This window comes from Clostridium transplantifaecale (assembly GCF_900626075.1).
GTDB classification, from domain to species: Bacteria; Bacillota; Clostridia; order Lachnospirales; family Lachnospiraceae; genus Otoolea; species Otoolea transplantifaecalis.
Window position 1 is genome coordinate 1,268,775 of the sequence record NZ_UYZY01000002.1, and the last position, 57,671, is coordinate 1,326,445.

51 protein-coding genes (1 of these 51 only partly in view) are annotated in these 57,671 nt (G+C 47.9%); 44 read left to right on the forward strand and 7 right to left on the reverse strand.

Translation table 11 applies throughout. The features are described from left to right. The 15 genes from EJL91_RS11325 to leuA all read left to right on the forward strand — a co-directional run. Window positions 1-1,119 carry the 3' portion of a sensor histidine kinase gene (locus tag EJL91_RS11325; protein WP_125142029.1) on the forward strand. 228 nt of this gene lie to the left of the window's left edge, so only the last 1,119 of its 1,347 coding nucleotides appear in the window; the start codon falls outside the window, past its left edge; its stop codon occupies window positions 1,117-1,119. Then, window positions 1,094-2,449, forward strand: a complete 1,356-nt coding sequence (locus tag EJL91_RS11330; protein ID WP_125142030.1) for a sigma-54-dependent transcriptional regulator — start codon at window positions 1,094-1,096, stop codon at window positions 2,447-2,449. The genes EJL91_RS11325 and EJL91_RS11330 overlap by 26 nt, the downstream gene beginning before the upstream one ends. A 215-nt stretch (window positions 2,450-2,664) precedes the next feature. After that, on the forward strand, window positions 2,665-3,423 hold the full coding sequence (locus EJL91_RS11335; RefSeq protein WP_125142031.1) for a LamB/YcsF family protein: 759 nt from the start codon (window positions 2,665-2,667) through the stop codon (window positions 3,421-3,423). A 68-nt stretch (window positions 3,424-3,491) separates the two neighbouring features. Further along, window positions 3,492-4,709, forward strand: coding sequence for an NRAMP family divalent metal transporter (locus EJL91_RS11340; RefSeq protein ID WP_125142032.1), 1,218 nt, complete (start codon window positions 3,492-3,494; stop codon window positions 4,707-4,709). 67 nt (window positions 4,710-4,776) lie between these two features. Beyond that, on the forward strand, window positions 4,777-5,505 hold the full coding sequence (pxpB, locus tag EJL91_RS11345) for a 5-oxoprolinase subunit PxpB (protein WP_125142033.1): 729 nt from the start codon (window positions 4,777-4,779) through the stop codon (window positions 5,503-5,505). A gap of 2 nt (window positions 5,506-5,507) precedes the next feature. Beyond that, window positions 5,508-6,605, forward strand: a complete 1,098-nt coding sequence (locus tag EJL91_RS11350) for a 5-oxoprolinase subunit C family protein (protein WP_125142034.1) — start codon at window positions 5,508-5,510, stop codon at window positions 6,603-6,605. A 37-nt stretch (window positions 6,606-6,642) separates the two neighbouring features. After that, window positions 6,643-7,479, forward strand: a complete 837-nt coding sequence (locus EJL91_RS11355) for a putative hydro-lyase (protein WP_125142035.1) — start codon at window positions 6,643-6,645, stop codon at window positions 7,477-7,479. Window positions 7,480-8,750: 1,271 nt separating this feature from the next. Then, entirely contained in the window at window positions 8,751-9,185 is a 435-nt protein-coding gene (gene rplM, locus EJL91_RS11360) for a 50S ribosomal protein L13 (RefSeq protein ID WP_125142036.1), read from the forward strand. 28 nt (window positions 9,186-9,213) lie between these two features. Beyond that, window positions 9,214-9,606, forward strand: a complete 393-nt coding sequence (gene rpsI / locus EJL91_RS11365) for a 30S ribosomal protein S9 (RefSeq protein ID WP_125142037.1) — start codon at window positions 9,214-9,216, stop codon at window positions 9,604-9,606. A gap of 25 nt (window positions 9,607-9,631) precedes the next feature. Then, window positions 9,632-9,883, forward strand: coding sequence for a hypothetical protein (locus EJL91_RS11370; RefSeq protein WP_125142038.1), 252 nt, complete (start codon window positions 9,632-9,634; stop codon window positions 9,881-9,883). A 13-nt stretch (window positions 9,884-9,896) separates the two neighbouring features. Beyond that, complete coding sequence (locus EJL91_RS24575) at window positions 9,897-10,037, forward strand: hypothetical protein (protein WP_164516817.1); 141 nt, start codon at window positions 9,897-9,899, stop codon at window positions 10,035-10,037. Window positions 10,038-10,395: 358 nt separating this feature from the next. Next, on the forward strand, window positions 10,396-11,853 hold the full coding sequence (locus EJL91_RS11375) for a PhoH family protein (protein WP_125142039.1): 1,458 nt from the start codon (window positions 10,396-10,398) through the stop codon (window positions 11,851-11,853). Window positions 11,854-12,873: 1,020 nt separating this feature from the next. Next, a complete protein-coding gene (locus EJL91_RS11380) occupies window positions 12,874-14,214 on the forward strand; it encodes an MATE family efflux transporter (RefSeq protein WP_125142040.1) in 1,341 nt (446 codons plus the stop codon). Window positions 14,215-14,327: 113 nt separating this feature from the next. Further along, window positions 14,328-15,233: an LD-carboxypeptidase gene (locus EJL91_RS11385; RefSeq protein ID WP_125142041.1), complete on the forward strand. Its 906-nt coding sequence runs from the start codon at window positions 14,328-14,330 to the stop codon at window positions 15,231-15,233. A 214-nt stretch (window positions 15,234-15,447) separates the two neighbouring features. Next, entirely contained in the window at window positions 15,448-17,115 is a 1,668-nt protein-coding gene (gene leuA / locus EJL91_RS11390) for a 2-isopropylmalate synthase (RefSeq protein WP_125142042.1), read from the forward strand. Between the two features lie 77 nt (window positions 17,116-17,192). Here leuA and EJL91_RS11395 read toward each other — a convergent pair whose 3' ends face one another. Then, a complete protein-coding gene (locus EJL91_RS11395) occupies window positions 17,193-18,530 on the reverse strand; it encodes a hypothetical protein (RefSeq protein WP_243125312.1) in 1,338 nt (445 codons plus the stop codon). 289 nt (window positions 18,531-18,819) lie between these two features. Here EJL91_RS11395 and EJL91_RS11400 point away from each other — a divergent pair, with 289 nt between their 5' ends. The 9 genes from EJL91_RS11400 (at window position 18,820) to EJL91_RS11440 (ending at window position 31,539) form a co-directional block, all read left to right on the forward strand. Beyond that, window positions 18,820-19,800 carry a serine hydrolase domain-containing protein gene (locus EJL91_RS11400; protein ID WP_125142043.1) on the forward strand — a complete coding sequence of 327 codons (981 nt, stop codon included), beginning with the start codon at window positions 18,820-18,822 and terminating at the stop codon, window positions 19,798-19,800. 328 nt (window positions 19,801-20,128) lie between these two features. Continuing rightward, window positions 20,129-20,716 carry a class I SAM-dependent methyltransferase gene (locus EJL91_RS11405; RefSeq protein WP_125142044.1) on the forward strand — a complete coding sequence of 196 codons (588 nt, stop codon included), beginning with the start codon at window positions 20,129-20,131 and terminating at the stop codon, window positions 20,714-20,716. After that, the gene (locus EJL91_RS11410; RefSeq protein ID WP_125142045.1) at window positions 20,686-23,184 is read left to right on the forward strand and encodes a DEAD/DEAH box helicase family protein; all 2,499 of its coding nucleotides are present in this window, start codon (window positions 20,686-20,688) and stop codon (window positions 23,182-23,184) included. The genes EJL91_RS11405 and EJL91_RS11410 overlap by 31 nt, the downstream gene beginning before the upstream one ends. A gap of 222 nt (window positions 23,185-23,406) precedes the next feature. Next, a complete protein-coding gene (locus EJL91_RS11415; RefSeq protein WP_164516818.1) occupies window positions 23,407-25,698 on the forward strand; it encodes a helix-turn-helix transcriptional regulator in 2,292 nt (763 codons plus the stop codon). A 93-nt stretch (window positions 25,699-25,791) separates the two neighbouring features. Continuing rightward, complete coding sequence (locus tag EJL91_RS11420; protein ID WP_125142047.1) at window positions 25,792-26,922, forward strand: TRAP transporter substrate-binding protein; 1,131 nt, start codon at window positions 25,792-25,794, stop codon at window positions 26,920-26,922. Window positions 26,923-27,385: 463 nt separating this feature from the next. Further along, window positions 27,386-28,411 (forward strand): tripartite tricarboxylate transporter substrate binding protein, encoded by a 1,026-nt coding sequence (locus tag EJL91_RS11425; RefSeq protein ID WP_125142048.1) that lies wholly within the window; start codon window positions 27,386-27,388, stop codon window positions 28,409-28,411. A 93-nt stretch (window positions 28,412-28,504) separates the two neighbouring features. Beyond that, window positions 28,505-29,011 carry a TRAP transporter small permease gene (locus EJL91_RS11430; RefSeq protein WP_125142049.1) on the forward strand — a complete coding sequence of 169 codons (507 nt, stop codon included), beginning with the start codon at window positions 28,505-28,507 and terminating at the stop codon, window positions 29,009-29,011. A gap of 15 nt (window positions 29,012-29,026) precedes the next feature. Then, window positions 29,027-30,313: a TRAP transporter large permease gene (locus EJL91_RS11435; protein WP_341466987.1), complete on the forward strand. Its 1,287-nt coding sequence runs from the start codon at window positions 29,027-29,029 to the stop codon at window positions 30,311-30,313. A gap of 122 nt (window positions 30,314-30,435) precedes the next feature. Then, window positions 30,436-31,539 (forward strand): TRAP transporter substrate-binding protein, encoded by a 1,104-nt coding sequence (locus EJL91_RS11440; protein WP_125142051.1) that lies wholly within the window; start codon window positions 30,436-30,438, stop codon window positions 31,537-31,539. An 80-nt stretch (window positions 31,540-31,619) separates the two neighbouring features. Here EJL91_RS11440 and EJL91_RS11445 read toward each other — a convergent pair whose 3' ends face one another. Further along, on the reverse strand, window positions 31,620-32,108 hold the full coding sequence (locus tag EJL91_RS11445) for an HD domain-containing protein (RefSeq protein WP_125142052.1): 489 nt from the start codon (window positions 32,106-32,108) through the stop codon (window positions 31,620-31,622). 341 nt (window positions 32,109-32,449) lie between these two features. Here EJL91_RS11445 and EJL91_RS11450 point away from each other — a divergent pair, with 341 nt between their 5' ends. The 12 genes from EJL91_RS11450 to EJL91_RS11505 all read left to right on the forward strand — a co-directional run bounded on the left by EJL91_RS11450 (window position 32,450) and on the right by EJL91_RS11505 (window position 45,099). Next, window positions 32,450-34,129 (forward strand): SWIM zinc finger family protein, encoded by a 1,680-nt coding sequence (locus EJL91_RS11450; RefSeq protein ID WP_125142053.1) that lies wholly within the window; start codon window positions 32,450-32,452, stop codon window positions 34,127-34,129. A 68-nt stretch (window positions 34,130-34,197) separates the two neighbouring features. Continuing rightward, window positions 34,198-34,524, forward strand: coding sequence for a hypothetical protein (locus EJL91_RS11455; protein ID WP_125142054.1), 327 nt, complete (start codon window positions 34,198-34,200; stop codon window positions 34,522-34,524). Window positions 34,525-34,654: 130 nt separating this feature from the next. Further along, window positions 34,655-35,767, forward strand: coding sequence for a UDP-galactopyranose mutase (gene glf, locus EJL91_RS11460; RefSeq protein ID WP_125142055.1), 1,113 nt, complete (start codon window positions 34,655-34,657; stop codon window positions 35,765-35,767). Then, complete coding sequence (locus EJL91_RS11465; protein WP_125142056.1) at window positions 35,754-36,689, forward strand: LicD family protein; 936 nt, start codon at window positions 35,754-35,756, stop codon at window positions 36,687-36,689. The genes glf and EJL91_RS11465 overlap by 14 nt, the downstream gene beginning before the upstream one ends. Window positions 36,690-36,715: 26 nt before the next feature. Further along, the gene (locus EJL91_RS11470) at window positions 36,716-37,999 is read left to right on the forward strand and encodes a lipopolysaccharide biosynthesis protein (RefSeq protein ID WP_125142057.1); all 1,284 of its coding nucleotides are present in this window, start codon (window positions 36,716-36,718) and stop codon (window positions 37,997-37,999) included. Further along, complete coding sequence (locus tag EJL91_RS11475; RefSeq protein WP_125142058.1) at window positions 37,996-39,177, forward strand: pyridoxal-phosphate-dependent aminotransferase family protein; 1,182 nt, start codon at window positions 37,996-37,998, stop codon at window positions 39,175-39,177. Before EJL91_RS11470 ends, EJL91_RS11475 begins: the two co-directional genes overlap by 4 nt. Then, window positions 39,174-39,893, forward strand: coding sequence for a phosphocholine cytidylyltransferase family protein (locus EJL91_RS11480; protein WP_125142059.1), 720 nt, complete (start codon window positions 39,174-39,176; stop codon window positions 39,891-39,893). Before EJL91_RS11475 ends, EJL91_RS11480 begins: the two co-directional genes overlap by 4 nt. Before the next feature lie 14 nt (window positions 39,894-39,907). Further along, entirely contained in the window at window positions 39,908-41,929 is a 2,022-nt protein-coding gene (locus tag EJL91_RS11485; protein ID WP_243125313.1) for a DUF2142 domain-containing protein, read from the forward strand. Between the two features lie 36 nt (window positions 41,930-41,965). Beyond that, the gene (locus tag EJL91_RS11490; RefSeq protein WP_125142060.1) at window positions 41,966-42,805 is read left to right on the forward strand and encodes a glycosyltransferase; all 840 of its coding nucleotides are present in this window, start codon (window positions 41,966-41,968) and stop codon (window positions 42,803-42,805) included. Window positions 42,806-42,901: 96 nt separating this feature from the next. Further along, entirely contained in the window at window positions 42,902-43,933 is a 1,032-nt protein-coding gene (locus tag EJL91_RS11495; protein ID WP_423243436.1) for a glycosyltransferase family 2 protein, read from the forward strand. Window positions 43,934-43,989: 56 nt separating this feature from the next. Then, on the forward strand, window positions 43,990-44,679 hold the full coding sequence (locus tag EJL91_RS11500) for a glycosyltransferase family 2 protein (protein WP_125142061.1): 690 nt from the start codon (window positions 43,990-43,992) through the stop codon (window positions 44,677-44,679). A gap of 6 nt (window positions 44,680-44,685) precedes the next feature. After that, window positions 44,686-45,099 carry a DUF2304 domain-containing protein gene (locus tag EJL91_RS11505; RefSeq protein ID WP_243125314.1) on the forward strand — a complete coding sequence of 138 codons (414 nt, stop codon included), beginning with the start codon at window positions 44,686-44,688 and terminating at the stop codon, window positions 45,097-45,099. On the opposite strand, the gene EJL91_RS11510 is transcribed toward EJL91_RS11505, so the two are convergent. Beyond that, entirely contained in the window at window positions 45,049-45,237 is a 189-nt protein-coding gene (locus tag EJL91_RS11510; protein WP_125142062.1) for a hypothetical protein, read from the reverse strand. The two genes, EJL91_RS11505 and EJL91_RS11510, sit on opposite strands and share 51 nt — an antisense overlap. Before the next feature lie 848 nt (window positions 45,238-46,085). Between EJL91_RS11510 and rfbC the strand changes: the two genes are divergently transcribed. Both rfbC and EJL91_RS11520 read left to right on the forward strand, forming a co-directional pair. Next, entirely contained in the window at window positions 46,086-46,646 is a 561-nt protein-coding gene (gene rfbC / locus EJL91_RS11515) for a dTDP-4-dehydrorhamnose 3,5-epimerase (protein ID WP_125142063.1), read from the forward strand. Between the two features lie 189 nt (window positions 46,647-46,835). After that, window positions 46,836-47,651 carry an ABC transporter permease gene (locus tag EJL91_RS11520; RefSeq protein ID WP_125142064.1) on the forward strand — a complete coding sequence of 272 codons (816 nt, stop codon included), beginning with the start codon at window positions 46,836-46,838 and terminating at the stop codon, window positions 47,649-47,651. A 138-nt stretch (window positions 47,652-47,789) separates the two neighbouring features. Here the strand turns inward: EJL91_RS11520 and sdaAA are convergent, their stop codons facing one another. Genes sdaAA through EJL91_RS11535 form a run of 3 tightly spaced genes read right to left on the reverse strand, consistent with a single transcriptional unit; the run spans window position 47,790 to window position 50,611 of the window. Further along, on the reverse strand, window positions 47,790-48,662 hold the full coding sequence (gene sdaAA / locus EJL91_RS11525; protein WP_125142065.1) for an L-serine ammonia-lyase, iron-sulfur-dependent, subunit alpha: 873 nt from the start codon (window positions 48,660-48,662) through the stop codon (window positions 47,790-47,792). A 56-nt stretch (window positions 48,663-48,718) separates the two neighbouring features. Further along, complete coding sequence (gene sdaAB / locus EJL91_RS11530) at window positions 48,719-49,387, reverse strand: L-serine ammonia-lyase, iron-sulfur-dependent subunit beta (protein WP_125142066.1); 669 nt, start codon at window positions 49,385-49,387, stop codon at window positions 48,719-48,721. A 12-nt stretch (window positions 49,388-49,399) separates the two neighbouring features. Beyond that, a complete protein-coding gene (locus EJL91_RS11535; RefSeq protein ID WP_125142067.1) occupies window positions 49,400-50,611 on the reverse strand; it encodes a dicarboxylate/amino acid:cation symporter in 1,212 nt (403 codons plus the stop codon). Window positions 50,612-50,830: 219 nt separating this feature from the next. Here EJL91_RS11535 and EJL91_RS11540 point away from each other — a divergent pair, with 219 nt between their 5' ends. From EJL91_RS11540 to EJL91_RS11555, 5 genes are all read left to right on the forward strand, one after another. Further along, complete coding sequence (locus tag EJL91_RS11540) at window positions 50,831-51,715, forward strand: LysR family transcriptional regulator (RefSeq protein WP_125142068.1); 885 nt, start codon at window positions 50,831-50,833, stop codon at window positions 51,713-51,715. 686 nt (window positions 51,716-52,401) lie between these two features. After that, window positions 52,402-52,554: a hypothetical protein gene (locus EJL91_RS24580; RefSeq protein WP_164516819.1), complete on the forward strand. Its 153-nt coding sequence runs from the start codon at window positions 52,402-52,404 to the stop codon at window positions 52,552-52,554. A gap of 103 nt (window positions 52,555-52,657) precedes the next feature. Next, on the forward strand, window positions 52,658-52,891 hold the full coding sequence (locus EJL91_RS11545; RefSeq protein WP_125142069.1) for a permease of phosphate ABC transporter: 234 nt from the start codon (window positions 52,658-52,660) through the stop codon (window positions 52,889-52,891). Between the two features lie 381 nt (window positions 52,892-53,272). Next, on the forward strand, window positions 53,273-53,734 hold the full coding sequence (locus EJL91_RS11550) for a MaoC/PaaZ C-terminal domain-containing protein (RefSeq protein ID WP_125142070.1): 462 nt from the start codon (window positions 53,273-53,275) through the stop codon (window positions 53,732-53,734). Further along, window positions 53,731-55,008, forward strand: coding sequence for a CaiB/BaiF CoA transferase family protein (locus EJL91_RS11555; RefSeq protein WP_125142071.1), 1,278 nt, complete (start codon window positions 53,731-53,733; stop codon window positions 55,006-55,008). Before EJL91_RS11550 ends, EJL91_RS11555 begins: the two co-directional genes overlap by 4 nt. On the opposite strand, the gene EJL91_RS11560 is transcribed toward EJL91_RS11555, so the two are convergent. Next, window positions 55,003-55,908, reverse strand: coding sequence for a LysR family transcriptional regulator (locus EJL91_RS11560; protein ID WP_125142072.1), 906 nt, complete (start codon window positions 55,906-55,908; stop codon window positions 55,003-55,005). The two genes, EJL91_RS11555 and EJL91_RS11560, sit on opposite strands and share 6 nt — an antisense overlap. 176 nt (window positions 55,909-56,084) lie before the next feature. Here EJL91_RS11560 and EJL91_RS11565 point away from each other — a divergent pair, with 176 nt between their 5' ends. Then, window positions 56,085-57,389 (forward strand): CitMHS family transporter, encoded by a 1,305-nt coding sequence (locus EJL91_RS11565; RefSeq protein ID WP_125142073.1) that lies wholly within the window; start codon window positions 56,085-56,087, stop codon window positions 57,387-57,389. Window positions 57,390-57,671 lie beyond the last annotated feature (282 nt).

Consider the following 57,671-nt stretch of genomic DNA (forward strand, 5'->3'; position numbering starts at 1 on the left):
TTGAGGGAGAAATACAGATATTACGGACGCGGATATATCAGAATTACCGATAAAAACGGAACAGTTCTGACCTATGAAAGCAGCGCTGCGTCCGACCGGGAGGTGTTCCTCACCAATGAGGCGGGTAATAAGCTGGGATGGAAGCTGGAGTTTCTGATAGACGGAAAGACATTCGGGGAGGAGATCCTGGAAAAACAGAATTATGTGGTGGTTGGGGCGATTGCGTCTCTTCTCATCATCATCCAGGCCAGTATCTTTATTTCCCATAACATCACAAGACCTATCAGGAGCATGAGCAGCACCTGCCGGGAGATCAATAAGAATAAGGGAAATTACAGAAACTACCGGTTTGAATCGGTCAAGAGAAAGGATGAGATTGGCCAGCTTGCCGTCACATTTGAAAGTCTGCTCCGCAACATGGACAACTACACCAAGATGGAGTATACCAGCAAGATGTCGGCCACTCTTGCCCACGAGATAAAAAACCCTATTGCCGGGATACGCTCAGGCATCCAGCTGCTAAAAGACAGGGCAGCCAAAGAAGGGGACAAGATGCTCTGCGAGAGCATGATCAAGGAGATAGACCGGGTGACGGCCCTCATTATGAACCTGTTTACCCTCTCTGTTAAGAAGGAGTCCCCAAAGGAACAGATTTCCTTTAAAAAGGTGGTTGGGGAAATTGCGATGATTTATTCCAAAGGACCGGAAGGACAGAAGGTTACGATGGAAACAGAAGTTGAGGAGGATTTGACCGGATATCTGAATGAAAACGAATTCCGCCAGATTGCCCATAACCTGATCAGCAACAGTATTAAATCCATCCCGTTCGGAACGGAGGGAAGACTTAAGATTACCGGAAAGAGCAGTGACAACCGGGCGCTGATCGAATTCCAGGACAACGGAAAAGGAATGAGCAGGGAAGAGCTGTCCCAGGCTATGGAACCGTTTTACACAAAGAGCATCAATGGAATCGGAATCGGTCTCGCTATTGTCAAGAAACTGGTGGAGCAGAACGGAGGCACTCTGGAGATGGCCAGCGCCTGCGGGGAAGGAACCTGTGTGAGACTCACATTTTACAGGAGGGAGGAAGACTATGAAGAAAATATTAGTCGTGGATGACGAATTTCTGATCCGCTATACACTGGAAGAGGGGTTGAAGGACAGGGGATATGATGCAAAATCCGCCGGCACCATCGAGGAGGCCGTGGAGTATGTGAAAAGTTTTCATCCCAATGTGGTGATTCTCGACAACCTCCTGGAACACAGTGTGGGAATCGATGAGATTGCGACCTTTAAGGGAATGGATGACGACATCCAGGTCATTCTCATGACGGCTTACGGTTCCGTATCCCAGGCAGTGGAGGCCACAAAGAGGGGAGCCTATGACTACGTTCTGAAGCCGTTCGATGTGGATGAGATTGATTTTATCATTAAGAGATGCCTGGAGCAGATGAAACGGAAGGATTCCCTGGAGTTTTTAAAGGGGAAATCCCAGGATTTCACCGGAGTCAGTGAGGCGGTCTGTCAGATACGCTCCCAGATTAAGGTGCTGGGGCAGAACTCCTCCGTCAATGTGCTGATCAGGGGAGAGACGGGAACCGGCAAAGAGGTGGTGGCCAGGCTGATCCACGACTGCAGTGACAGGAGAGAAAATCTGATGGTCAGAATCAACTGCGGCGCTATTCCGGAGAACCTGCTTGAGAGTGAGCTGTTCGGCTATGAGAGAGGGGCATTTGCAGGAGCGTTAAAGACGAAAAAAGGACTGATTGAGCTGGCGAACGGAGGGACCGTTTTTCTGGACGAGATTGGAGAGCTGCCCCTGGCTATGCAGACGAAACTTCTGGCATTTTTAGATGACAGGAAATATAAACGAATCGGCGGGCTGGAAGATATCGAACTGGATGTCAGAGTGATTGCGGCCACGAACCGTAATCTGGAAAAGGCTATCGAGAGCAAGCAGTTTAGGGAAGATTTATTTTACCGGCTCAATGTCATGCAGATTGTGATCCCTCCGCTTCGGGAAAGGCGGGAGGATATACCGGCCCTCTGTGACTACTACCTCGACTATTACAATAAATCGTTTGCCAGAAATATTGAAAAAGTGGAACCTGACTTTATGAGGGAGCTGATTCTCTATGACTGGAAAGGTAATGTCAGGGAGCTTAAGAATATTTTCGAACGCTGCTTCTTATTCAGCCAGGGAAATGTGCTGGAGAAACATGTGGAACTGACGCCGGTCGAAAAAACAGAGGTCAGAGGCAGCGGAAACTGTTATTACCTTAAGAATCTGGCTGAAGGGCCAATCAGCCTGGAACAAGAGGTTTCCGTGCTCGAAAAACTCTACATGGAGCAGGCGCTTAAGCTCTGTAACAACAATCTGACAAAGGCGGCGGCCCTCCTTGGGACGACCCGTTTTTCGATGAAAAGAAGGATGGACCGGGAGGATTAGGGACCGGGCGGATGTGAACAGTGCAAAAAGTCACATCGTGCAAAAACGCACGCAAAATTCGTGCGTTTTTGCACGATTTTTGCGTTAATAAGAAAGAAAAATAAATATAATCGAAATCAATATTGAAAAAAATGGAAAAGTCAGATAAAATAATACTGTTGGGACCATAAGGTTCAAGGGGCAAAGACAATGAGAAAGGTAAGGAGGATAAGACTATGTATTATGTGGATTTGAACAGTGATTTAGGCGAGAGTTTCGGCAATTATACGATTGGTATGGACGGTGAAATTCTTAAATATGTATCGTCCGCAAACGTAGCATGCGGATGGCATGCAGGTGATCCGATCGTGATGGAGAAAACGGTTGCCACTGCGAAAGAAAATGGCGTAGCCATAGGAGCCCATCCGGGATTTCCCGACTTAATGGGGTTTGGAAGAAGAAATATGGTGGTTACTCCGGAGGAAGCGAAGGCTTATGTGAAGTATCAGCTTGGCGCTTTAAAGGCATTTACGGACAGCCACGGAGTTAAGATTCAGCATGTAAAACCGCACGGCGCGCTCTACAATATGGCGGCGGTTGATGAAAAACTGGCAAAGGCAATGTGCGAGGCAGTTTATGAAGTTGATAAGGATATCATTTTCATGGGTCTGGCCGGTTCGAAGATGATCGAGGCAGCTGAGGCGGCAGGTCTTAAGGCAGCCAGCGAAGTATTTGCGGACAGGGCATATAACGACGACGGCACTCTGGTTTCCAGAAAATTAGAGGGCGCTGTAATCAAGGATAAAGAGCTGGCAATCAAACGCGTTGTCAGAATGGTAAAAGAAGGCAAAGTAGAGAGCATCAACGGCAATGACATCGCTATCAAGGCAGATTCCATCTGTGTTCACGGCGACAATCCAAAGGCTCTTGAATTTGTAAAAAATATCCGTGAAACTCTGATCGCGGAAGGTGTGGAAATTAAAAACCTGATGTAAGGGGAATGGGAATATAACCTGTGAAAGGTAATAAAGCTTTAAAGTAATCTAAGGCGAAGGAGATATATATGGGAGAGAAGAAAAAGAATAATATGACGGTCCTTTTGGGCGCCGCGTTCCTGATGGCCACATCGGCAATCGGACCAGGCTTCCTGACACAGACAGCCACATTTACGGGCCAGTACGGATCCGTATTTGCAATGGTTATCATCTGTACGATCCTCCTGGATCTTACAACACAGTTAAACATCTGGTCGATTATCGGGGTTTCCGGTATGCGCGGCCAGGATATTGCCAATAAGGTACTTCCGGGTCTGGGATATTTTATCGCATTCCTTGTTGCCCTTGGCGGCCTTGTATTCAACATCGGTAATGTCGGCGGCGCGGCCACCGGACTGAACGTCATGTTCGGCCTTCCAATCAAGGCAGGCACAATTATCGGAGGAGCAATCGGTATTCTGATTTTCCTGTCCAAAGATGCGAAAGCGGGAATGGATAAGATGACAAAATACCTGGGAAGCATTATGATTCTCGTAGTGCTCTTTGTTGCATTCAAATCCAAACCTCCGGTAGGAGAGGCAGTGACAAGCCTGTTCCGTTTCTCTGAAGCTCCGGGACTGGTATTTCCGATGATTACACTGCTCGGCGGAAGCTGCGGCGGATATATTACATTCTCCGGCGCCCACCGTCTTCTTGACGCAGGTTTTTCCGGCACAAAAGATCTTCCGGAAGTACGCAGATCCGTTCTTATGGGAATCGGCGTATCCGGCACAATGAGAATTTTATTATTCCTGGCAGTTCTGGGCGTTGTTACGGCTATGCCTCAGGTTGTCGGAAGTGATGCATGGGTGGCCAGCCCGCCGGCAGCAGCATTCCAGGCAGGCGCAGGAGTGATTGGCTATAAGATCTTCGGCCTTGTAATTTTCTTTGCGGCATGTACATCCATTATCGGCGCGGCTTACACATCCGTATCATTCTTAAAGACGCTGCATCCGTTTATCATGGAGAATGAGAAGTGGTTCGTAATCGGATTTATCGCAATATCAACGGTTATTATGACTTTATTAGGACAGCCGGCGACACTGCTCGTACTGGCGGGTTCCGTAAACGGACTGATCCTTCCTCTGACTCTTCTGACCATCCTTCTGGCCAGCAGGAGAAAAGACATTGTAGGAGAGAACTACAAACATCCTATGATTCTGATCGTTCTGGGAATCGGCGTTGTTCTTCTGACCGGTTATTCAGGCATCAAGGCACTTCCGAAGATTCTGACTATCTTTGGCTGATAAATTATAACTGTTCCGTCGGGCGGGAGTTTCCTGCCCGGCGTCTGACGAATTCGGAGGGAAATAAATGAGCGAAGTAAGATACCTTGTATCGGGCGACTGCTCTGTATGCGTAGAGTTCGGCAACGAGATCAGCCCCGATATCAACAAGAAAATCAGGGCATTCAAAATTGCTGTGGAAAAAAGCGGTATTGAAGGGATCGTGGAGACGGTTCCCACCTACCGTTCCCTGCTTGTCTACTACAAGCCGGAAGTCATCAGTTTTAAAGAGATTTCCAAAAAGTTTGAGGAGCTGATGGGTTCTCTGGACAACATTGAGATTCCGCCGCCATCCGTAATTGAGATTCCGGTTCTTTATGGAGGGGAAATGGGCCCGGATATTGAAAATGTGGCCGAACACAACGGAAAGACAGTCGATGAAGTAATAAAGATTCACACATCGGAAGAATATCTGATCTACATGATTGGATTTATCGCCGGATTCCCGTACCTGGGCGGTATGAGCAAAGAAATTGCGACCCCAAGGCTGAAAAACCCAAGGGTGAAAATTGACGGCGGCTCTGTTGGAATCGCTGGAGAGCAGACCGGTATCTATCCGGTGGATTCTCCTGGAGGATGGCAGCTGATTGGAAGGACTCCGCTTAAGCTTTATGACGCGGAGCGTGAAAAACCGGTGCTTCTGGAGGCTGGACAGTACATAAAATTTAAGTCCATTACCCAGGATGAGTATGACAAAACACTGAAAGCTGTGGAAGACGGCAGCTACCAGTATGTTGTATACGACAAGGAGGTGTAACGATGGGCGTTAAATTTTTAAATGGAGGATTCCTCACAACAATCCAGGATATGGGACGTGTTGGTTACCAGGAGTCCGGAATGTCTGTGTCCGGCGTTATGGATCAGCGCTCTGCTGCGCTTTCTAATATCCTTGTTGGTAATGATGAGAATGAAGGCGTGCTTGAAATCACGCTGATGGGGCCGATGATGGAGTTCACGGCCGACAATATCATTGCAGTGACGGGAGCCAACCTTGGACCGAAGTTAAACGGTAAGGATCTGCCGATGTACCAGGCGGTGCCGGTGCATAAAGGCGATACCTTAAGTTTTGCCGGAATGTTCAGCGGCAGCAGGGCCTATGTGGCTTTTGCGGGAGGGCTGGATATACCGCTTATCATGGGAAGCAAGTCCACAAACCTGAAATCCAAGGTGGGAGGATTTGAGGGCAGGAAGCTGGGAACGGGCGATGAAATTGCATTTACCGATCCGAAGACTACTCTTCCCAATATGTATCTGAGAAAAGTTAAAGCCGACGATTTCACTCCGACGGAGCAGGAGCTGCGCGTAGTGATGGGACCGCAGGACGACTATTTTACAGAACAGGGAATTAATACGTTCTTAAATGAAACCTATACGTTTACCAATGAATCGGATCGTATGGGATGCCGCTGTGAGGGCGCGGTGATTGAGCATAAGAACGGCGGTGACATCATCACCGACGGTATCGCGTTCGGCGCAATCCAGGTTCCGTCCCACGGCAAGCCAATTATCATGATGGCCGACCACCAGACGACGGGAGGTTATACAAAGATTGCCAGTGTAATTTCCGTGGATCTTCCGAAGGTTGCACAATCCAGGCCGGGATACAAAGTAAAATTCAAGAAGGTTTCCATCGAGGAGGCCCAGAAGTTATATATTACCCAGGTTGAAGAATTCAAAGCGCTGAAAGAAAAGCTTTCCAAAGCGCCGGAACCGTGTGCGGAACGGGATGCGGCCATTCAGGTGGCGGTGGCCCATGAGGCGCGTAAATACTGGAGCCGGGCGGGTAAATATAAAGTGAAGATCGACGGAGAGGAATTTATCGTGGAAATCCAGGAAGAAAGAGAAGGCCTGCGGTAGCCGCATATTGGAAATTAGAACAGGGAGGTAGATACCCATGAAAGATTACAGCAAGACATCACCGGAAGAAATATGGAAACTGATCCGTTCCGGAGAGATTGATTACCCGACAGCGGGAATGTGTGCGGGATATGCTCAGGCAAACCTGGTCATTCTTCCCAAACAGTATGCTGAAGATTTTAAAGAGTTCGCAAGGAAAAATCCGAAACCATGCCCAATTCTGGAAGTGGTGGAGGGAACTCCCGATGTTCACGACATGGGAGAAGGTTCCAATATTGTGACCGATATCCCGAGATATTTTATTTACAGGGACGGCGTCAGGGCGGAGGAAGTGACCGATGCCTCCTCCTACTGGCAGGATGATTTTACCGGTTTCCTGATTGGCTGCAGTTTTTCCTTCGAGGAAGCGCTTATGAAGGCGGGAATCGAAGTGCGCCATATCGCGATGGGCTGCAATGTACCGATGTATAAGACGAATATCCAGTGCGAGAAAGCAGGCGTATTCGAAGGGCCGACGGTTGTCAGCATGCGCCCGATGACTCCGGAGAATGCAAAGATCGCCAAGGAGATCACCGACCGTTATCCGAATGTTCACGGGGGACCGATTCAGATTGGGGATCCGGAAAAAATCGGAATCAGGGATATCAACAAGCCGGATTACGGCGACAGTGTTGAGATCCGCGAGGGAGAAATCCCGGTATTCTGGGCTTGCGGCGTAACTCCCCAGGCTGCGATTGAGAATGCAAAGCTTCCGCTTGTCATCACCCATGCCCCGGGGCATATGTTCATCACCAATGTGCTGAATACGGAGCTGAATGATTTCCTGGAGGCTAAAAAGCAGAAACAGCGGAAACAGCGGAAACAGCTTGAATAACAGAAACTGCTTAAATAACAGAAGCAGATTGAATGACGGAAGCGGGAGAAATAAAACAGCGTCTGTAATAACGGACACAGCAGTAAAGTTGCCTTATCTAATTATGTATATAATATAAGGAAAAAAAGTTCATTACAAAAAAGCGGCGGGAAGAGGAGAGATGTTCCGGAAAGGGAAGCTCTCCTTTTCTCTTTGTATTGGGATTTAATTGAGATGCGAGGACGCCTCTGTAAGACGGCGGACGGGGGAGTGGGAGGGTGTATATGAGTCTTCAGTCCCGGTTTGCAGGGGATGGTGAGGGGGAATCCAGGAGAAAAAATTCCTACGGGGACTCGCTCTCGCTAGTGGAATGCGCAACGGATGCTAGATTCGGTAAAACCTCATCAAGCACCGGCGGATTCCAAGGTCCCCTTCGGAAAGTTTTCTCCTTCCTTCCCCGGGCAGGTTGTCGACGGGACTGAAGACTCAGCGAAGGGTGTTGCCCCGTCCGCCGTCTTCAGGGGCTGATGGTCTCTTTCGTCAAGTGCGGGAGAGGTATTGACGCGGCCACTATGTGGTCGTGAACCTTTTACCTTTTGAAGATGTTTCAGGCTGAATTAGGAGATAAATCCAAAACTAAATTTAATGAGTAAACAAAAATATAATGGTTATTCAAAGATAGGTCAGGTGCTAAAGCTCAGGCTCATCAATTTAATACCATACAGGAGGAGGCATTCTCCTGAAATTCGAGGAAACGTAGTGGCAGCGACAGTAGTCCCCGCACTTGAAGGAACAGAACAAATCAGCGGCCGCAGGCCGGGGAGCGGGATGGCGAAAACCTTCGCGTCTTCAGTCCCGGTCCATAACCTGCCTGTGGGGAAGAAGGGAGAAAAAGATTCCGGAGGGAACCTGGAGTTCATTGGCACTTACCGAGGTTTTTTACGAGGTTAGTACCATTATGTACTCCGAAGAGCGCAAGCGTTTCCCGCAGGAACTTTTTCTGCCCGGATTCCTCACCTGCGACAGCCTAACGCCCGGGACTGAAGACTCACAACCTTCCTCTCACCATCCCGAACCCCGACCGTCCCGGCGGCGTTCTCATTCCCCAATTAAATCATAAATTGTTGAAAAAACCTTGATTTTAAAGGAAAAAGAGGTTGACACGTCCGGCAGAGTGTAATATAATGTATAACTGTGACATCAGGAGAAAATGCCTGTACCAATGCCCCGGAACAGACATTTTATGATAAAGTTAATCTCAAATATCTGATAGTAAAACAGGAGGTCAACCAATGAAGAGTTTTATGGCTAGTCCAGCAACAATCGAGAGAAAATGGTACGTAGTTGACGCTACAGGATATACATTAGGTCGTCTGGCATCAGAAGTAGCAAAGGTTTTAAGAGGTAAGAACAAACCGATCTTTACACCACACGTAGACTGCGGTGATTACGTAATCGTGGTAAATGCAGATCAGATTAAAGTAACAGGCAAGAAGTTAGATCAGAAGATCTACTACAATCACTCTGACTATGTAGGCGGTATGAGAGAGACTACATTAAAAGAGATGATGGCTAAAAAACCTGAGAAGGTAATGGAATTAGCAGTTAAGGGAATGCTTCCAAAAGGACCTTTAGGAAAGAGTATGCTTACAAAACTTCATGTTTATGCTGGTCCAGAGCATGAGCAGACAGCTCAGAAACCAGAAGTTTTAGAAATCAAATTTTAATTAAAGGTGCTGGAAGGAGGAAACAATAATGGCTAACGCAAAATTTTACGGAACAGGCAGAAGAAAAAAATCTATCGCCAGAGTATATATTGTACCAGGTACAGGTAATATCACAATCAACAAGAGAGATATCAATGAGTATTTCGGCCTTGAAACACTTAAGGTAGTTGTACGCCAGCCACTCACAGCAACAGAGACAGTCGATAAATTCGACGTAATTGTTACTGTACGCGGAGGTGGATTCACAGGACAGGCAGGAGCTATCCGTCATGGCCTTTCCAGAGCTCTTCTTCAGGCTGACGCTGATTACAGACCAATCCTCAAGAAAGAGGGCTACTTAACACGTGACCCAAGAATGAAAGAGAGAAAGAAATACGGTCTCAAAGCAGCTCGTCGTGCTCCACAGTTCAGCAAACGATAAGAAATCATATTGTTCGGAACATCTTTTGGTGCTCAGAACACTCTACAACATCCCAGGACATTTTGTTTTGGGATGTTTTTTTATACTATTGTGGTATACTAAAAATATGAGCACAGGTGTTTTCTGGGGAAACATATCTGATAATAGGCAGAAGGATGTTGCAGCATATTATAGAAAATTAGAAAGGATTGATACGATGGACATAATAAAAGAAAGAATTGGAAAAAAACATTCTGTTAAAGTCATATCATCCGCTGACCAGAAAAAATATATCTGATAAGGATCTTTAGATGGATGCAAGGGCTACACAGGCGGTCAAAGCAGCGCTTGCAAAAGCAGAATTTTTCAAAAAACCAGTAGCAAAATACGATCTTAAAACAAAAAGGGTCTATGTAGAATATGCAGACGGAGAGAAAAAACGTGTCAAATAAGAAACCGATGATTCTGACATTGGCGGGACCAAATGATTTATGGTCGGAAGATAAGAGAATGGGTTTAATCGAATAAGCAGGATTATTAAGACTAAGAACCTTCCGGGATTCAGCGGAAGGTTTTATTGAGTGGCAATGAAAAGTTAGCGAAGCGTACTTTTTTTGTTTGATTTTGATAAGATTTTACATAACCTGCTAGCACAGCGCACACAGGCCTTACATTGGACAGTTATAATAACAGCAGGGAGAGGAGTCCCTGCTGTTATTATAACTGCCTGAAAAAACTACTTCTCAGGCATGTCTGATTATCATATGATAGAGCAGGTAAGAAAATTGCCTGAAAGAAGGAGGCCTGTGAATGATTAAAACCTATGTGGTAGATACGAATGTTCTGATTCAGGCGCCATATGCGCTGAATTGTTTTGAAGATAACCAGGTGGTACTGCCGGTCGTGGTATTGGAGGAGCTGGATAACCTGAAAAAGGCCGAGGGAGAGAGAGGAAACAATGCCAGAACCGCCATACGCCTGCTGGAGCAGTTGAGAGTTTCCGGCGATCTGCTCAAAGGGGTCGGACTGCCGGGAGGAGGCACGCTGCGGGTTGAAAAGAACTTTGTGGACGTGAAGCTTCCAAGAGATCTCCCCGAGGAGAAGGCGGATAACAGGATTTTAAAGGTCTGTAAAGGCCTGTCGGAGCAGATTTCCGGCTGGATGGAGGATGAGCGGGAAGAGTCGAAATCACCGGAAGAGGCGGGGCAGCCGGAGGGAAAAGGACAGCCGGAGGATAAGGGACAGGGGATTCTTGTTACAAAAGATATCCTTCTGCGTATCAAGGCACAGATCATCGGTATCAGAGCAGAGGACTTTACCACAGAGCAGGTTTCCGACAAAGATGGGCAGTATCAGGGAAGGACCGAGGTCTATGTCCCTGAGGAGTTGTTTCAGGAGTTCAAAAAAAACGGAATTCCCGTAGATGCGGTTTACACGGCGAATTCGGAGGGGATCCATTCCGGTGTGAAGCTGGAAGAAAACGAGTTTGTCATCCTGAAGGCAGATCAGTCTACCAAAAAAACACAGCTCGGCCGGGTGGAGAACGGAGTAATCCGGGAGCTGGAATTTAAGAAAACCCGCCCCTACGGCGTCAGTCCCAGGAATGCAGGGCAGTATTTCCTCCAGGAGGCGCTGATGCAGCCGGCCTCTAAAGCACCCCTTGTAATTATCAAGGGTATGGCAGGAACGAGCAAGACATTTTATTCCCTGGCCGTGGGACTGGAAAAGCTGGTAAATAATCCGAACGGAGAGTACCGGAGAATCCTGGTAAGCCGTCCGAACGCCCAATTTGACACGGACATCGGCTTTCTCCCCGGTACCGAACAGGAGAAAATTTCACCGCTTATGAGACCAATTATCGACAACCTGGAGCAGTTGATTGATTCCAACGAGGAACAGCGCTACTCCAATGAAAAAGAGCTGAGCGACAAGATAGAGGAACTTTTCGACCGGGGAATGATACAGGCGGAGGCGCTCAATTACATCAGGGGCCGCTCCATTGTAAAAACGTATCTGATTATCGACGAGGCACAAAATATGACGCCCAACCAGGTGAAAGGAATCATCACGCGGGCTGGGAAAGACACAAAAATCATTCTGCTGGGAGACCCCAACCAGATCGACCGCCCTTATCTGGACGAAAAGACAAACGGGCTCAGTTATGCGGCGGAATACATGAAAGGCAGCCCGCTCTGCTGGCAGCTCACCATGACTGCGGAAGAATGCGAGCGTTCCCTGCTGGCCATGGATGCGATAAAGCGGTTATAAGGGGATTTAATTGAGCTGCGAGGACGCCTCTGAAAGACGGCGGACGGGGGAGTGGGAGGGGGATATGAGTCTTCAGTCCCGGTTGGTAGGGTGTGGTGAGGGGGAATCCAGGAGAAAAAATTCCTACGGGGACTCGCTCCCGCTTGTGGAATGCGCAGCGGATGCTAGATTCGAAAAGACCTCATCAAGCACCGGCGGATTCCAAGGTCTCCCTTCGGAAAGTTTTCTCCTTCCTTCCCCGGGCAGGTTGTCGACGGGACTGAAGACTCAGCGAAGGTTATTGCCCCGTCCGCCGGCTTCAGGGGCTGATTGTCTCTTTCGTCAAGTGCGATGGTGATATTGTCGCGGCCACAATATAGTTGTTACTATTTTACATGCTGACGACATCCTGGGCTGCATAAAAAGAGTAGCAGAATAAACACTCTAAGATTATAAGATTATAAGTTTACATAGTCTCATAGTGAACAAGATGTAGTTTTCAGGCATCCTGAGAAACGTAGTGGTAGCGACAAGCGCCTCCCCCATTGAAGGAATAGGACAGAACAGCCGCCGCAGGCCGGGGGCCGGGCAGCCGTCTTGGCTGAGTCTTTCGTCCCGGCCATAACCTTCCTGCGGGGGAAGAAGGGAGAAAAAGATTCCGGAGGGAACCTGGGAGTTCATCGGCACTTACCGAGGTATTTTCGAGGTTAGTGTCCGTTATGTACTCCAACGAGCGCAAGCGATTCCCGGAGGAACTTTTTCTGCCCGGATTCCCCTCCCGCGACACCCTGACACCCGGGACGAAAGACTCATCGATCCCCCCAACCACCCCGGTCCCCGGCCTGACGGCGTCGTCCTCATTTCTCAATCAAATCCCCATTTATACCAAAGCATCAACAAACTTATCACACATTTTCCCTCATTCTATTGAGAATTCTTCCGGCCGGTGTTATAATTCTTCCAATTGCAGTAAAAAAGCTTACGGGGATATGAATAGAAAAAGCGCACAGGAAGAGGTGTGCAGGGAAACAGAGGTTTGAGATGGAAAAGAAGCACATGTTCAGCAACAGGGATCTGCGGAAATTACTGGTACCGCTGGTAGTGGAGCAGATACTGAATTCACTGATGGGAACAGTGGACAGCATTATGGTCAGCAACGTGGGATCGGCGGCCATATCGGCGGTTTCACTGGTGGACTCGATCAATATTCTGGTGATCCAGGCGTTTTATGCGCTTGCCGCAGGAGGAACGATCATCTGCTCGCAGTATATCGGCCAGGAAGATCATAAGAATGCCAACCGATCAGCGAAACAGCTAGTATTTGTCATTACGATTATCTCCGTCATGGTCACTCTTCTTTGTGTGGCTTTTCGTTTTCCTCTGCTAAAACTGATATTTGGGCAGGTGGAACCGGCCGTCATGAGTGCGGCACAGATCTATTTCTTCTTTACAACACTGTCTTTCCCGTTTATTGCCCTCTATGATGCCGGATCATCGGTATACAGGGCGCAGGGGAATACAAAGCTTCCTATGACTATCGCGATTGTCTCCAACGGGCTTAACATCTGCGGAAACGCTATCATGATTTGGGGATTTGGACTCGGAGTAGCCGGGGCGGCTATTGCAACCCTGGGTTCGCGCGTTATCTCGGCCGTTGCCGTATTCATTTTCCTGAGGAAAAAAGATCAGATGCTGGTAATTCGGGATTATTTTAAAATACGTCCCGATTTGAAAAAGATAAAAATGATTCTGGCGGTGGGGGTTCCAAACGGCATTGAAAACGCCATGTTCCAGTTTGGAAAGCTGGCGATCCAGTCCACGGTATCGACACTTGGCACCGTTGCGATTGCAGCCCAGGCCATGACAAATATCATGGAGAATTTAAATGGCATTGCGGCCATCGGCATCGGCATCGGCCTGATGACCGTGGTGGGACAATGCATGGGCGCCGGCAGGAAAGAGGAGGCCGTCTATTATATCAAAAAGCTGACCGGTCTGGCGGAGATAGTCATTATCATCAGCTGTCTTGCCGTGTTTGCACTTACAAAACCAATTACATATCTGGGCGGGATGGAAAAGGAAAGCGCAGATATGTGTTTCTATATGGTGGGCTGGATTACTCTGGTGAAGCCTTTTGTCTGGACCCTTGCGTTTATCCCGGCTTATGGATTGCGGGCGGCAGGTGATGTGAAGTTCTCTATGGCCACCTCCTGCGTCACAATGTGGGCCTTCAGGGTGAGCCTCTGCATTTTCCTGTGCAGGCAGTTTGGATTCGGACCGATGGCCGTGTGGATTGGAATGTTTACGGACTGGACAATACGCGCCATCATCTTTACATGGAGATTTTTCAGCAAAAAGTGGATGTGCCACAAAGTGGTTTAATGATGAATGAGTGGGTTCAGGAGTAACGATTCGGGAAACCGTAAAGGCGCCGGTTCGTTACCGTTTCAGATAAAACAATAAGAATGGAGAAGGAAAATCGGAGGATAACGGAAATGGAAGTGGGGGGAAATGTATATGGAGAAACAGGGCTGCTGCACCATGGAGACAGGGTGGGGCTTGCCTGCTGCTCGAACGGACTGCCGGAGGGCGACAGAACATCTTTGAAGCTGTTGAAAGAAAAATTGGCTCTCATCGGGCTGGAAGCGGTGGAAAGCCCTTTTTTATACAGAAGGGAGACCGTATTCAGCGGTACTGGACAAGAGCGGGCTCATGCCCTGATGGATTTTTACAGAGATGAGACGATTAAGGCTGTGTTCGACATATCGGGCGGTGACATGGCTAATGAGATTCTGGATGAATTGGATTTTAAAATGATCAGCGCTTCCGATAAGATTTTTTACGGATACAGTGATCTGACGACCGTCATTAACGCCATTTACACCAGGACGGGGAAAAAATCGGGTCTTTACCAGTTGAGAAACCTGGTGGGAAGCTGCGGTGAGAAACAGGTTTGCGAGTTTTGTGAAACCATGATGGAGGGAGGCAAATCCCTGAAACACTTCAGCTGCCGTTTTCTGAGAGGAAGCAGGATGGAGGGAACTGTAATCGGAGGTAATATCAGATGCTTTTTAAAGCTTGCGGGAACAGCTTTCTGGCCCGGTTTTAAAGGCAAGATCCTGTTTTTAGAGTGCAACGGCGGACAGGTTCCTCAGGTGGTGACTTATTTCAGCCAGTTGAAACAGATGGGAGTCTTTGACCAGGTGTCGGGAATCCTGCTGGGAACATTTACCGCAATGGAAAGTAAGAAGCTCACGCCGACGGCGGAAGAGCTCTTGCTGAACGTGGTCCGTCCGGAACTGCCCGTTGCCAAGACTTCTGAGATCGGCCATGGGGACGATTCAAGATGCCTTATGATAGGCGAACATATGAGAATCCAGAGGGGATGCGGCCCGACATAAATAGGCGGCGCCAATCAGCGGTTTTTACCGCTTCTTGCCGTTTATGGTCATCTTTATCTGCGGCCTGGACGAAGGCGGACTGCAACAAGAGTATGCAGGAACAGGGTTTTTGCTTGATATCCGGATGGCAAAATGGTATAATGGCGGCATTACAGTATTGGACTGAGCGAGAAAAGCTGAGAATAATCCTTTGTGAATTCGGGAGGAAGATAGCATGTTGAATTACAAAAAATATAAAAGAGTTCCGGTAATTGATTTCCCTGAGAGGGAATGGCCTGATAAAGAGATTGAGAAGGCGCCCGTTTGGTGCAGTGTGGATCTGCGCGACGGAAACCAGGCATTGATTGAACCGATGGTAGTGGAAGAGAAGATTGAACTGTTCAACCTTCTTGTCAGAATGGGATTTAAAGAGATTGAAATCGGATTTCCCGCGGCATCCCAGATAGAGTTTGATTTTTTAAGGCAGCTTGTTGAGAGACGGCTGATTCCAGACGATGTGGTGGTCCAAGTTCTGACACAGTGCCGAGAGCACCTGATCAGACGTACCTTTGAATCGATCCGTGGAATTAAAAAAGCGATTGTACATATTTACAATTCGACATCCACGCTTCAAAGAGAAGTGGTATTCCATAAGGACCGCGACGAGATCCGTGAGATTGCCATTGAAGGGACAAGACTGGTCAAGAAATATATGCAGGCATTCGACGGCGAGGTGATTCTGGAGTATTCACCGGAGAGCTTTACCGGTACGGAGCTGGATTTTGCCCTTGATATCTGCACGGCGGTGCAGGAGGAATGGGGACCGACACCGGAGCACAAGATGATTATCAATTTGCCTGCCACGGTTGAGATGACAACACCGAATGTTTACGCAGATCAGATTGAATGGATGAATAAGCATTTCAAGAACCGCGACAGTATTATTCTGAGCGTCCACCCGCACAACGACAGGGGAACCGGCATTGCGGCCGCAGAGCTGGCGCTGCTGGCCGGAGCGGAACGAATCGAGGGAACGCTTCTTGGAAATGGTGAGAGAACCGGCAATGTGGACATATTGAATATTGCATACAATATGTTCTCCCATGGAATTGATCCAAAGCTGGAGATTGAAAACATTAAAGAAATCACGGAAATCTGTGAGCGCTGCACAAAGATGCCGGTCGATCCGAGACATCCCTATGCGGGCAAGCTGGTATTTACAGCATTTTCCGGTTCCCACCAGGATGCCATCAACAAGGGAATGCAGGCGCTTGGAAGAAGAACGGACGGAATCTGGGAAGTTCCTTATCTTCCTATTGATCCGAGCGATATCGGCCGCGAATACGAGCCTGTCGTGCGTATCAACAGCCAGTCCGGCAAGGGCGGAGTTGCTTTTGTTATGGACAGCTTTTACGGTTTCCGCCTTCCAAAGGGAATGCACAAGGAATTTGCCGATATCATCCAGGGTATTGCGGAGAAACAGGGCGAGGTGGCTCCGGAGCAGATTATGGACGAGTTCAGCAGGAATTACCTGAACCGCAAAGAGCCGATGCATTTCAGAAAATGCCAGATTACGGACAAAGAGTACGAGGGCGGCGGATTTGCTACGGTTGCCCATCTCACCTATACGGATCACGGCGAAGAACGTATTATTGACGGCGTAGGTAACGGTCCTATCGATGCAATCCAGAGAGGACTTGAGGATGCCCTGGGAATCCAGATACGTGTACTGGATTACGATGAGCACGCACTCCGTTCCGGTTCCGGCGCCCAGGCTGCCTCTTATATTCATCTGATGAACGTGGAGACAGGGGAGACGACATACGGTGTCGGCATCAGCTCCAACATTACGAGAGCTTCCATCCGCGGTATCTTCAGTGCGGTGAACAGGTTGTTTTACTAAGAAAAGATATTAAAAAAGAGATGACACTAAGACAGGCGGCATACTGCGTTATGGCAGTGTTCCGCCTGTTATGATGTTTATGCGATAGGTTTTTCTTCTATCATGCTTACAATTCCATTTTCCACATCAATGAAAAAAGGCATTCCCGGTGTGGAATCTTCATATGTGCCCAAATAATGGACGAATTTTTCTTTGTCTGTAGTCTCGATTAAGAGTTCTTTCAGGTCGTCGGAAGAAACAAAGTCACGTCCCCAGTCGATGAAACGGTATAGGGTTTTATCGGTCAGGGTCAGAATAGTCTGCGACCGGCTTGGATTGTAAATATAGTATCCGTCCGGCATATCCTGTTCCGACAGCTTCAGTTCCTGTACTCTCTCCGTATCTTCCGGCGTTATCCATTCCGCTATATCCACATAAAGTCTGTCTCCGTCCAGCCGTTTTATAAAAGCACAGAAGGAACCTGAAACCCCGTCGGTCTCCTCTGCGCGGAATATGTGCCATTCTTTATCCTCTGATAAGACCATGATCATGCCGTCGCCAAAATCCCGCGTATATGGATTACCAATACAGCCAAAATTGGACTGCCCTTCGGTATCGGGTGTTTCATCCGGTTTCAGGGAGGCGGTGATATGGCCGTCCACGCTGCCTGCATCACCCATGGGACCAATCTCGGAAGTTCCGTAATAAAGCTTTCCGCCGGCCATGAGAAGATGACTGCTGAATTCGTCTTTTGGATCGGCGCTGTTTGTCCGCCCGTCTTTTATTCCGGCGGAATCTGTACCCCTGCTATCCGTATCGGAAAAAGATACGGTGATAAACAGGACGCGGTCATACCCGCGTTCCTGCAGCTGGGTCAGATTATAGTAATCCGTGACTCCGGCGCTTGCAATGAAGTCAGACTGGGTGCTTGCCACCATGACAATGGATACCGGCTCGTTATACTGAAAAGAAGAAAGAGTTCCAAGGTGGCTTGTGATACTTGATTTGTAGCCGGAGGTAGTATCTACCAGACAGGAGTACCTGCCTCCGTCCCAGGAGACGGTGATTTCATCCGGATCCAGGAGGACAGAAAATTTGCCCTCCTGCGGGGCCGGGCCGCCTGCACCGGCTATGCTGGTGAGAGTTCCGTCTTTGAATTCTTCGATATGAAAGAGTAGCTCCTTCATCTCACTGCCTGTTTTGTATTCATAGATCCAACTGTTGGAATGTGTGTCCAGCAGAGAGACGAGTTCCTGTTCTTCACTTGTAAGCGTCACTTCGCTGATCTCCATGGAGGTGGGGGCGGGATTGGAAGAAGAACCGCTGCCGCAGGCCGTCATCATGATTCCGGCAGCCAGCAGAATGGTGGCCGCAATCATGGATGGAGGCGGGAATGAGAGCGGTTTATACCGGGAAATATCACGAATGTTTATCATAATTACTCCTTTCTGAAGCCGGATGTTTGATTGATAGCAGATTTATCAGGATTGTTTTTATCGAGCCGGATTTGAAAGGAACAAATCCGTTTACATTATTTTACCATATTGGATTCTGCGGTGTTTTACTTTTTTATTGCAGAATCCTGAAGTTATCATGCTGCATTCCGAAGGAAACAGATTTTAAAATTGTATGATAATTTTTAAAATTGTGCTTGCAAATCATTTTTAATGGCATTATCCTTATTTTAAGGATATCCTTTATAACTTAAAGGAGGAAATTGATTTGATGAATCAGGAAAAAATTAAAGAGTTAGAAAATATTATTAAAAGCGATTACCATAACATCTCCGGTATTATGGTACAAAAAAATGGAGTAAATTTATATGAGAAATATTTTAACGGTTACACTGCGGACAATGCGTTCCACGTGTTTTCAGTGACAAAAAGTATATTTTCCGCTTTGGTAGGTATTGCCATTGATAAGGGCTATATCAAAAGCACGGACCAGAGGGTAATGGATTTTTTTCCGGATTACAAGGTTAATCCGGGGGAGAAAACAATATATGATGTGACAATTAAACATCTGCTTACTATGACTGCACCGTATAAAACGGCAATGGAGCCGTATGAGGAATTTTTCTCAAGTGAGAACTGGCTGGAATTCGCCCTCGGTTTATTGGGAGGTGAGAAGCCGGCGGGAGAATTCATGTATTCTCCGATTGTGGGTACACATATTCTATCCGGCATCCTGGCAAAAGCAACGGGGCAGCCGATACTGGATTTTGCATCGGAACATTTGTTTATGCCGCTGGGAATCGAGATTAAGGAAAATGTGGTGCTGGCAACCAAAGAAGAGCATATTGCATTTGGCATGAGGGATACTCATATCCGCGGGTGGGTTGTCGATCCGCAGGGCCTTAATACAGCAAGCTGGGGGCTTGCTCTGACGGTCGCGGATCTGGGGAAAATAGGCCGCTTGTACCTGGACGGCGGGGTAAAGGACGGGAAACAGATTATTCCGGCCAGTTGGATTGAGGAGAGCACCAGGGAGCAGAGCCGGTGGAATGAACTCTCATATGGATATTTGTGGTGGATTATTGATAATCAGGAACACATTTACGCCGCACTGGGAGACGGGGGAAATGCGCTTTACATCAATGAAAAGAATAAAATGGTTGTGGCGGTTGCATCTCTCTTCGGACCGGAGGTGAAGGACAGGGTAGAATTTATTACAGAGGTAATTGAGCCGATGTTTGAGGATGTATAGGAGAAGGCGGGGGGGAGGACGAAGAGGAAGGAAATAAATAATTGTTCTAAATTGCATGAATTCTTGTGCTTTAACATTTAGTATTCCTCATTTATGAATTACATAGACAGATTATCTAAATGGCAGTTTGGGAAAATAACCCGAACTGTCATTTACTATGTCGTAATGGTAAACAAGAAAAAATTTTGAAAGCTGTGAAAATATCTATATTATGGATTTATATTATAAGATTAGGGGACGACCAACTGTGGCTGCACATTATAATTGCTTAGAATTTTGAAAAATGATATGATTATTAACAGAGAAAAAAAGGAGGCACGGAGGTCTTATGCAGGATTCATTAAACTATTATAACGAGCATGCAAGGGAGTTTTCAGATAATACAAGATCGGTAGACTTTAAAAATATGCAGGATAAATTTCTTGCATATCTGGAGCCGGGGAGCCGGGTACTGGACTTTGGATGTGGATCCGGGAGGGATACGAAATATTTCTTATCCCGGGGATACGAGACGGAGGCCTCAGACGGTTCGGAGGAATTGGTTAAAATCGCTTCCGAATACACTGGAATACAGGTAAGGCGGATGCTGTTCCAGGAACTTGATGTAGCAGAAAAATATGATGGAATATGGGCATGTTCTTCTATTCTGCATTTGCCGTATACAGAGCTGGCGGATGTGCTGGTAAAGATGGGAAAAGCGCTGGTACCGCATGGAATTGCCTATACATCTTTTAAATACGGGATCGGAGAAGGCGTTCGGAACGGCCGGTTCTTTACGGATATGACAGAGGAAAAAATAGCAGGACTGCTGAATGAAACGGATGTATTTAAAATAGAAGAGCTATGGGTAACATCCGATGTACGCCCGGGAAGAGAGGTGGAAAAATGGTTAAACCTGATTTTACGGAAGAAATAAAAGTTCAGGATAATATACATTTTGATATTGAACAGAATGAAGCCATCACCGGGGGCAGGAATAAAAGTAAATTTTTGCTGTACAAGTTAAAAAACAGCATGCCTAAGGCAGAGCAGATTGATATTATTGTGTCTTTTCTCATGGAATCCGGAGTGAGAATGATTTTGGATGACTTGAAGCAGGCGCTGGATCGTGGAGTCAGAATAAGAATACTAACTGGAAACTATCTGGGTATCACTCAGCCGGGAGCTCTTTATCTGATAAAAGACCGGCTTGGCGACCAGGTGGATCTTCGGTTTTATAATGAAAGAAAGCGTTCATTTCACCCTAAGGCATATATTTTTCACCGTAAGGAATTCAGCGAAATTTATATAGGCTCTTCCAATCTCTCTAAAAGTGCACTCATGTCGGGAATTGAATGGAATTATAATTTTAATGATAAACGCGATGAGAAGAATTTTAATGAATTTTATCACACATTCGAAGACCTTTTTTACAATCATTCAAATATTATCGATGACCAGACATTAAAGGAATATTCCCTTAGCTGGAAGAAACCTGCCGTGCAAAGGGATCTTGACAGATATGACAGTGAAGCTCAGGAAGAAGACGAGGACGGTGAAGAGGAGGAGCTGTTCCAGCCGAGGGGAGCGCAGATAGAGGCACTCTATGCTCTGAAAAACACCCGAAGGGAAGGCGCGGACAAGGCATTGATTTTTGCGGCTACGGGTATAGGAAAAACGTATTTGGCAGCATTCGATTCTATGCCGTATGAAAAGGTGCTTTTTGTAGCACACAGGGACGAGATTCTGCAGCAGGCAGCTGAAAGCTTTCGGAATGTCAGACGTTCCGATGATTACGGATTTTTCACCGGAAAGGAGAAAACAATTGGAAAAGCCGTTATTTTTGCATCGGTATACAGTCTGGGAAAGCAGTCAAGTCTCAATAAACAAAATTTTTCACCGGAATACTTTGATTATATCGTGATAGATGAATTCCACCATGCGGTGACGGATCAGTACCGAAATATCATAGAGTATTTTAAACCGCGCTTTTTACTTGGACTGACGGCAACACCAGAGAGGATGGATGGGAGGAGTATTTATGAATTGTGTGACTATAACGTACCCTACCAAATTAGCCTGATGGATGCAATTAATAAGGGAATTCTGGTACCCTTCCACTATTATGGTATTTATGATGAAACAGTCGATTACTCATTGATCCGCAGAGAGCATGGCGCCTATGTGGAAAAGGCTCTTACGGCTGGTCTGCTGGCAGACGGCAGACCCGATCTGATTTTCAGGTATTATATGAAGTACCGTTCATCCAGGGCACTGGGATTTTGCTGTTCCAGAAAACATGCCGAGGAGATGGCCAGAGAGTTTAGTCTGAGGGGGATTCCGGCTGCGGCAGTATACAGTAATGCGGATGGTGAATATTCAGAGAACCGGACCGAGGCGCTCAGGAAACTGCGCAGCGGTGAAATTAAGATTATCTTCTCAGTCGATATGTTCAATGAGGGATTGGACGTACCTGATGTCGACATGGTCATGTTCCTGAGGCCTACGGAATCTCCGGTGGTATTTCTTCAGCAGCTGGGCAGAGGGCTTCGCAAGTGCAAAGGAAAGGAATACCTGAATGTACTGGATTTTATCGGCAATTATGAGAAGGCTGGAGCGGCGCCGTTTTTATTGAGCGGGAAGCCGTATTCCAGGGCGGAATCGGGAAAAATGCAGCAGCAGGACTTTGAGTTTCCGGACGATTGTATTGTGGATTTTGATATGAGGCTGATCGATTTGTTCCATGAAATGGCAAAGAAAGGGGTTAAAAAAGACGAACTTGTCCGGGAGGAGTATTTCCGCATTAAGTGGCTTCAGGAGGGCAGGATACCGACGAGAATGGATTTGTTTGCCTGCATGGAGGATGATGTTTACAGACTGTGCAGTAGTTTGAAAAACAGTCCGTTTAAGCATTATCTGAAGTACCTGGAGAGTATTGGAGAACTAGGTAAGAGGGAATCAGGTATTTATAACAGTAAAGGAAATGCTTTTCTGGAAATGATAGAAACGACACAAATGAGCAAGTCATATAAAATTCCTGTTTTGATGGCATTTTATAATGATGGGGATGTAAAAACTGAAATCAATGAAGACGATATTTACCGGAGTTATATGAAATTCTATTACACGGCAAATAACTGGAGGGATCTGGAAAAAGATAAGAGTACGAGTGACTACCGTACATGGGATGCAAAACGCTGTGCTTATGAGGCACTGAAAAATCCGGTCCGTTATCTCCTGGATTCAGGGGAGGGATTTTTTGTAAAGAAAGAAGGGGCGATTCTGGCAATGAGTCAGGATATACATGAAGCGGTTAAGATGGAGGAATTTGCAGAGCAGATGAAAGATATTATTGAGTATCGGGCTGCGGATTATTATAGGAAGAGGTATGAAAAGGAAGTGTAGCCTAAAGTTTGCAGGGAGCCGGTAAACATGAAAGCGAAAGCTCCCTAACTAAATGATAACATTTTTCGATGAGGGGTAAAGCTATTTAATAGCTAGCCCTTCTTCTCTAATTTCATTCGCAGTTAACTTGATTCATTGTACCAAACCAATAAATATGATATGATAAAACATATATCTGGTAGTATCTTCAAATACCCTGACAAAAGAGAATACGGACGAAATATGGAACAAAAGAACAAAATAAAATCTTTCCTCACCAAACGAATCATATTTTTCAAAACACTAGGCCTCTTAACAGTACTGTCATTAATCACAGTACTTATTTTTGGCGTGTTCATCAATCAACTGGTGGTTAAAAACCAAAAGAAAAACATAGATGACCTGAACCTTCACCAGCTCCAGCGGATCAGTTCCGATGTGGAACTGGTCTTTGATTTGCTTGCCCAGGGGATGACCCGCAGTATGTGGTCCGATGATTTTATTGATCTCATGATTACGCCCAACCAGCACAATGCAGATATAACATTCCGGGCGATAAAGGTTCTCCAGGATCAGGTGGAGGAGAATGAACTTGTGCGAAAGTCCTATCTGTACCTCCCGTATTCCGACGAAGTTTATGTATATAACGGAACTTATATGGATTTAAAATATCTGGGTGACCGTGAGCTGATTTACCGGTATCTTGAGACACGGGAACAAAACCGTGATCCGGAAGCGACCAGTGAATGGAGAGTCCTGCTATACAACCGGCGCATCTTTCTTGCGACGGATTTTTGTCTGCCTAATTTTGTCGGAGCTATGTTTTATGAGATTAACCGTGCGGAGCTTTACGATATTATCCAGGCGGAGAATGAGAAATTTGACACCACCATTTATGTCTATGACGGGGAGAATAACCTGCTTTTTGATTATATGGCGGCAGGTCCTCAGCCCGAGGATTTCTCCCGGCCGGAATTATTTCTGACTGCTGCAGGAAGCGGCGGAGAGGGCAGCTACTATATGTATACATCAGAATTGCTGGGATGGAAATATCTGGTGCGCGTGAATCCCAGTGAAAGTTCGGTCTCTTTCGCGGCTTTGATGAGCCTGCTGCTGCCGGGGCTGGCGTTCTATGTGCTGGTCAGCCAGCTCTTTTCACTGTATATCACGAAAAGCGTTTACAGCCCGATCAACCGCCTGATACATATCGCGACGAACCCCAAGAAGCGGGAGGAACGGACGGAGAAGGACAGGGATAAGGAACGCAGATACCCGGATGAGGTGGATTTTCTGGAGTTGGCATTCCAGGATTCCCTGGATAAAAACGAACAGCATCGGGAGCTGATGGAAAATATCTCCGACGATATTCTGGAACAGCTTCTTAGAAATATATTATCGGGAAAGAACTGGAGCCTCCAGTCGATTGCCCAGACACTTGAAGGAATCGGAAGGAAAGACTTTACCCAGGGCTATTATATTGTCCTGGCGGCGGAATTTTCTTATGAAGAGAAAAAAGAGCTGACAATGGTGGAGCAGGAGCTGTACCAGAGGAGTCTGCTGCGGCTGCTGTCACAAAAAGAATGTGCGGAATTTTCCATGGCGGTTCTTCCGATGGGGCTGAACCGGGTGGCGGCGGTGCTTTGTTTTGACAGGGAAAATTCTGTTTTCCAGATTCGTGAAGCCGTCCGCCGCCTGTCGGAAGAGATCTGCGAGGGAGTGGCGCCCCTGCCCTACCGGCTGAAAATCGGCAAAGGAAAGGTATATGGGGATCTTCCTTCGATTCAGTTCTCTTACCATGAGGCGGTGGGGGACATCCAGTACCTGCAGTACATGGCAGATGCTTCGGAGGAAGAGAAGATGCCGTCAGCAGTTTTTGAGAACCGCTACTATGAGGAACGGGCCCGTCACGGGTATTCACTGGCGGAAAGCGGCCGTCTGGCAGAGGCGGGCGATGAGTTTAATGCCATTTTGGATGAGATAATGGGAAGGGAAGAAGAGTGGCAGAGGTATCTTCAGAATTTAATCGACGATATGGTGGAAAAATTGATTTCCTGCCGGGTTACGCAGGAAGAAATGAAACAGGCCGGAATATCGGGCAGCCCTGAAGAAAACCAACATCTTTCGGAAAACGGAGAACCGTGTTCTTTCATGCAGGCATTCTACCAAAAGTCGCTTCCGTTGATTTGGGAGAGCAGCCGTAAGAGCCACAACCGGTATGTGGAGGAGGCCAAGGAATATATTGCCTCCCATTATGCGGATGGGAAACTGACTTTAAATGAAATCAGCGAGGCGGTTGGAATCTCCCCTTCCTATTTAAGCGGTGTTTTTGCCGAAGGAATGGGAATCGGCCTGAATGCGTATCTGAACGATTACCGAATCCGCCAGGCGAAACGGTTTCTCGATGAAACCAACCTGAATATCTCCGAAATAGGATATAAATGCGGTTTTAATTCCGCACAGAGTTTTACCAGGGTATTTAAAAAGAACACGGGGATGACGCCCAAGCAGTTCCGTGAATTCCCGCGCTCCGGCTGATATCATGTCTCATTCTATTATGCCTCATCCATATGCAGCGCTGATTAACCGGAAACGGATGTGGCAAGGTATTAAAATAAGGAGGAAAGGTTCATGATAAGAGAAGAGGTTTCCAGGCGGTTTTCTTATGGTTCTCTTCCGCGGAATAAAATTTTAAACACCCCTCTCCAGGTACTCATAATCCTGCTGCTGGCAATTTCAATCGTGATGTCGGGCTGTGCAGGCAAAGCGGTGAAAAGCGCAGGCCAAGAGGAAACAGACCATGAAACGGAAAGCAATGCAGAGGAGCAGACTAAGACTTACCTTTCCATGGCAACGAATGGGGACTGGAGCGTTTCCTTCAAAGGCCAGGTGATGGAGAAGGAACTGGAAAAACTGGAGCGGCGGACCGGGGAGACAATGAAAATTAAACTGTACGACAGGAGCCGCCTCGGAGATGACCTTCATCTTATTTCAGGGGTACAGACCGGCTCCATTGATATTGTGCAGTCCTCCCCTTCGATGCAGATTAATGCGGTTCCGGAGGCTGCGATGTTTGATATTCCCGGATTTTTTGGATCTCTGGACGAGTGGAATGCGCTTTTTGAAAGTGACTACCGTCATGTGATGGAAGAGTATTATGAGAAAGCGGATCTGGTGCTGCTTGATATATTTGCATATGGTTACCGCAATCTGAGCAGCCGGGAGCCGGTGGTTACAACGGCGGATTTGCAGGGAGTACGTATCAGGACGCAGGAAAATAAATATCACGAGGCCTATTGGGACAGCTTGGGAGCAACGGCCATTCCCTACCGTTTTGCGGAGTTGTATTTTTGCCTCCATGAGGGGATGGCGGATGCGCAGGAAAACCTGTTGGATGTGATGCTTACTGATCATCTGTATGAGGTACAGAACTGCATTACATTTACCCGTCACATGCCTATGGTGAGTGCGATTGCCGTTAACCAGGAGAAATATGAGAATCTGACCTCAGAGCAAAAGGAAGAACTTAAACAGTTTACCGAAGGTTTAAAAGAGGCTCTGATTCGGCAGATGCCGGAGGAGGAAATCCGACAGGCAGAAACTCTGGATAACGACTATGAAATTGCCATGCTGGAACCGTCCGGGGAATTGCAGGGGAGCATGGAGGCGGGCACGGCTGTGGTGTTGGAGCTTTTAAGGAGTGAGCTCGGAAATGAGAAAGTAGATACATTTCTGCAGGCGGCAGAAAAAATAAGAAAATAAATGAGATATCATAGATGAAGGACAGCAGAGGGTGCTGCAGAAATACAGGAAACCGCAATGAAATGCAGGGGAAAGATAAGAAAAACTGCATTCTGTTGCGCGGATCCGTATTTTTGCAGCACCCTTTTGCCATGTCAAAACATAGATCGGGATAAGTTAAAACATAAGCCGGGAGTAAGTTAAAACATAAGTCGGGGATACGTTGAAACATGGCGGGGGATACAATTTTTAAGATATATAAACAATTATTACGATTGTCCAATAATTAAGCAGAATACGTAAAAACGGTATAGTATTTTTGCTTGAAACCAGGTAGATGCGCGGATAAACTGGTGTCATCAGCAAGGCGGAAAGAGAAACACGGAAAGAAAAACAAAAATTAAGAGCTGGAAAATGAAAAAGTGCAGGGGCTATAGCTATAAAAGAATAAAAGTTCCTGTCCTGAAGAAAAGGGGGATATGAGTTGACAATAAAAAATGTATTTTTGGGATTAACGCTGGCGTTATGTACAGCGGTTCCTGTTTTATCCGGCTGCGCTGATAAGAATTCGTCAAATAAAGAAGCGCCGCAGGCTGAGACAGAAAAGCAGGGGGAGGATTTTTCCCTGATTTTCACTAAACCGATAGAGATTATCTGTCCATGGGCGGAGGGCGGCAGCGCAGATGCGAATGCCAGGACGATTGGCCAGGTCGTGGGAGAGAAAACCGGCCAGACGGTTACGGTGTTTAACCGGACCGGCAGAGGCGGAGCTGCAGGATTTGAAGAACAGATGAATGCGGAACCGGACGGATATACACTGGGGATCATTACTGCGGAATTGAATACGCTCCCTCCTCAGGGAGTGGTGGATTTTTCACAGCAAGATTTTTATCCCGTCATTAGAATGAATACACTCCCTGCCTGCGTGGCTGTGGCGGCCGATGCCCCCTATACAAGCCTGGAAGAACTTATCTCTTATGCGGCGGAGCATCCGGGCAGTTTAAGGACCGGCAACGTGGGTGAGGGAAGTATCTGGCATATCTGTGCTGCCAAACTGGAACGGCAGGCTGATATATCGCTTCAGCATTTATCCTATGACGGAGCTTCCTCTGCGGCAGAGGCGCTGGTGAATGGGGAACTGGATATGGTTACGCTTGAGACATCGGTCATGCATGCATTCGCCGAAACCGGGCAGGTGCGGATTCTGGCGGTGATGGCGGAGGAGAGGCTGAGTTCATTTCCCGCCTATCCCACCTGTAAGGAGCTGGGGTATCCGGTGGTGTCCGGATCGTTCCAGGGAATAGTCTGTCCTATGGATGTTCCGCAGAAGACAAAGGATGCCCTGGAGCGCCTGTTTACGGAGGCATACCAGTCTCAGGCATACCAGACGTTCTGCAACAGCTACGGCCTGGAAAAAAGTTTTCTGAACGCTGCGCAGTTTCGGACTTTTCTGGAGGAGGATCTGGAAAGCGTAACAAAGATATTAAAGGATTTAGAACTGACGGATTGACCATTTACAGAAACCGGCTGCAAATTACATTCGGCCGGTAAACTGGTGACAAACAGATGACTGGTAACGAATAAGTGAAGAGGAGGTACTACTGTGAAACTGATAAGAAAGCTGGATCAATCTTTGGAAGAATGGATTCTGGGCGCCCTGCTTATTGGGATGGCGGTGATTCTGCTGATACAGATTTTAATGCGTGCGGTTGTGGGAAATTCACTGACCTGGGCGGAAGAAGTGGCACGCTATTTCTATGTGTGGTCGGTATTTTTAAGCTTGGGGTGCACTATCAGGAACGGAAATATTTTGAGGGTGGATTTGCTGCTTGAGTTATTGCCGAAACGGCTGCGCCAGATTATTGAGATTCTCCTTGATTTAATTAGTGTCGTACTCTATGCCGGCCTGGGATACTTTTCTGTTTCGGTTATGCAGAAGGTGCAGAACAGCGGTCAGACATCACCGGCGCTGGAAATTCCCATGTACCTGGTATATGCCATCATCCCGATCGGCTTTGTGCTGGCGAGCCTTCGGAGCGTACAGAAAATCTATTTTGATGCAACTGGAAAAAAGAACACGGTTCCGGCAGATCCGGCCGAAGCACAATAGAGGAGGACAATCATTATGGCAGCAATGGTATTTCTTGTTTTTGCGGTATTTTTACTGCTGGGCTTACCAATTGTATCTTCTCTGGGGATATCAACCATCTTCCCCACGATGATGGGGGCAAAGGGAGCCACTTCGATCGAGGCTCTGATCCGGGCAATCTTCGGGGGAGCCGATACGATTTCGATTTTAGCGGTGCCGTTATTTATTCTGGCCGGTGTTTTGATGGCAAGAGGCGGTATTTCTAAAAAACTGTTCGATGTGTTTGCGTATTTTATAGGAAAGAAGACTGCGGGTATGCCTTGTGCAGCGATAGCAACCTGCCTTTTTTACGGGGCCATTTCCGGTTCCGGTCCCGCGACTGCGGCAGCTGTAGGGGCCATGACGATACCGGTTCTGTGCAGTCTTGGCTATGATAAGGATTTTTCGGCCTGTATGATTGCGACGGCCGGAAGCCTAGGCGTTGTCATTCCGCCGTCGATTCCTTTTGTCCTTTATGGACTGGCTACCGGCGCTTCGGTGGGAAATCTGTTTATTGCGGGTATTATTCCGGGAATTCTCGTGGGAGCCTGCCTGATGGGATACGCCTATTTTTACTGTAAAAAGAATGGGGAGGATAAGGATAAAATCCGAGCCAATTATGAAGAATTGAGAAAGAAGGGGCTGGCGGCCCTCCTAAAGGACAGCTTCTGGGCGCTTTTGTCTCCGGTAATTATTCTGGGCGGTATCTATTCGGGTATCACGACCCCCACCGAGGCGGCTTGTGTTTCGGTGTTCTATTCTCTCCTGGTCAGCCTGTTTATTTACCGGACGATTGAACTTAAGAATATCTGGGGCCTGATTATATCAGCGGTACGGGGGTATGCTCCCCTGTGTTTTATCCTGGCTATTGCCACAGCATTCAGCCGCGTTTTAACCCTGCTGCGGGCGCCTCAGGAAATCTCTGAATTCCTGACATCCAGTTTTTCATCGTCGGCTCTGCTGATGCTGGCGCTGATTGTCCTGTTTTTCCTGTTGGGAATGGTTATGGATACAGGCCCCGCAATTGTAATTATGGCGCCTATTCTGATGCCGACGCTGCTGTCTTACGGAATTAACCCAATTCACTTTGGCGTTGTTTTGGTAGTGTGCCTGGCAATCGGGCTGGTGACTCCGCCTTTTGGGCTGAATCTTTTTGTCGTATCGCCTATGGTGGATACTCCGGTAATGACACTGGGGAAAAAATCGATCCCGTTTATTGCGGTATTTTTAATAGCGATCCTGCTGATTGCCTACATACCGGCATTAAGCCTGATGTTCCTGTAACCATTTATAGGATGGGAGAAATTACTTTTAAAAAAGAAACTGTTTAAACAATTAGAATATTTTCAACACTGCTTTAAGAGATTGGGAGCAGTCGATTAAATAAAATAAAAAAGGAGATACTCATGAAAAAAAATTTAGCAATTTGCAGTTTAGTAACATTCGCCCTCTTAATGACAGCCTGCGGCGGAAGCGGAAATTCAGCGGCTCCTGCCGGGACAAAGGCACAGAGTGAGGCGGCTCAGGCAGGTGAAGGTTCGGGAAATACCGATACGGCCGAAGCCGGCGAAGCGCTGGGGGATGAGAACTTCAACTATATTTTTGGTCACGGCGCTGCAGAAAACTCCATTGGCGATTTATACTGCCTGAAGTTTAAAGAACTGGTAGAGGCCAAATCCGGCGGATCCATCACAGTGGATGTGTATTCGGGTTCTCAGCTGGGCACGTATGGTGAAATGCTGCAGAGCCTGCAGACGGGTGATATCGGAGGAATGATTTTCCAGCCTGCTCCCGCGGTTTCTTTTGTGCCGGAGCTTGCAGTTTTAGACATTCCTTATGCCTTCCTGGGGTGCACACAGGAACAGATTGATAAGGCCCTCAATAACAGTGATTTTACGGATATACTGAGACAGTCTTTTGACAGCTCGGGCTACAAATTTATGAGCTTTGCCCAGGTTGCCACATTCCGTGAAGTGACTTCCAATAAGCCGGTGAGTAAAGCCGGGGATTTTGCGGGATTGAAAATCCGTACTTTGGAAAATAACAACCATATAGCATTCTGGAAAGCGGTGGGAGCCAATCCGACTCCGGTAGCTTTCGGAGAGCTTTATCTGTCCCTGCAGCAGGGCTTGGTGGATGCTCAGGAAAACCCGTATGATACGGCTTTAAATGCAGGTTTTCCCGAGGTACAGAAATATCTGATTGAAACACACCACATTCTTTATCCGAATCTGTTCATTGTCAGCAAGGACCTTTATGAAAGTATGCCGGCAGAATACCGGACAGTATTTGACGAGGCGGCAGCAGAGGCGAAGGAATGCGCGGAACAGCTTATGGCGGAAAGCGCGGCCACGGACCGGCAGAAATTGATTGATGCGGGGATGGAAGAGATTGTTCTTCCCGATTCGGAGCTGGAGATACTGGCGGAAAAAGGAGCGGGTGTAGAAGAACTGGTAAGAGAACAAATCGGAAGCGAGACGGTTGATGCGTTCCTTAATGCCTTGAAATAACGTATCAATCAATATAGAATAGGGAACAGAATGTCTTTTTAGATTCTGTTCCCTACTATGCTATGTTTAATATGGTGTATTTAGAAAAACATCTCCTCACAAATCCTCTTACCCGTCCCGGTCCTGAAAATATTCTGATAAGCCGCATCCGCAGCTTCCGGCTGCAGCTCTTCCTCAAACAGATTAACCAGGAAATCGGCTTCTAAAAGGATCTGATAATCCATCCCGTCCACATCCGAATAGGTGTGGTGATGTCCAACCAGATAGCTGACACGGTCAATGACCGAGGCTCTGAAACCGAGGGAACGGAGCAGTTTTTCAGCCGGTTCCGGCCCTTCCTGTTCCTGGAGTTTGCCGTTGCAGTACCCGTATTTTTCTTCGGCCGGTTTGATTCCGATATCGTGGACAATCGCAGCGGCTTCCAGAGTAAGCTGGGTGTCGCCGTCCAGGTTTTCAGAAAGTCCGATGAGCCGTGCAAAGCTGTGGACTTTTAAAAAGTGCTGAATCCGCTTGGGATCACCGGAGTTGTAGTGAATCATTTTCATCATCAGTTCATCAAGTATATCCATTTGAAAATTCCCCTTTTCTTCCCGAAACAATCGATGTTCGGTTATGGTAATATTATTAAAACCACACCTAGAGTATACTCGATTTTCCCTGCAGGTACAATGGATTTGTTTACTATTTCTGTCTGGTATAGTAAAATAAGGTATTAGATCAGCCGTGATGTATTCCGCGGGTCGATTTCACGGTTTGCGATGAAAAAAATCCCGGGTGTGCGGCGCGAAACGGCATTTGCAGCTGTTTCTTTGCATCACGGGGCGTCTTAATCAGCATTCAGGAAGTGTAGTTGAAAGTTGTATCCATATACAAAAGCAGGAGTGGGAAAGTACCGATTACAGGAGGAAAAATGGAGTGGAGGAAGTTATTTCAAAGCGTCATATTAGACAGGGGTCTTGCCTATTATGAACGTGGTCTTGTAACTGATTATCGTCAGGGAACCAATCTGATCCGGGCAACCGTTCAGGGCAGTGAAGAATACGATGTGCGCATCCGTATGGAGGGCGATAAAATTGTCGATATGGAATGCGACTGTCCTTATGCAGAGAGAGGGGAGGACTGCAAGCACATGGCGGCCGTGCTGTTTTATATGGAAGAAGAGATGGAAACACGCTCGGATGGAAAACTGGGAAAAGATGTAAGCGCGGACAGCAGGAGCAAAGGTGGGAAGGAAGACATCAAAAAGCTTATAGAGGAAGCCGATGCAGGAATCGTACATGATTTTCTGGCAGAAATTTTGAGAAAAGATGAGAAATTATTGAGCCAGTTTAAACATATCCTGGGCTGTGAAATTTCTCCGGAAGATAAGGAACGGTTTAAACGCCAGATCGATCAGATCTTCTACAAATTTTCAAGAAGACAGGGGTATATTGGCTACTCTGAGGCGTGTATTTTAATATCAGAGCTGGAAGAAGTTCTGGATACAGATGTGGAGAGGATGCTTGAAAAGCATCATTACGGGGAAGCGTTTGAGTTGACTTCTTATATACTTGAGAAGATAGAAGAACAGCCAATGGACGATTCGGACGGCGGGATAGGCGAGCTGGCGGGAATGAGTATGGATATCTGGTATAGGATACTGGATTCCTGTGATTTGGAGTTAAAGAGAGAGTTGTTCAAATGGTGTGTAGGGTATCTGAAAAATACGGAAGATGAATATATTGCAGATTTTGTGGAGGATATTCTGATTGACGGATTCGAGGAAGAGGAATTCCTGGCATACAAGTTCAGTTTTACTTTGGAACAGGCAGAGAAGTACAAAGAGAAGAAAGATTTGTGGTCATGCAGATATGGAGCCGAGCGCTGGGCTCTCCTTCACATAATTGTGATGGAGGAACAGGGATATCCGCAGGAGAAAATAGAAGAATACTGTAAGGATAATCTGGAATTAAGCGATGTCAGGAAATATTATATAGAATCATGTATCAGAGATGAAAAATATGAAGAGGCCATCCATTTACTGGAGGAAAGTAAAAGGGCAGACAGTGTATATCCCGGGCTGGTAGCTGCACATAGTTTGGTACTGAAAGATTTATTGAAGCAAATCGGAAGAAAAGAAGATTATATGAAAGAATTGTGGTCCCTGGTTCTGGATTATAAAGCCGGAGATTTAGAAATTTATAAAGAATTGAAGGCGCTTTATACGGAAGAGGAGTGGGAGGAGCAAAGAGAAAAGGTTTTTTCAAAGCTGTCGCGCAATATCTGTGTGGAAGAACTGTATAAAGAAGAAAAGTTCTATGACAGGCTTCTGAAAAATGTGCTGGAATGCCCGGAGCTGTATAAGCTGACAAAATATGAAAACTGCCTCAAAGCTCTTTATCCGCAGGAACTTTTAACAAAGTATGAATCCGTGGTGGGGATAATGGCAGAGCGCGCCTCTGCACGGAACCAGTATTCAGAGCTGGTGAACATACTTAAAAAGATGGAAAAATATCCGGGAGGAATGGAAAAAGCGAAAGAGATAGCGGACAGCTGGAGAGTGAGATACAAACGACGAAAAGCTATGATGGATGAGTTAAACCGGTTATAATTAGAATACCCGGCAGACGATGCAGTTCAGAGCATGATTGAAAAGGTGAAAGGAGAAATAAAAGGCCTATGTGGAATTACACAAAATGCACGGCAGCAGACAGGGAAGAAAAGCTGGGTATGCTTGCGGAAACGTTTAGGGAGGAAAAGGACAGTTCAAAATACTTATCGGAAGTCCGCAAATATATCAACAGCACACAGACGACAATTGTACTGCTTCAGGATTTGGAGGCCAATATTCTGATTGAAATGGACTACGTACCGGTAAACGACTATGTATTCCGTGTGGTCAGCATTGAGGAAAGCGGTATTAAGAATCAGGGGCTGCCATGCCTGACGATACAACAGGCGGTACAACAGTTTACGGGACTGGTGGAGAATGAGACGGGGAAATAGAATTAAAATAGCTACAGACGGGGGTTCCCGGCAGAAATGAACTGCCCGGGGAACTCCCTTTTGTTTACTTTTGCCATAAAGTATAGTAAAATAGGGAATCATGTAATTACAATGGAGGTTTTCTGCGCTGATGAAAAAATACGATTATCTATTGGTAGGAAGCGGTCTTTATGCGGCGGTATTTGCCTGGATGGCCGGGAAGAACGGAAAGAAATGTCTTGTAATAGAGAAAAGAGATCATATCGGGGGTAATATTTACTGCCGTGAAGTTGGGGGAATCCGTGTCCATCAGTACGGAGCCCACATTTTTCATACATCGAACAGGGAAGTATGGGACTTTGTAAATCAGTTTACGGAGTTTAACCGCTACACCAACAGCCCGGTGGCAAATTATAACGGAGAGATGTACAATATGCCGTTTAATATGAATACATTCAGCAAGATGTGGGGAATTTCCAGGCCGGACGAAGCCAGGGCCATCATCGAGGAGCAGAAAAAAGCCGTTCCCGGGGAGCCGGAGAACCTGGAAGAGCAGGCGATCAAGCTGGTCGGTACGGATATTTATAAAAAGCTTGTAAAAGGTTACACGGAAAAACAGTGGGGACGCGACTGCAAAGAACTTCCGGCATTCATTATCCGCCGTCTTCCGGTGCGTTTTACCTATGATAATAACTATTTTAACGATCCTTATCAGGGAATCCCAAAAGATGGTTATAATGCAATTATAGAGAAACTTTTCGACGGCTGTGAAATCAGGACCGGAGTGGATTATCTGGAAAACAGGGAAGAGTACGACGGACTTGCTGAAAAGACCGTATACACGGGTATGATTGACGCCTACTACGGTTACCGCTTTGGAAATCTGGAATACAGGAGCCTGAGATTCGAGTCGGAGCTTCTTGACACAGACAACTTCCAGGGAGTGGCCGTAGTCAATTATACGGATCGGGAAACTCCGTTCACAAGAATTATCGAGCACAAACACTTTGAGTTCGGAACCCAGCCAAAGACCGTCATCACCCGGGAATATCCCGAAGACTGGAAGATAGGCATGGAACCTTATTATCCGGTCAACGACGAAAAGAACCAGGGGCTTTACGGGAAATATGCCGAACTGGCAGCAGGTGAAGAGAAGGTTATCTTCGGCGGCCGTCTGGCAGAGTATAAATACTATGACATGGATAAGGTAATTGAATCGGCGCTGAAACGTGCGAAAGAGGAATTTGGCGATGAACAGCAATAAAACAGCAGGCAGCGAACAGGGTAAATTCTATGAGCCGGAAGTTCTCGCCCGCCTGCAGCAGGAGATTCTCTCGATACTCGACGATTTCCTGAAACTGTGTGAGGAATACCATCTGGAATATTTTGGAATTGCCGGAACCGGGATCGGTGCCATCAGACACAAGGGTTTTATCCCCTGGGATGATGACATCGATATTGCCATGCCCAGAAGGGACTTTGAAAAATTCCTGAAACTCGTACAGAAAAAAATGGGTGATAAATATCTGGTACTGAACGCCAAGACGTGTCCGGAATATCCTTTGATGACAACGCGTCTGGTAAAGCGCGGGACCGTATTTATCGAAGAGGTGATGAAGGATGTGGACTGCCCCTTTGGTATTTTTCTGGATCTCTATGTGCTGGACAATGTTTCCGACAATCCGGTCATGTACCAGGTGCAGTCCTGGGCAGCGTGGTTTGTCAGCAAACTGATGATCTTGCGGAGTATCCCGAGGCCGACGCTGGCACAGAAAGGTTTTAAGGCCGCGCTTATCTGGTCGGTCTGCAGTTTTGTCAACAAAGGCATGAATCTGCTCCATGTATCGCCGGAGGGCCTGCGGAGAAGCTGCGAGGCGGTCTGCAGAAAATATGAAAAACGAAAGACAAACAGGATGGCCTTCCTGCCCGACACCAGCCCATACTGGAACCTGGTGGACAAGAGAAAATACCATCCGTTAAAGACGATGGAATTTGAGGGCAGAATGATGAACTTCCCCGGCAATATAGAAGAAATGCTTACCAACATGTACGGCGACTATATGAAGCTGCCGCCGGTGGAGAAGAGGAAGACCCATTATCCGTACCGGCTGGCCTTTTCAGACGAGAAAAACGTTACAGTTCACTCCGTGCCCGGCAACACGCTTCGCGATACACAGAAACGGTAAAAAATACAGAAAGACAGGTAACAGCCATGAACTTACTCAGAACCCTCCTGATTGGAGGAGACGACAATCTGGAAAAACGGAATATGGCCTGGAATATGCTGGGGAGCCTTCTCTATGCATTTGCCTCGATGGTCCTGTCGATCGTTGTCATACAGATTGTCGGCGAGGATGAGGGCGGAATCTTCAGCTTCGCATTCTCCGCCTTCGGACAGCACATGTTTATGGTTGCCTATTTCGGCATGAGGCCGTTTCACATCACGGATATCGGGAGACGCTATACATTCGGCGAGTACCTCCGTCTCCGGTTTGTAACCTGCGGCGGCGCCCTGGCATTCGGCCTGGTTTATGTGCTTTTCAACCAGGACAGCTATACTTATGTAAAAACCATGACCGTCATTCTGATGGTCTGTTATAAAGTAATCGACGGTTTCGCCGATGTGTACGAAGCGGAGTTCCAGAGAAACGGAAGACTGTATCTGACCGGCAAGTCCAACACATTCCGGACGCTTCTCTCGGCAGGCTGCTTTATCGGCTGCCTGGTGATGACCCATAACCTGGTGCTCTCCTGTATGGTTTCGGTGATTGCCCAGATTCTGGGAGTCCTGATATTCAACATTTCCGTCATCGGAGAGCTGCCGCAGGTGGACTGGAGCTGCCGGAAAGGCAGATGCAGCCTGCTGTTTCAGGAGAATTTTGTCCTGTTTCTATCGGCAATTATTGATTTCTATGTGTTTTCCGCTTCCAAATATGCGATAGAGGGAAACATGATGAACAAGGATCAGGCTATTTTCGGAGCGATATTTATGCCCACCAGCGTGATTAACCTGGTAGCCGGATTTGTTATCAGACCCTATATTACAAAGCTTTCCCTGGTATGGGAGAACCGTGAATTTGCTAATTTTGCACGGGTAGTCGGCCGTCTGGCCGCTATCATTGCGGGACTTACGGTGCTGGCTCTGGGAGGAGCGTGGTTCCTAGGCATTCCGGTGTTAAGTTTGCTGTACCCGAAGCTTGGTTATGCGCTGTCGGCCAGCCGTCTGCCGCTGCTTTTAATTATTCTGGGCGGAGCATTTAACGCCTATATCAACCTGTTTTATTATTCGCTCGTTATTATGCAGAAACGCAGGCATATCTTTGTCATTTATGCACTGGTGGCGGTAATGGCGGTGACGATTTCCGCACCGTTTGTCAGATGGATGGGAATCCTGGGCGGAGCAATGTCATACCTGATACTGATGTTTACGCTGACGGTCTGCTTCGGACTGACGGCACTCTGGTTTTTCAGAAAAGAGAGGAAGAGCGCGAAATGATTAATTTTACGGTAGGTCCTGTTCAAATGGATGAGGAAATCAGGAAAATCGGAGCGGAAGAGATTCCGTATTTCCGCACGCCTGAATTTTCTGCTCTGATGAAGGAAAATGAATCCCTGATGAACCGGTTTATGAAGGCCGGAGAGGGAGCCAGAACCGTGTTCCTGACAGGTTCCGGCACCGCGGCAATGGAAGCCGCCGTAATCAATCTTTTTACGAAACAGGACAGGCTTCTGGTTGTAAACGGAGGCAGCTTCGGCGCACGTTTCGTCAGGATTTGCCAGATCCATGGCATTCCATATGATGAAATCAGGCTGGAGGCGGGAAAAAAGCTTACAAAAGCGCATCTGGCTCCATATGAGCGCTCTGGAGATACCGGCCAGGGAGATTTTGTCCAAGAGGATTCCTGGCAGGACGATTCTGGCCGTAAAAGCTCCGGTCAGGATCCTTCCACACAGAGATACACCGGATTTCTTGTCAACGTCCATGAGACATCCACCGGAGTCCGCTATGATATGGAACTGATCAGCCGTTTCTGCCGGGAAAACCGTTTATGGCTGGTGGTGGACGCGATCAGCTCGTTTCTCGCGGATGAATTCCTGATGGAGAAATGGGGCGTGGATCTGGCGCTGACCGGTTCCCAGAAGGCCCTTGCCCTGCCGCCGGGAATTGCCGCGATCGTAATGAATGCGCGGACCGTGAAGCGCGTGGAGGAATCACGGGTGGAGTCGCTCTATTTCAATCTGAAGGACTATCTGAAAGACGGTGAGCGCGGCCAGACGCCTTTCACTCCTGCGGTTGGTATCTTAATTCAGATGAACCGCCGTCTAAAGGCGATAGAAGAAAAGGGACTTGTGGGAGAGCAGGATCAGATAAAAGAGCTGGCTAAAGATTTCAGACAGAAGATAGGAGAGCTTCCGTTTCAAATCGTCTCGGAATCGCTGTCGGCCGCGGAGACGCCTCTCGCCCCGACTGGTAAGAATGCCGACGGAAGTCCCGTATCGGCGTACCGGATATTCGAGATATTGAAAGACGAGTATGGGATTTTTGTATGCCCGAATGGAGGAGAATTGGCAGAGAAGGTTTTCCGGGTGGGCCATATCGGACATCTTACGAAAGAAGATAATCAAAAACTGGTGGATGCATTGAGAGATATGCAGGACAGGGGGCTTTTGTGAAAGTACTGATTTTAGCGGCGGGCAGAGGAACCAGAATATCGCGTTACCTTTCGGGCAATCCGAAATGTACGGTGGATATCGGGGAAGGACAGTGCCTGATCCGGTATACGGTGGAACTGCTTAGATCCAGGGGAATCCGGGAAATCGGGCTGGTTCTGGGATATAAGGCGCAGGTGATCCGGGATGTTCTGAAAGGACAGGATGTATCATTTTATTATAATCCCTTTTATGACGTTACCAACAGTATCGCTTCCGCGTGGTTTGCAAAAGACTTCCTCACAGGCGACGGCCTGCTGATTATGAACGGGGATGTCTATCTGGAGGAACGCCTTCTGGACCGGATTTTGGAGGAAAAAAAGAGTCCTGTGATGTTTGCCGACGAGAGCCGGAAGGAGACTGCGGACTATAAGTTCTATTATGAAAACGGAATTTTGAAAAAGTACGGAAAAGAACTGGAGGGCGATGATATCACCGGTGAATATATCGGAATCGGCTGCTTTTCCAGAGAATTTCTGCCCGAATTTGTGAGAAGGATGGAAGAGATGATAGACCGCCAGGAGCACTCCGTCTGGTGGGAGAATGTAATATACAGCATGACGGAAGAACAGCCTGTTTATGTGGAAGACGTGGGCGGCCATTTCTGGGCTGAGGTGGACTATATCGAGGACTACGAGCGGATTCTGGAACACAGAGGCGTGGAGAAGATTGTTAGATAGAGGTAGAAACTTTGATGACAGAGCGTTTAAAGATGAACCAAAAGAAGAATGACCATAAGGAAAGTAGTGACAGACACACAAACAGCCACAGACAGAATCTAAAAAAACTGGCGCTTACTGCACTGGTTGTGTTTGTCATGGGCATTTTTCTTGAACTTCTCTGTAACCTGCCTCTGATCCGTGCCAACGCAGGAAAGAGCCAGGGAAGTTTCGTTATCGACATGAGCCGTGTTACTTATGAAGGTTTCCACGAGGAAGAAGGAAAACTCGTATTTGATGGGGAAAGCGGAAAAATACGGGTGCCGCTTGACGGCCGGTTTGTGGGAAAGTTCTGCTATTCCTACGAGTATGACGGCCTGTTAAATACCACTGTAAAAGTGGGAGTTTACAATGATTATGGTGAACTGAGGGAGCGGGATATCCTGACGGTGGAAGACAGGAACAGCAAAAATGTGAAGAATTCCTGGATTCCGGTGGGCAAGAAGGCGGAGTATGCGGAAATCTATGTCTTCCGGGACGCTCTCGATGAGCCGGGACTTTCTTATATTGATTTCAAGGCCATGCCGCTTCATATTACAAGATTTGAGGCCGTTACGGCGCCGTCAGCCAACTGGTACAGGCTGTGTTTCTTCTGGTGTCTCTTTGGCATCGGGGCAATGCTCATTTTTTACAGGGAGTATATCGGAAAACGGATTGAGATTGGCTTTCTGATTATCTCCATCAGTGTGGGAACGCTTCTTTCCCTATCGCTTCCGGCTAATAAGGTGAGCTGGGATGAGGAGGTTCATTTTTCTCAGAGTTTCTGGATGTCTAACTACAGGACGCCGATTTCCGTATCACCGGCAATTACCCAGGAGTTTATTGCGGGGATCGACACCTGGCCCTATAATCAGCCGGGAACGGCCGAGGAGCAAAAAGAATTTGATAATTATCTGGACCAGACAGGCGATTACAGGAATGGCGGAATCACCTGGAGTGCGGATTTAAATAAAACGATTTTTACCGGGTATGCAGGGGAGGCGCTGCTTTTAAAGGCGGGTCAGCTTTTCCACCTTCCGTTTTCTCTGGTATATAAGCTTGGAAGACTGGGAAATCTTTTCATTTACTGCATCGCCCTCTATTTTGCCATAAAGAAAACACCGGTTGGCAAGGGAATTATGGTTTTCCTCGGCCTGATGCCGGAGCCGATGATGCTGGCCGGGGTCTATTCCTATGATCCGACCGTCACGGCATTTATGTATCTTTCATTTGCTTATATTCTGTCGGCAATTCTGGAGCCGGACAAAAAAATTACCTGGAAAGATTATGCGGTGATTATGCTGGCGTTCTTCTGGGGATGCAGAATTAAGGCGGTCTATGCTCCGTTACTTCTGACCGGACTTTTGATACCCGCGGATCATTTCAGGAGCCGCAGGGAAAAGCTGATTATGAAGGGCGGCATGGTTCTGCTGTGCCTGGGGCTGATGGCTTCCTTTGCACTCCCGGTAATCTTTTCACCAAGTGAGACGGGGGATGTGAGGGGCGATAACACCAGTGAGGCGGGACAGATGTCCTATGTGCTGGGACAGCCTTTTGCCTACGCAAAAATATTGATTGAAAATATCTTTCATACCCTGCCGTCCTATGTAATAGGAGAAAAATCCCTGGGGCTTTTGGGACATCAGGGAGAAGTCTCCTTCCCATGGCTGATTTATGCGGGTTCAGCGGCAGTTATCCTCACCGGAGGACAGTCCTCTTGTGGCAAACGTCTGGACTGGAAGCAGAAATTGTGGATATTCATCCTGTCTTCGGCCGCGGTTGTCCTGGTCTGGACATCCATGTATGTGATTTTCACGACGCCGGGTAATACTTATATTGACGGAGTTCAGGGGCGCTATTATATTCCGTTCCTGTTCCTGGTATGGCTGGTGCTGAATCCAAAATGGGTTACGGTCCATTTGAAAAACCAGGATTATTACGGCCTTGTGCTGGCCCTGTCAGGAGGAATGCTGCTGGCGGTCTGCTATATGAATGTGCTGCAGAAATTCTGCCTGTAACGAATCGAGAATGAAGGGAACGGAAGGAGTGAGGAAATGGAGAACGCAAAGAATAACGCAAAGAGTTACGTTGATAAGGCCCGCCCGGTGCATACATTTGCCGTCTGCGCATATAAAGATTCGCCTTACCTTGAGGCCTGCATCCGCTCCCTGAAAGAGCAGCAGGTGAAAACCGATGTGATCTGCTGTACCTCCACGCCAAGTCCCTATATCGAGAAAATCACCGGGAAATACGAGATTCCCCTGTATGTGCGGGACGGCGGGAGCAATATCAGGGAAGACTGGCTGTTTGCGTACAACAGGGCGGAGGGCGAACTGGTGACAATCGCCCACCAGGACGATGTATACAGGAGCGACTATACGAAAGAGCTTTTGAAGGCATATCAGAAATATCCCGATATGACGGTTTTTGTCAGTGACTATATGACGCTCAAGGTCACGGAGAAGGGAACGAAAACAGAGTGTTTCAACACGGTCTGGCTGGTGAAAAAAATCCTTCGGCTGCCGCTGAGATTTAAGTTTCTGTCCGGTGTGAGGCCGGTAAAACGGAGCAGTGTGATTTTCGGCAATGCCCTCTGCTGTCCGGCCTGCACTTACCAGAAAAAGATGACCGGAGAGGAGATGTTTGGCTCAAAGTATGAGTTTGCCCTGGATTGGGATAATCTCTATGAGCTGGCGGGGCGGAGCGGCCGGTTTATCTGCGTGGAAAAACCGCTGATTGCATACCGCGTCCACGAGGGAGCGACGACAAAAGCCTGCATCGAAGACAACAGACGCACCAGGGATGAGATGGCGATGTTTGAGAAGATGTGGCCGTCATGGATGGTAAAAGTTCTGATGCACTTTTATGTAAAAGCATATGATGAGTATGAATAGATTGTGGTTTACAGGCAGTATTTTGCGAGCTGCGGGGAGAAACAGAAAAAGAACCGACAGGACAGGGCCGCATGGCCGGGAGGGTAAAAGGACGAAATGAGTACTGCTGACATTAGGGAGAGCGGGAAAGAGAAGAAAGATGTACGGCGGGGGGCGGGGGCACAGGAAGTGAACCGGCATCAGGATATGGGGACAAGCCCGAGGGTAGATGTCATCATCCCTGCATTCAGGCCGGGCGATAAACTGGAGCAGCTTTTAAAGCGGCTGCTGAAACAGACTTACCGGGTGAACCGCATTATCATCATGAATACGGAGAGCCAATACTGGAATGAGGAGCGTTTTGAGCCTTTGTTTTATGAAAGTCAAACCGATATGACCCTGATTCATCTTCCGCAGGAGGAATTTGATCACGGCGGAACCAGGCATAAGGGGATTCTTGCATCGGACGCGGAAATCTGCATCTGCATGACCCAGGATGCGGTTCCTTACAACCGGGATCTGGTGAAAAATCTTGTGGCTGCTTTAACTGCACGGGATGATATCGCCGCCTCATACGCAAGACAGCTCCCGGCCGAGGACTGCCGGGTCATTGAGCGGTACACCAGGGACTTTAATTACCCGGAGGTGAGCCGGATAAAAGGGAAAGAAGATATTGCGTCGCTGGGAATCAAGACGTATTTCTGTTCTAACGTCTGTGCAGCCTATAAGAGAGATATCTATCTGAAGCTGGGCGGATTTACGCAGAGAACCATCTTCAATGAGGATATGATATATGCAGCCGCAGCTGTAAAGGCAGGATATAAAATTGCCTATGCGGCTAATGCGGAAGTGATTCATTCGCATAATTACAGCGCCGCCCAGCAGCTCCGCCGAAATTTTGATCTGGCGGTGTCACAGGCGGACCACCCGGAGGTTTTTTCGGATCTGGCGTCCGAGGGAGAAGGGATGCGTCTTGTCAAAACGACGGCCATGTGGCTGTTTCAAAATGGAAAATGGTACCTGATTCCGGAGCTTGTGATCCAGAGCGGGTTTAAATATATGGGATACCGTTTGGGAAAAGCTTACAGAAAACTTCCTGGCTGGCTGATCAGGAAGTTAACGATGAACCGGGCATACTGGAAGAAATAAAATCTGACAAACCTGAGTAACAGTTACAGACCTGATATCAAATGACGGAGGAAAAAATGGCAGAACTGCTAATTGTGATACCAGCTTATAATGAGGCAGAAAACATAGAACGCGTGGTAAACCGGCTGATAGAGGACTTCCCGCAGTATGATTACGTCATCATCAATGACGGTTCCAAGGATCAGACGGCGGCTATATGCAGGCGGAACGGTTATAATTTTCTGGATTTACCGGTCAATCTGGGGCTTGCCGGAGGTTTCCAGGCGGGGCTTAAGTATGCGGCCAGAAACGGCTACCGTTACGCGGTACAGCTTGACGGGGACGGGCAGCACAGGCCGGAATATATCGCGGCGATGAAAGAAAAGATGGATGAGGGGTACGACATTGTAATTGGCTCCCGGTTTGTGGGACAGAAAAAGCCGTTTACCATGAGAATGCTCGGAAGCAATCTGATCGAGACTGCAATCCGGATGACCACGGGCGAGGACATCAAAGATCCGACCTCGGGAATGAGAATGTTCAGCCGGAAAATGATAGAGGAATTTGCAAAGGGCCTAAATTACGGTCCGGAGCCCGACACGGTATCCTATCTGATTAAACAGGGGGCGCGCATCGCGGAGGTACCGGTTATCATGGATGAGCGCCTGCTGGGCGCCAGCTATCTGACGCCGGTCAATGCATCGAGATATATGGCTAAAATGCTGATATCGATTTTGCTGATTCAGAATTTCAGGAAGAGAGGTTAACGGATCATGACATTTATGCTGCGAATTGTTCTGATTATAGTTTCCATGGCAACCACCGCGCTGATTATGAGAAGAATCCGCCAGTCCAAACTGCAGATAGAGGATTCTATATTCTGGATCGGTTTTTCATTTATCCTGATTCTGTTCAGCATCTTCCCGCAGATACCTGCTATCTTGGCCAGGATGGCAGGAACCTATACAACGGCTAATTTTATCTTCCTGTCGGTTATTTTCCTCCTGATAGTCAAGATGTTCCATATGTCCATCAAGATGTCCCAGCTCGAAACCCGGGTAAAAGAACTGGTCCAGGAAATGGCCCTGGAAGAGAACCGGAGAACGGCTGAGAGGAGTAACAAAGCTGAGGCGGGATTAAACGCTGAATCGGAGACAGGGAAGGATGAGGATTTGATTGAGAAATGAGGACGCCGCCGTCAGGCCAGGGGCCGGGGTGGTGAGGGGGATCGATGCGTCTTTCATCCCGGGCGTCAGGATGTCGTGGGCGGGGAATCCGGGCAGAAAAAGTTCCTCCGGGAAACGCTCGCGCTCTTTGGAGTTCATTGGTACTAACCTCGAAAAGACCTCGGTAAGTACCAATGAACTCCCAGGTTCCCTCCGGAATCTTTTTCTCCCTTCTTCCCCGCAGGAAGGTTATGGCCGGGACGAAAGACTCTGCCAGGACGACTGCCCGGCCCCTGGCCTGCGGCGGCTTCGCTGTCCTCTTTCTTCAATGGGGGAGGCACTTGTCGCTGCCACTACGTTTCTCTGGATGCCGGAAAACTACATCCTGTTCAATATGAGACTATGTAAGCTTAGAATCTTTGAGCGCTTATTCGGATCCTCTTTTATGTAGCCCAAAATGCCGTTAAAATGTAAAAGAATCACGACTATATAGTGGATGCGACAATACGCTCTCCCCACTTGACGAAAGAGACAATCAGCCCCTAACGCCGGCGGACGGGGCAATAACCTTCGCTGAGTCTTCAGTCCCGCCGACAACCTGCCCGGGGAAGGAAGGAGAAAACTTTCCGAAGGGAGACCTTGGAATCCGCCGGTGCTTGATGAGGTATTTTCGAATCTAGCATCCGCTGCGCATTCCACAAGCGAGAGCGAGTCCCCGTAGGAATTTTTTCTCCTGAATTCCCCCTCACGACTACTTACAAATCGGGACTGAAGACTCATATAAAACCTCTCACCACCCCGTCCGCCGTCTTACAGAGGCGTCCTCGCATCTCAATTAAATCCCTATTGCCAGGTTCCCCCGGTAGTGATATAGTAGTTTACAGTCCGGTTTCGGCATCATACAGGATTTATCACATTCACACAAAACTGCAATGTGGAACAAAGAGCTGCACGTTTCACTGCATGATATAGAATATTATGTTAACACAGATAAAGGAGAGATTAAAATGGGAAAGATTACAGTAACCCCCTGCGACATTGAGGGACTTTACGTTATTGAACCAACGGTATTTAAGGATGAAAGAGGATATTTCGTAGAGACCTACAACCAGAATGATTTTAAAGATGCAGGGCTCAACATGGTATTTGTACAGGACAACCAGTCCATGTCCGTAAAGGGTGTGCTCAGGGGACTCCATTTTCAGAAAGAATATCCCCAGGGCAAGCTGGTACGCGCCGTACGCGGCTCGGTATTTGACGTGGCTGTGGATCTCCGTACCGGTTCAAAGACTTATGGAAAATGGTTCGGTGTAGTTCTCTCGGCAGAGAATAAAAAACAGTTCTATATCCCGGAGGGATTTGCCCACGGTTTCCTTGTCCTTTCCGACGAAGCGGAGTTCGCATACAAGTGTACGGATTTCTATCATCCGGGAGACGAAGGCGGACTGGCATGGGATGATCCGGAGATTGGAATTGAGTGGCCAATCGAGGAGGGAATGGAACTGATTATTTCCGATAAAGATAAAAAATGGGGCGGGTTCAGGGATACATTTAAATTCCAGATGTAACGCCGTTTACAACAGTTTAGCTGTAGGCTGAACTGTTTGCAGCCGTTCGGCTTTACGGGTGACTGTGAACCTGCTGTCGTTTTACGAAAGAGGAGTGAGCGGTAACTTTTACAGAAATTAGAGCGTGTTTGAAAATTGCTTTCCGTCATATGTGCAATTTTCAAACACGCTCTAGTCCGGAGGTTCTTAATGAGAGAATTGATTGCCCTTGTAAAAGGGATTGTTAATAAAAGAAAATTAATTCTGGATCTGTCTAAGGCGGATTTCAGAAAACGGTTTGTTGGCTCTTATTTCGGTATCGTGTGGATGTTCATCCAGCCGATGGTGACAATTGCAATTTACGCATTCATTTTCGGCGAACATGGTATGAGAAACGCACCGCCCGTAGAGGGAGCCACTTACGTCATTTGGCTGACGCCAGGCCTCATTCCCTGGTTCTTTTTCAGTGAGGTGCTTAACACAGGGACGAACTGTCTGCAGGAATATCATTATCTTGTAAAAAAGGTAGTGTTTGAGGTGGAGATGCTGCCTATCATAAAACTGATTTCCTGTTTTATGGTACATGTCTGCTTCCTGGTAATTATGATAGGTCTGTATCTGGTCAGCGGCTATGCGCCTAAGATTACCTGGATTCAGATTCTATACTATTCCTTTGCCGCGTCCATGTTCAGTCTGGCGCTTGTGTATTTTACCAGCGCGGTTCAGGTCTTTTTTAAGGATATGGCGCAAATCGTGGGAATCTGTCTGCAGTTTGGAATGTGGCTGACTCCGATTATGTACGATGAAGCTCTTTTTACGAGCAGGGCGGCGTGGCTTGGGATCGCCTTTAAACTGAATCCTTATTACTATATTGTAGCGGGATACAGGGACAGTATGATGACTGGAAACTGGTTCTTTGAGCGTCCCACGATGACAATCTATTTTTGGGCGGTAACGCTGATTGTTATGGTCTTTGGACTTAAGGTGTTTAAAAAAATGAGACCGCATTTTTCAGATGTACTTTAGAATAACAACGAAAAGCACGCTTCGCGAACTTTTCATTGCGACTCAATAGAAAATGCCCCTGTACCGGATTCACGGTATGGGGGCATTTGACTATCTGTATATATGGCGAGTATTCATTTCCTTGGGGCAGAACCTTACTCAATGTCCTCCTGCCTGGCAGAGCGTGCATCCGGTGGGAGTAGCGGCACAGCCGCCGAGGGCTGTTTCACGCAGTTCAACGGGAAGGCGTTTTCCGACGGAGTACATGGATGCGATCATCTCGTCCAGGGGAATTAACTGCGGGATACCTGACAGAGCCATCTCCGCGGCGATCAGGGCGTTAGCCACGCCTGCTGCATTGCGGTTTTGGCAAGGGTATTCCACCAGCCCGCCGACCGGATCGCAGACAAGGCCGAGCATGTTCATCAGAACCGTGGATGCTGCATACAGGCATTGCTGCGGTTCGCCGCCCATCAGTTCCACGGCCGCCGAGGCAGCCATGGCGGAGGCGACGCCCACCTCGGCCTGGCAGCCACCCACGGCGCCCGCTACGGTGGCATTGCGCATGGCCAGGTAGCCGATGGCTCCCGCATTAAACAGAGCGTCGATTAACCGATCGTCCGAGATATGGTATTCCTCCTGCAGGGCCAGCAATAGACCCGGTACAATGCCGGAAGAACCGGCGGTCGGAGCGGCCACAATGAGTCCCATGGAGGCGTTGACTTCAAGGACCGCCATGGCATAGGTGATTCCGCGGCTCAGAACGGAACCGCAGATATTTTTCCCTTTTGCGTGATGGACGCTGAGCTTTTTTGCCTCACCTCCGATTAGTCCGCCCATGGATTTACCAGGGCATTTGATAGGAGAGGAGGCGGATTCCCGCATGATTTCCAGCACCCGGTTCATACGGTGACGGATTGTATCGGCTGTAGTTTCGCCCAGCTCACATTCCCGCTGTCTCATTACGTCGGAGATCGGGAGATGATTGATTCTGCATAATTCCAGCAATTCTTTCGCATTTTTAAAATCCATAATTCAATTACTCCTTACAATGGAATGAAAATCAAATAGCAATTTCCAAACACTCTTTATGACTGGACGATCATGACGTCGTGTACGTGGCAATTTTCCTTCAGCATTTCCGTGACATCTTCAGGAAGGCGGCCATCCGACTCTACAATCGTGTAGGCGGTGTGTCCCTTGGATTCGCGGAAGAGTCTCATGAAAGCAATATTTACATTGCGGTCGCTCAGGCATTTGGTGATGTGGGCGGCTACGCCGGGCCTGTCCTGATGGATAACGATGACGGCGCTGTATTCGCCCGTAAATTCCACCTTCACCTGATTGATACGCACGATGCGGACCTTTCCGCCGCCCAGGGACTCTCCGCGCACCGTCATGACGCGTTCATCCTGTCCGGTCATGCGGATGTCCACCGTGTTGGGGTGAATATCCGTCTCTTCTTCATTGACTATGAAAGAAAAGTCCAGGCCGCGTTCCTTTGCAATCTGGAAAGAATCGCGGATTCGGGTATCGTCAGTTGAAAAACCCATGATACCGCCCAGAAGGGCGCGGTCGGTTCCATGGCCGCGGTATGTCTTTGCAAAGGAGCCGTAGAGCGTGAATTCCACTTTTTTAAGGGGACCTCCGACCATCTTCTGAGCCAGGAAGGCGATGACGGCCGCTCCTGCTGTATGGGAACTGGAGGGCCCGATCATGTTGGGACCCAGAACATCAAATACACTGATGAATGACATTGGTAAACCTCCCTATGCCGTTTTAGAAATAAATTTCTTATAGATAGTATCGACAATTACTCCGATTGCATTATCTCCGGAGACATTGCAGGCCGTTCCGAAGGAATCCTGAGTAATGTAGAGCGCAACCATGATGGCACAGATCGGACCTTCCGGATCGCCGGCTACGGCGCCGAAAACCATGTACAGGAAAGGAAGCGCGGTCATGATGGAGCCGCCGGGCGCGCCTGGAGATGCCACCATAGCGATGCCCAGAGTCATGATAAACGGAATCACGGTACCCAGGCTGATTGGAAGCTGGTTCATCAGACAGACTGCGGTGGCGCAGGCCGTGATGGTAATCATGGATCCGGCCATATGGATGTTGGCGCAGAGCGGTACCACAAAGTTCCGGATCTGCTCACTGACGCCGTCTGCTGCGGCACACTGAAGGTTGACCGGGATTGTAGCGGCGGAAGACTGGGTTCCAAGTGCTGTCGTATATCCGGGAATCTGATTTTTAATCAAAGTAAACGGATTCTTTTTGCTCACGGTTCCGGCAATGATAAACTGAATCAGAATGCAGATCAGGTGCATAATGATGACAACGAGGAAAACTTTCCACAGGATGCTTAAAATAGCAAATGTTTTTCCTGATTTTGTCATATCCACAAATGTTCCGCAAATGTAAAGCGGAAGGAGCGGGATGATGGCGGTATGAAGCACTTTGTCGATGATACTGGAGAAATCCTTTACAGCCTCATAAAGAGTATTGCCAATTTCCTTTCCGCGCATTACAGAAAGGCAGAGACCCAGAATAAAAGCCAGAACTACGGCTGACAGCGTGTCCAATACAGGTGTGATGGAGATGCTGAAATAGGATTCGACGGAAACTCCTGCCGTTGCGGCAATCTGATCCAGAGCCCCCTCGCTCATGAAACTTGGGAACAGGCCGGAGGAGACCAGGTATGAGCAGGAGCCGGCGATCAGAGTGGAGCCGTAGGCTAAGGCCACTGTAATAAGCAGCAGTTTTCCTGCGCCCTGAGATAAATCTGCGATTCCCATGGTCACATAGGCCAGGATCATTAACGGGATGACAAACTTTAAAAAGGTGCTGAAAAGGCCGGACAAAGTAACGACGAAGCGGCAGAAGCCCTCCGGCAGAAACTGCCCGATCAGTATGCCGACGATAATGGCAATGATGAGTTTGGGGACAAGCCCCAGCTTAAATGCTTTCTTTTCCATGATTCATGTTCCCTCCATTTTTTGGTTGTTCTGTTTGAATACTTTGACAGTGCAGCTTAACGGAGCACCCCGCGTGAAGCCTTTGGCCGGAGTTGCTCAAATTAGTGCAAATTCACGATTGACGTCGTGGTTTATGTATTATATCATGACAATATGCATGAATCAAATTCGTAGATTTCATATAGTTGTTGAAAAATATTAATAAAGGGAGGCGTCCGAATGGAGATCCGTCAGCTTGTCACTTTCATCCGAGTCGTGCAGCTTCAAAGTTTTTCCAAAGCCGCCGAAAGTCTGGGGTATTCCCAGTCGGCAGTCACAGTACAGATCCGTCTTTTGGAACAGGAATTGAATGCCAGACTCTTTGACCGGATCGGAAAACGGATCACGCTCACGGACCAGGGAAACCAGTTCTGTACCTATGCCTACAACATTCTTCATGAAGTAAACAAGGCAAAACTGTCTCTGGACAGCGACACAGAGCTTAAAAATTCCCTTCATATCGGAACGATTGAATCCCTGTGCTTCTCCAAATTCCCCCCGATTCTCCGCTACTTCAGGGAACACCATCCGAAAGTAGCCATCCGGATCACCACGGCTTCCCCGGAAGAGCTGATTGAGATGATGGAGCACAATCAACTGGATCTCATCTATATCCTGGACGAGCCACGGTATAATAACAATTGGATTAAGGTGATGGAAATAAGGGAGGAAGTAGTTTTCGTCTCTTCCCCCGCCTCTGCTCTTGCCGGACGCGGCCATTTAAGGCTGGAAGAACTGCTGGAAGAGCCTTTTTTTCTGACCGAGAAAAATGCCAATTACAGGCGTGCCCTGGACCGCTTCCTGGCGTCCAGACAGATGATCCTCTCGCCATTCCTGGAAATCAGCAATACGGAATTTATCATCCGCATGATAGAAGAAAACAGGGGCCTTTCCTTTCTTCCCTATTTTGCAGTGCAGAAGAGTGCGGAGGAACGGCGGCTGGCGGTTCTTGAGGTAGAAGATTTCCACACCGCAATGTACCGTCAGATTTTTTACCATAAAGAAAAGTGGAAGACGAAAGAGATGGATGAGTTTATACGGTTAGGGGAGATGAATCTTACATAGGGATTTAGTTGAGATGCGAGGACGCCTCTGTAAGACGGCGGACGGGGTGGTGGGAGGGTGTGTATGAGTCTTCAGTCCCGATTGGTAAGTTGTCGTGAGGGGGAATCCAGGAGAAAAAATTCCTACGGGGACTCGCTTCCGCTTGTGGAATGCGCAGCGGATGCTAAGCTCGAAAGAACCTCGCTAAGCACCGGCGGATTCCAAGGTCCCCTTCGGAAAGTTTTCTCCTTCCTTCCCTGGGGAGGTTGTCAGCGGGACTGAAGACTCAGCGAAGGGTGTTGCCCCGTCCGTCATCTTCAGGGGCTGATTGTCTCTTTCGTCAAGTGGGGTGGTGGTATTGTCGCGGCCACGATATAGTCGTAACTAGTTTACATTCTGACGACATCCTGGGCTGCATTAAAAGAGTATCAGAATAAACATTCTAAGATTGTAAGTTTCTATAGTCCCAGAATGAACAGGATGTAGTTTTCAGGCATCCAGAGCAACGTAGTGGCAGCGACAAGAGCTTCCCCCATTGAAGAAAGAGGACAGATCAGGCGCCGCAGGCCGGGGCCGGGCCGCTATCTTGGCTGAGTCTTTAATCCCGGCCATAACCTTCCTGCGTGGAAGAAGGGAGAAAAAGATTCCGGAGGGAACCTGGGAGTTCATCGGCACTTACCGAGGTATTTTCGAGGTTAGTGACCGTTATGTACTCCAACGAGCGCAAGCGTTTCCCGGAGGAACTTTTTCTGCCCGGATTCCCCGCCTACGACACCCTGACGCCCGGGACTAAAGACTCATCGATTCCCTTCACCACCCCGGTCCCCGGCCTGACGGCGGCGTCCTCATTTCTCAACTAACTCCCCACTTGATGTTTCTGAATAATATATGGAAATCTGCACACCATCATGTTACAATGAAGCTATAAGAACACGGCGTATTTTGAAGAAAGGAGTCGAATTTATGGAGAAATTGTTTCATGTGGCGGAAGAGTATATAAAAGGAATGAAGTGGCAGGACATGGCTCTTCTTAAAATCTGCCTCTGCGCTGCCGGTATTGTCATCGGGCTTACGGCTCCGAAGCGGTGGAGGAAATGCCTGCTTATATTGGCGGCGTCTGCTTTTGTAATCACCTATATTCCGCTGATGGCCAAGTTTGTTCCGGCTATGCGCAACCTTGGATGTTGCGAGGAATAGTACAAATGCGAACAAAGCAAACGTAAACAAAGCAAACGTAAACAAAACAAACGTAAACAAAACAAACGTAAACAAAACAAATCTAAACTAAGTGAAGGGTATCCCAGAAGGCTGCAGTATAGCCTGAGGGATACCCTTATTTTGATCGTTTCTGCACCGTAAAAGAAGATGCGGCCGTTAAAATAATGTATCAATTTAGACGACAAACCTTAACTTCAAAGTTAACAGCATCCCAATAATTTCCCGATACCGCCTTATATCCTATTCTTTTCTCTAAGAGTTTCATTTCAGATTAACCTCCCTTAACTTTGAATGCGATATACAATTAACCGATTCAAATGATATTGTAAATACATAAAAAAGAATTGGGAGGGATTTAGAATGAAAAGAGAAGAAATATTGCTGACTTATGAGGATGTGGATGTGGGAGACGAGTTCTTGTCGCCTTCCCGTACGGTCAGCGAATCTGATGTTTTTCAGTTTGCAGGCATCACCGGGGATTATAATGAGCTGCACACGAGTGAAGCTTTTGCCGAGACGACTCCTTACGGAACCAGAATCGTGCATGGAATGCTGACACTTGCTATTGCCAACGGTCTCTATGTCAGAATTGGTATTTTCAAAAACTCAATTTTTCTTGGAATCGATCAATGGAGGTTTTTGAAACCGGTCAAAATAGGGGATACGATTCGGCTCCGTCTTGTGATAGAAGATAAGAGGGAGACAAAAGAGGGAAAACGGGGAATCATCGGGATGAAATATGAGGTCCTGAACCAGAAGAATGAACCGGTGGCGGACGGAGTCCTGCGCCGCATGGTAGATAAAAGGAGGTCGGAGGAATGATAAAGCAGGAGCCGGACGGGAAAGACGGAAAAGTAGAGCAAAGGGCGGCGGAAAAGGAGGATAAAATAGAAGAAACGAAAGAAACGGGAGCGCTCAGCGATTTGACAATTCTGGATCTGACACGCGTTGTTGCGGGGCCGTTCTGCAGTTCCCTTCTGGGAGATATGGGAGCCAGGGTTATTAAAATCGAGAGACCCGGTACGGGAGATGACAGCAGGGCCTATGGTCCGTACGTGAACGGTGAATCCGCCTATTTTGCAATGCTGAACCGCAGTAAATACGGCATCACGCTGAACCTGAAAACAGAGGAGGGTAAAGCCATTTTTTTGGAAATGGTGAAAAAAGCCGATGTGGTGCTGGAAAATTACCGGCCCGGAGTGATGGAAAAGCTGGGACTCGGCTATGAGGAACTGAGAAAAATAAACGACCAGATTATCTATGCCGCGGTGTCTGGATTCGGTTCTTATGGCCCGTACTCGAAGCGGCCCGGTTACGATATCCTGGCGCAGGCTATGGGAGGGCTGATGAGCCTGACCGGCCCGAAGGACGGGGAACCGACCAGGGCGGGTAATGCCATGGGGGATATTCTGGGCGGAATGAATATGGCGATCGGTGTGCTGGCCGCCGTCCACGCCAGAACGCTGATTGGACATGGACAGAAGGTAGATATTGCCCTGGTGGACAGCATAGCGGTGTCACTGGAAAATGCGTTTACCCGCTACTGGGTTACCAACGAGGTTTATAAACGGAATGGAAATGCCTATGCGGCCCTGGCACCTTATGATTCCTACCGGGCCAGGGACGGACTCTGCATTATCGCCTGCGGAAACCAGAAACTGTTTGAGATTTTCAGCCGTGAAGTGGCAGGCCATCCGGAATGGATTGACGACCCGAGGTTTTTATCAAATGTGCTGCGGGTGGAAAACATGGATGAACTGAAAATACTGATCGAGGGATGGAGCAGGAGTTACACGGTGGATGAGCTTGTTTCCATGGCACTGAATGCAGGAGTTCCGGCAGGTCCCGTATATGATATCAGCCAGATTGTAAAAGATGAACATATAGCCTCAGCCAGAGACATGTTCCCCGTGGTGGAGCATCCCGTCATTGGAAAAATGCATGTGAACGGGGATGCGGTTAAGATGACGGAGACGGCGCCCCGCATCACAAAGCCCGCACCCCTGCTGGGGCAGGACAATGAGAAAATATACGGCGAGTTTCTGGGTATTACCCGGGAACGGCTCGCCGGGTTAAAGGCGGAAGGCGTCTTATAGCGGATACCGTTTCCGGCAGGAATGGCCTGGATAAAAGCTGCAGGCAAAATCTTGGAATATGGCCGCAGCGGCGTTCATGTATCTCTTTTCATCGCGGAACAGCGCCTGGACACGCGGAAAAACCGGTTCTGTGATATCAATGCAGCAGGTTCCGTCATACAGACGCGCATAGTTTGTGTATGCGGTGGCAAGGGCCACGCCGATTTTCTTCATCACCATGTAGGAGCGCATCATATAATCGCATTCAATTGCAATATGCGGAGTGAAACCGGCTCTCTCACACAGATCATCAAAGTATTTACGGGAAGAAAATCCGGGTGTGAGGGCAACAAAAGGCTCGTCCTTTACCTCGGTCAGGCTGATCTGCCTTCTCTTGGAGAGAGGGTGATCCGGATGGACGAGAAGCACGGGGGAGTCGTCATTATAAAGCAGTTCGCTGTGTTTCCAGTGAGCCGGTACATCGGTGGGACTGGCAATGACAAAATCATATTTATAAAGGCAGCCGGGATTCTGAAGTTCATCCAGGCGCAGTGAAGTGTGGGTGACGCGTATTTCCGGATGTTCAAGCTGGAAAGAAGAAAAAAGTTCAATCCAGACATTGGGGCTGGTGGTGGCGACAGAAAGAAGAATATCCCGCTGTGCCTCCATATCCCGCAGTTCGGACACTGCGTTATCCAGCGAGCTGAGCATCTGGTTGACATGTTCCAGAAAGACGTAGCCTCTGGCATTCAGGTGCAGTCTGTTCCCCTGGCGATCAAAAAGTTCCGTCCCCAGTTCCTTCTCAAGACGCGAGATGGTGGAACTTAAGGAGGGAGGGGAAATGTAGAGCTGGTTTGCAGTCTGTGTCAGGTTCTCATTCTCGGCAACTGCCTTAAAATAGCGTAATTGTAATAGTTCCATCAGATTCCTCCATACCGGTGCCGCATATCATTTACTGCTGGTGTTTTATACTGGTTTATAAACGCGAAGACGCGGAGTTTCACGCATTGTAGGGTGATATATCACCTGAATTATTATAACATAGAACAAAAATAATAGAAACACGGGAATAAAGGAAAATATAAGGAGGAAAAGTTATGTTAGCAATAGCTGGGTTACTGACTATATTGGTCGTGATGTTTTTAATCATGACAAAAAAATGCTCGACACTGGTCGCGCTGATCGCAGTTCCTATGATTGCCTGTGTCCTTGTGGGGCAGGGAGCCAGCATGGGAGGATATGTAACGGCGGGAATCAAGAGCGTAGCCGCTACCGGAGTTATGTTTATTTTCGCCGTTGCCTTTTTTGGAATTATGGGTGACGTCGGGGCGTTTGAAATTGTAGTAAACAGGATTTTAAAAATTATCGGAAAGGATCCTTTGAAAATCTGCATCGGAACACTGATTATCACACTGATGACCCATTTGGACGGTTCCGGCGCAACCACCTTTTTAATTACGATTCCGGCGCTTCTGCCTATTTATGATAAGCTAAAGATGGATCGCCGCGTACTGGCTACCGTAGTAGCGGCAGGAGCGGGAACAATGAACCTGGTTCCCTGGGGAGGACCGACAATCCGTGCGGCAACCGCACTGGAAGTATCCCTGACCGACCTGTACAATCCGATGATTATCCCTCAGCTCTGCGGTGTAGCCGCCTGTTTTACAGTCGCTGTGATGTTTGGCCTGAAGGAGAGAAAACGTTTAAAAGGGACGCTGGAATCTATCTCAGTTGAGCCTCCCAAGTTCGACGATCTGCCGGAGGAGGAGAAATCCAAACGCCGTCCGCGCCTTGTCTGGTTTAATATTCTGCTGATTGTTGTTACCATCGTATCGCTGGTAATGGAACTTCTTCCGCCCGCAGGATGCTTTATGGCCGCGCTCTGCATTGCCATGCTTGTAAACTACCGCGACCTGAAAGAACAAGGCAAGCGGATGGACGAGCATGCGGTGGCAGCCATGATGATGGCCTCCACTCTGTTTGGAGCAGGCTGTTTTACGGGTATACTCGGAGGATGCGGCATGCTGGAAGCGATGGCACAGGGCCTTTGTGATATCCTTCCTGTAGCAATTATGGGGCACATTGCAATATTCGTGGCAGTATTTTCAATGCCTCTGTCCCTGATGTTCGACCCGGACAGCTTCTACTATGCGGTACTGCCTGTCATCGCGGTAGCAGCCGAGGTAGCCGGTGTTCCGGCACTGGCCGTAGGCCGCGCCGCCATCTGCGGCCAGATTACGGTCGGCTTCCCAATCTCCCCGCTGACCCCATCCACCTTCCTCCTGACCGGCCTGACCGGAGTAGACCTGGGAGACCACCAAAAACACAGTTTTGTGTGGCTGTGGCTGATTTCATTGACAATTGTGATCGTGGCGGTTGTGATGGGAGTAATTCCAGTTTAAGGATTTAATTGAGATGTGAGGACGCCTCTGTAAGACGGCGGACGGGGGAGTGGGTGGGTGTGTATGAGTCTTCAGTCCCGGTTTGCAGGGTGTCGTGAGGGGGAATCCAGGAGAAAAAATTCCTACGGGGACTCGCTTCCGCTTGTGGAATGCGCAGCGGATGCTAGATTCGAAAATACCTCATCAAGCACCAGCGGATTCCAAGGTCTCCCTTCGGAAAGTTTTCTCCTTCCTTCCCCGGGCAGGTTGTCGGCGGGACTGAAGACTCAGCGAAGGTTATTG

What these genes read in the sequence shown, in the direction of transcription:
- EJL91_RS24575 (WP_164516817.1), top strand. Translation starts at nt 9,897, where the DNA reads ATGGATGCAAGGGCTACACAGGCGGTCAAAGCAGCGCTTGCAAAAGCA.
- EJL91_RS11470 (WP_125142057.1), top strand. Translation starts at nt 36,716, where the DNA reads ATGAACTTACTCAGAACCCTCCTGATTGGAGGAGACGACAATCTGGAA.
- EJL91_RS11560 (WP_125142072.1), bottom strand. Translation starts at nt 55,908, where the DNA reads ATGGAACTATTACAATTACGCTATTTTAAGGCAGTTGCCGAGAATGAG.
- EJL91_RS11435 (WP_341466987.1), top strand. Translation starts at nt 29,027, where the DNA reads ATGGCAGCAATGGTATTTCTTGTTTTTGCGGTATTTTTACTGCTGGGC.
- EJL91_RS11535 (WP_125142067.1), bottom strand. Translation starts at nt 50,611, where the DNA reads ATGGAAAAGAAAGCATTTAAGCTGGGGCTTGTCCCCAAACTCATCATT.
- EJL91_RS11440 (WP_125142051.1), top strand. Translation starts at nt 30,436, where the DNA reads ATGAAAAAAAATTTAGCAATTTGCAGTTTAGTAACATTCGCCCTCTTA.
- EJL91_RS11500 (WP_125142061.1), top strand. Translation starts at nt 43,990, where the DNA reads ATGGCAGAACTGCTAATTGTGATACCAGCTTATAATGAGGCAGAAAAC.
- EJL91_RS11400 (WP_125142043.1), top strand. Translation starts at nt 18,820, where the DNA reads ATGAATCAGGAAAAAATTAAAGAGTTAGAAAATATTATTAAAAGCGAT.
- glf (WP_125142055.1), top strand. Translation starts at nt 34,655, where the DNA reads ATGAAAAAATACGATTATCTATTGGTAGGAAGCGGTCTTTATGCGGCG.
- EJL91_RS11545 (WP_125142069.1), top strand. Translation starts at nt 52,658, where the DNA reads ATGGAGAAATTGTTTCATGTGGCGGAAGAGTATATAAAAGGAATGAAG.
- EJL91_RS11355 (WP_125142035.1), top strand. Translation starts at nt 6,643, where the DNA reads ATGAAAGATTACAGCAAGACATCACCGGAAGAAATATGGAAACTGATC.
- EJL91_RS11420 (WP_125142047.1), top strand. Translation starts at nt 25,792, where the DNA reads ATGATAAGAGAAGAGGTTTCCAGGCGGTTTTCTTATGGTTCTCTTCCG.
- sdaAB (WP_125142066.1), bottom strand. Translation starts at nt 49,387, where the DNA reads ATGTCATTCATCAGTGTATTTGATGTTCTGGGTCCCAACATGATCGGG.
- EJL91_RS24580 (WP_164516819.1), top strand. Translation starts at nt 52,402, where the DNA reads ATGTACTCCAACGAGCGCAAGCGTTTCCCGGAGGAACTTTTTCTGCCC.
- EJL91_RS11385 (WP_125142041.1), top strand. Translation starts at nt 14,328, where the DNA reads ATGGAAGTGGGGGGAAATGTATATGGAGAAACAGGGCTGCTGCACCAT.
- rpsI (WP_125142037.1), top strand. Translation starts at nt 9,214, where the DNA reads ATGGCTAACGCAAAATTTTACGGAACAGGCAGAAGAAAAAAATCTATC.
- rfbC (WP_125142063.1), top strand. Translation starts at nt 46,086, where the DNA reads ATGGGAAAGATTACAGTAACCCCCTGCGACATTGAGGGACTTTACGTT.
- EJL91_RS11555 (WP_125142071.1), top strand. Translation starts at nt 53,731, where the DNA reads ATGATAAAGCAGGAGCCGGACGGGAAAGACGGAAAAGTAGAGCAAAGG.
- EJL91_RS11450 (WP_125142053.1), top strand. Translation starts at nt 32,450, where the DNA reads ATGGAGTGGAGGAAGTTATTTCAAAGCGTCATATTAGACAGGGGTCTT.
- EJL91_RS11445 (WP_125142052.1), bottom strand. Translation starts at nt 32,108, where the DNA reads ATGGATATACTTGATGAACTGATGATGAAAATGATTCACTACAACTCC.
- EJL91_RS11405 (WP_125142044.1), top strand. Translation starts at nt 20,129, where the DNA reads ATGCAGGATTCATTAAACTATTATAACGAGCATGCAAGGGAGTTTTCA.
- EJL91_RS11490 (WP_125142060.1), top strand. Translation starts at nt 41,966, where the DNA reads ATGGAGAACGCAAAGAATAACGCAAAGAGTTACGTTGATAAGGCCCGC.
- EJL91_RS11335 (WP_125142031.1), top strand. Translation starts at nt 2,665, where the DNA reads ATGTATTATGTGGATTTGAACAGTGATTTAGGCGAGAGTTTCGGCAAT.
- EJL91_RS11380 (WP_125142040.1), top strand. Translation starts at nt 12,874, where the DNA reads ATGGAAAAGAAGCACATGTTCAGCAACAGGGATCTGCGGAAATTACTG.
- EJL91_RS11455 (WP_125142054.1), top strand. Translation starts at nt 34,198, where the DNA reads ATGTGGAATTACACAAAATGCACGGCAGCAGACAGGGAAGAAAAGCTG.
- sdaAA (WP_125142065.1), bottom strand. Translation starts at nt 48,662, where the DNA reads ATGGATTTTAAAAATGCGAAAGAATTGCTGGAATTATGCAGAATCAAT.
- EJL91_RS11485 (WP_243125313.1), top strand. Translation starts at nt 39,908, where the DNA reads ATGACAGAGCGTTTAAAGATGAACCAAAAGAAGAATGACCATAAGGAA.
- EJL91_RS11510 (WP_125142062.1), bottom strand. Translation starts at nt 45,237, where the DNA reads ATGAACTCCAAAGAGCGCGAGCGTTTCCCGGAGGAACTTTTTCTGCCC.
- EJL91_RS11550 (WP_125142070.1), top strand. Translation starts at nt 53,273, where the DNA reads ATGAAAAGAGAAGAAATATTGCTGACTTATGAGGATGTGGATGTGGGA.
- EJL91_RS11495 (WP_423243436.1), top strand. Translation starts at nt 42,902, where the DNA reads ATGAGTACTGCTGACATTAGGGAGAGCGGGAAAGAGAAGAAAGATGTA.
- EJL91_RS11410 (WP_125142045.1), top strand. Translation starts at nt 20,686, where the DNA reads ATGGTTAAACCTGATTTTACGGAAGAAATAAAAGTTCAGGATAATATA.
- EJL91_RS11350 (WP_125142034.1), top strand. Translation starts at nt 5,508, where the DNA reads ATGGGCGTTAAATTTTTAAATGGAGGATTCCTCACAACAATCCAGGAT.
- EJL91_RS11465 (WP_125142056.1), top strand. Translation starts at nt 35,754, where the DNA reads ATGAACAGCAATAAAACAGCAGGCAGCGAACAGGGTAAATTCTATGAG.
- EJL91_RS11330 (WP_125142030.1), top strand. Translation starts at nt 1,094, where the DNA reads ATGAAGAAAATATTAGTCGTGGATGACGAATTTCTGATCCGCTATACA.
- EJL91_RS11565 (WP_125142073.1), top strand. Translation starts at nt 56,085, where the DNA reads ATGTTAGCAATAGCTGGGTTACTGACTATATTGGTCGTGATGTTTTTA.
- EJL91_RS11340 (WP_125142032.1), top strand. Translation starts at nt 3,492, where the DNA reads ATGGGAGAGAAGAAAAAGAATAATATGACGGTCCTTTTGGGCGCCGCG.
- EJL91_RS11395 (WP_243125312.1), bottom strand. Translation starts at nt 18,530, where the DNA reads ATGATAAACATTCGTGATATTTCCCGGTATAAACCGCTCTCATTCCCG.
- EJL91_RS11415 (WP_164516818.1), top strand. Translation starts at nt 23,407, where the DNA reads ATGGAACAAAAGAACAAAATAAAATCTTTCCTCACCAAACGAATCATA.
- leuA (WP_125142042.1), top strand. Translation starts at nt 15,448, where the DNA reads ATGTTGAATTACAAAAAATATAAAAGAGTTCCGGTAATTGATTTCCCT.
- rplM (WP_125142036.1), top strand. Translation starts at nt 8,751, where the DNA reads ATGAAGAGTTTTATGGCTAGTCCAGCAACAATCGAGAGAAAATGGTAC.
- EJL91_RS11540 (WP_125142068.1), top strand. Translation starts at nt 50,831, where the DNA reads ATGGAGATCCGTCAGCTTGTCACTTTCATCCGAGTCGTGCAGCTTCAA.
- pxpB (WP_125142033.1), top strand. Translation starts at nt 4,777, where the DNA reads ATGAGCGAAGTAAGATACCTTGTATCGGGCGACTGCTCTGTATGCGTA.
- EJL91_RS11520 (WP_125142064.1), top strand. Translation starts at nt 46,836, where the DNA reads ATGAGAGAATTGATTGCCCTTGTAAAAGGGATTGTTAATAAAAGAAAA.
- EJL91_RS11475 (WP_125142058.1), top strand. Translation starts at nt 37,996, where the DNA reads ATGATTAATTTTACGGTAGGTCCTGTTCAAATGGATGAGGAAATCAGG.
- EJL91_RS11505 (WP_243125314.1), top strand. Translation starts at nt 44,686, where the DNA reads ATGACATTTATGCTGCGAATTGTTCTGATTATAGTTTCCATGGCAACC.
- EJL91_RS11375 (WP_125142039.1), top strand. Translation starts at nt 10,396, where the DNA reads ATGATTAAAACCTATGTGGTAGATACGAATGTTCTGATTCAGGCGCCA.